The 57,671-nt window shown below is 40.8% G+C and carries 44 protein-coding genes and 1 pseudogene (2 of these 45 running past the window's edge); 18 read left to right on the forward strand and 27 right to left on the reverse strand.

Annotated features, from left to right (window positions below; genetic code table 11):
- Together AHMF7605_RS06035 and AHMF7605_RS06040 are read right to left on the reverse strand one after the other, a co-directional pair.
- Positions 1-398: the 5' portion of a thymidylate synthase gene (locus AHMF7605_RS06035; RefSeq protein WP_106927420.1), read on the reverse strand. Its footprint begins 397 nt before the window's first position; 398 of the gene's 795 nt are visible here — the first part of the coding sequence; it begins with the start codon at positions 396-398; its stop codon lies off the left edge, out of view.
- Positions 399-584: 186 nt separating this feature from the next.
- Positions 585-845 carry a hypothetical protein gene (locus tag AHMF7605_RS06040; RefSeq protein ID WP_106927422.1) on the reverse strand — a complete coding sequence of 87 codons (261 nt, stop codon included), beginning with the start codon at positions 843-845 and terminating at the stop codon, positions 585-587.
- A gap of 107 nt (positions 846-952) precedes the next feature.
- Between AHMF7605_RS06040 and AHMF7605_RS06045 the strand changes: the two genes are divergently transcribed.
- The 4 genes from AHMF7605_RS06045 (at position 953) to AHMF7605_RS06060 (ending at position 7,047) form a co-directional block, all read left to right on the forward strand.
- Positions 953-3,247, forward strand: a complete 2,295-nt coding sequence (locus AHMF7605_RS06045; RefSeq protein WP_106927424.1) for an efflux RND transporter permease subunit — start codon at positions 953-955, stop codon at positions 3,245-3,247.
- Positions 3,248-3,765: 518 nt separating this feature from the next.
- Positions 3,766-4,323, forward strand: a complete 558-nt coding sequence (locus AHMF7605_RS06050) for a hypothetical protein (protein WP_106927426.1) — start codon at positions 3,766-3,768, stop codon at positions 4,321-4,323.
- A 177-nt stretch (positions 4,324-4,500) separates the two neighbouring features.
- The gene (locus tag AHMF7605_RS06055; RefSeq protein WP_106927429.1) at positions 4,501-6,462 is read left to right on the forward strand and encodes an AAA domain-containing protein; all 1,962 of its coding nucleotides are present in this window, start codon (positions 4,501-4,503) and stop codon (positions 6,460-6,462) included.
- 72 nt (positions 6,463-6,534) lie between these two features.
- On the forward strand, positions 6,535-7,047 hold the full coding sequence (locus AHMF7605_RS06060) for an FKBP-type peptidyl-prolyl cis-trans isomerase (RefSeq protein ID WP_106927431.1): 513 nt from the start codon (positions 6,535-6,537) through the stop codon (positions 7,045-7,047).
- An 83-nt stretch (positions 7,048-7,130) separates the two neighbouring features.
- On the opposite strand, the gene AHMF7605_RS06065 is transcribed toward AHMF7605_RS06060, so the two are convergent.
- Positions 7,131-7,415 carry a GIY-YIG nuclease family protein gene (locus AHMF7605_RS06065; RefSeq protein WP_106927433.1) on the reverse strand — a complete coding sequence of 95 codons (285 nt, stop codon included), beginning with the start codon at positions 7,413-7,415 and terminating at the stop codon, positions 7,131-7,133.
- A 403-nt stretch (positions 7,416-7,818) separates the two neighbouring features.
- Positions 7,819-8,400 carry an acyl carrier protein phosphodiesterase gene (locus tag AHMF7605_RS06070; protein ID WP_106927436.1) on the reverse strand — a complete coding sequence of 194 codons (582 nt, stop codon included), beginning with the start codon at positions 8,398-8,400 and terminating at the stop codon, positions 7,819-7,821.
- A gap of 173 nt (positions 8,401-8,573) precedes the next feature.
- Here AHMF7605_RS06070 and AHMF7605_RS06075 point away from each other — a divergent pair, with 173 nt between their 5' ends.
- The 3 genes from AHMF7605_RS06075 to AHMF7605_RS06085 all read left to right on the forward strand — a co-directional run bounded on the left by AHMF7605_RS06075 (position 8,574) and on the right by AHMF7605_RS06085 (position 11,054).
- Positions 8,574-9,068, forward strand: coding sequence for a pyridoxamine 5'-phosphate oxidase family protein (locus AHMF7605_RS06075; RefSeq protein WP_106927438.1), 495 nt, complete (start codon positions 8,574-8,576; stop codon positions 9,066-9,068).
- 95 nt (positions 9,069-9,163) lie between these two features.
- Positions 9,164-9,892: a spheroidene monooxygenase gene (locus tag AHMF7605_RS06080; RefSeq protein ID WP_106927440.1), complete on the forward strand. Its 729-nt coding sequence runs from the start codon at positions 9,164-9,166 to the stop codon at positions 9,890-9,892.
- 76 nt (positions 9,893-9,968) lie between these two features.
- Positions 9,969-11,054, forward strand: coding sequence for an alpha/beta hydrolase (locus tag AHMF7605_RS06085; RefSeq protein WP_106927442.1), 1,086 nt, complete (start codon positions 9,969-9,971; stop codon positions 11,052-11,054).
- Positions 11,055-11,370: 316 nt separating this feature from the next.
- On the opposite strand, the gene AHMF7605_RS06090 is transcribed toward AHMF7605_RS06085, so the two are convergent.
- The 8 genes from AHMF7605_RS06090 to AHMF7605_RS06125 all read right to left on the reverse strand — a co-directional run bounded on the left by AHMF7605_RS06090 (position 11,371) and on the right by AHMF7605_RS06125 (position 24,372).
- The gene (locus tag AHMF7605_RS06090) at positions 11,371-12,087 is read right to left on the reverse strand and encodes an SCO family protein (protein WP_106927444.1); all 717 of its coding nucleotides are present in this window, start codon (positions 12,085-12,087) and stop codon (positions 11,371-11,373) included.
- A 211-nt stretch (positions 12,088-12,298) separates the two neighbouring features.
- Complete coding sequence (locus tag AHMF7605_RS06095) at positions 12,299-12,541, reverse strand: hypothetical protein (protein ID WP_106927446.1); 243 nt, start codon at positions 12,539-12,541, stop codon at positions 12,299-12,301.
- A gap of 86 nt (positions 12,542-12,627) precedes the next feature.
- Entirely contained in the window at positions 12,628-14,733 is a 2,106-nt protein-coding gene (locus tag AHMF7605_RS06100; protein ID WP_106927448.1) for a copper amine oxidase, read from the reverse strand.
- Between the two features lie 209 nt (positions 14,734-14,942).
- Positions 14,943-16,403: a SusD/RagB family nutrient-binding outer membrane lipoprotein gene (locus AHMF7605_RS06105; RefSeq protein ID WP_106927450.1), complete on the reverse strand. Its 1,461-nt coding sequence runs from the start codon at positions 16,401-16,403 to the stop codon at positions 14,943-14,945.
- 33 nt (positions 16,404-16,436) lie between these two features.
- Positions 16,437-19,967, reverse strand: coding sequence for a SusC/RagA family TonB-linked outer membrane protein (locus AHMF7605_RS06110; RefSeq protein WP_106927452.1), 3,531 nt, complete (start codon positions 19,965-19,967; stop codon positions 16,437-16,439).
- 422 nt (positions 19,968-20,389) lie between these two features.
- The gene (locus AHMF7605_RS06115; protein WP_106927454.1) at positions 20,390-21,421 is read right to left on the reverse strand and encodes a FecR family protein; all 1,032 of its coding nucleotides are present in this window, start codon (positions 21,419-21,421) and stop codon (positions 20,390-20,392) included.
- 116 nt (positions 21,422-21,537) lie between these two features.
- Positions 21,538-22,095 carry an RNA polymerase sigma factor gene (locus AHMF7605_RS06120; RefSeq protein ID WP_106927456.1) on the reverse strand — a complete coding sequence of 186 codons (558 nt, stop codon included), beginning with the start codon at positions 22,093-22,095 and terminating at the stop codon, positions 21,538-21,540.
- A 615-nt stretch (positions 22,096-22,710) separates the two neighbouring features.
- A complete protein-coding gene (locus AHMF7605_RS06125) occupies positions 22,711-24,372 on the reverse strand; it encodes an alginate lyase family protein (RefSeq protein ID WP_106927458.1) in 1,662 nt (553 codons plus the stop codon).
- 403 nt (positions 24,373-24,775) lie between these two features.
- On the opposite strand from AHMF7605_RS06125, the gene leuS reads away from it, so the two are divergent.
- Complete coding sequence (leuS, locus tag AHMF7605_RS06130; RefSeq protein ID WP_106927460.1) at positions 24,776-27,544, forward strand: leucine--tRNA ligase; 2,769 nt, start codon at positions 24,776-24,778, stop codon at positions 27,542-27,544.
- A 61-nt stretch (positions 27,545-27,605) separates the two neighbouring features.
- On the opposite strand, the gene AHMF7605_RS06135 is transcribed toward leuS, so the two are convergent.
- Positions 27,606-29,339, reverse strand: a complete 1,734-nt coding sequence (locus tag AHMF7605_RS06135) for a PAS domain-containing hybrid sensor histidine kinase/response regulator (protein ID WP_106927462.1) — start codon at positions 29,337-29,339, stop codon at positions 27,606-27,608.
- Positions 29,326-31,770, reverse strand: a complete 2,445-nt coding sequence (locus AHMF7605_RS06140; RefSeq protein ID WP_106927464.1) for a GNAT family N-acetyltransferase — start codon at positions 31,768-31,770, stop codon at positions 29,326-29,328. Before AHMF7605_RS06140 ends, AHMF7605_RS06135 begins: the two co-directional genes overlap by 14 nt.
- Before the next feature lie 88 nt (positions 31,771-31,858).
- On the opposite strand from AHMF7605_RS06140, the gene AHMF7605_RS06145 reads away from it, so the two are divergent.
- Positions 31,859-32,260, forward strand: coding sequence for a DUF7793 family protein (locus AHMF7605_RS06145; protein ID WP_106927466.1), 402 nt, complete (start codon positions 31,859-31,861; stop codon positions 32,258-32,260).
- Between the two features lie 256 nt (positions 32,261-32,516).
- Here the strand turns inward: AHMF7605_RS06145 and AHMF7605_RS06150 are convergent, their stop codons facing one another.
- The 5 genes and pseudogenes from AHMF7605_RS06150 to ispG form a co-directional block, all read right to left on the reverse strand.
- On the reverse strand, positions 32,517-32,897 hold the full coding sequence (locus AHMF7605_RS06150; RefSeq protein ID WP_106927468.1) for an MmcQ/YjbR family DNA-binding protein: 381 nt from the start codon (positions 32,895-32,897) through the stop codon (positions 32,517-32,519).
- Positions 32,897-33,061 (reverse strand): DUF6728 family protein, encoded by a 165-nt coding sequence (locus AHMF7605_RS30110; protein ID WP_199200201.1) that lies wholly within the window; start codon positions 33,059-33,061, stop codon positions 32,897-32,899. The genes AHMF7605_RS06150 and AHMF7605_RS30110 overlap by 1 nt, the downstream gene beginning before the upstream one ends.
- Before the next feature lie 90 nt (positions 33,062-33,151).
- Entirely contained in the window at positions 33,152-33,457 is a 306-nt protein-coding gene (locus AHMF7605_RS06155) for a nucleotidyltransferase domain-containing protein (protein WP_106927470.1), read from the reverse strand.
- Positions 33,458-33,498: 41 nt separating this feature from the next.
- Positions 33,499-33,812, reverse strand: a pseudogene (locus AHMF7605_RS30120) (HI0074 family nucleotidyltransferase substrate-binding subunit).
- Between the two features lie 108 nt (positions 33,813-33,920).
- Positions 33,921-35,900 (reverse strand): (E)-4-hydroxy-3-methylbut-2-enyl-diphosphate synthase, encoded by a 1,980-nt coding sequence (gene ispG, locus AHMF7605_RS06170; RefSeq protein ID WP_106927476.1) that lies wholly within the window; start codon positions 35,898-35,900, stop codon positions 33,921-33,923.
- 219 nt (positions 35,901-36,119) lie between these two features.
- Between ispG and AHMF7605_RS06175 the strand changes: the two genes are divergently transcribed.
- Complete coding sequence (locus AHMF7605_RS06175; RefSeq protein ID WP_106927478.1) at positions 36,120-36,578, forward strand: hypothetical protein; 459 nt, start codon at positions 36,120-36,122, stop codon at positions 36,576-36,578.
- Positions 36,579-36,660: 82 nt separating this feature from the next.
- Here AHMF7605_RS06175 and AHMF7605_RS06180 read toward each other — a convergent pair whose 3' ends face one another.
- Positions 36,661-38,853 carry a glutamine synthetase III family protein gene (locus AHMF7605_RS06180; RefSeq protein ID WP_106927480.1) on the reverse strand — a complete coding sequence of 731 codons (2,193 nt, stop codon included), beginning with the start codon at positions 38,851-38,853 and terminating at the stop codon, positions 36,661-36,663.
- Positions 38,854-39,185: 332 nt separating this feature from the next.
- Between AHMF7605_RS06180 and AHMF7605_RS06185 the strand changes: the two genes are divergently transcribed.
- On the forward strand, positions 39,186-40,961 hold the full coding sequence (locus AHMF7605_RS06185) for an LTA synthase family protein (RefSeq protein WP_146153524.1): 1,776 nt from the start codon (positions 39,186-39,188) through the stop codon (positions 40,959-40,961).
- Between the two features lie 258 nt (positions 40,962-41,219).
- Complete coding sequence (gene mtaB / locus AHMF7605_RS06190) at positions 41,220-42,545, forward strand: tRNA (N(6)-L-threonylcarbamoyladenosine(37)-C(2))-methylthiotransferase MtaB (protein WP_106927484.1); 1,326 nt, start codon at positions 41,220-41,222, stop codon at positions 42,543-42,545.
- Between the two features lie 9 nt (positions 42,546-42,554).
- Here mtaB and AHMF7605_RS06195 read toward each other — a convergent pair whose 3' ends face one another.
- Positions 42,555-43,208, reverse strand: a complete 654-nt coding sequence (locus tag AHMF7605_RS06195; RefSeq protein ID WP_106927486.1) for a hypothetical protein — start codon at positions 43,206-43,208, stop codon at positions 42,555-42,557.
- Between the two features lie 443 nt (positions 43,209-43,651).
- Between AHMF7605_RS06195 and AHMF7605_RS29630 the strand changes: the two genes are divergently transcribed.
- The gene (locus AHMF7605_RS29630; protein WP_158267457.1) at positions 43,652-43,804 is read left to right on the forward strand and encodes a hypothetical protein; all 153 of its coding nucleotides are present in this window, start codon (positions 43,652-43,654) and stop codon (positions 43,802-43,804) included.
- A gap of 44 nt (positions 43,805-43,848) precedes the next feature.
- Positions 43,849-44,157 (forward strand): hypothetical protein, encoded by a 309-nt coding sequence (locus AHMF7605_RS06200; RefSeq protein WP_146153525.1) that lies wholly within the window; start codon positions 43,849-43,851, stop codon positions 44,155-44,157.
- On the opposite strand, the gene AHMF7605_RS06205 is transcribed toward AHMF7605_RS06200, so the two are convergent.
- From AHMF7605_RS06205 to AHMF7605_RS06215, 3 genes are all read right to left on the reverse strand, one after another.
- Complete coding sequence (locus AHMF7605_RS06205) at positions 44,154-45,686, reverse strand: ATP-binding cassette domain-containing protein (RefSeq protein ID WP_106927490.1); 1,533 nt, start codon at positions 45,684-45,686, stop codon at positions 44,154-44,156. The two genes, AHMF7605_RS06200 and AHMF7605_RS06205, sit on opposite strands and share 4 nt — an antisense overlap.
- 95 nt (positions 45,687-45,781) lie before the next feature.
- A complete protein-coding gene (locus AHMF7605_RS06210) occupies positions 45,782-46,645 on the reverse strand; it encodes a hypothetical protein (RefSeq protein ID WP_106927492.1) in 864 nt (287 codons plus the stop codon).
- Positions 46,646-46,757: 112 nt separating this feature from the next.
- The gene (locus tag AHMF7605_RS06215; protein WP_106927494.1) at positions 46,758-48,329 is read right to left on the reverse strand and encodes a hypothetical protein; all 1,572 of its coding nucleotides are present in this window, start codon (positions 48,327-48,329) and stop codon (positions 46,758-46,760) included.
- Between the two features lie 596 nt (positions 48,330-48,925).
- Here AHMF7605_RS06215 and glgP point away from each other — a divergent pair.
- A complete protein-coding gene (glgP, locus tag AHMF7605_RS06220) occupies positions 48,926-50,578 on the forward strand; it encodes an alpha-glucan family phosphorylase (RefSeq protein ID WP_106927496.1) in 1,653 nt (550 codons plus the stop codon).
- 394 nt (positions 50,579-50,972) lie between these two features.
- Complete coding sequence (locus AHMF7605_RS06225; RefSeq protein WP_106927498.1) at positions 50,973-51,518, forward strand: DUF1003 domain-containing protein; 546 nt, start codon at positions 50,973-50,975, stop codon at positions 51,516-51,518.
- A 6-nt stretch (positions 51,519-51,524) separates the two neighbouring features.
- On the opposite strand, the gene AHMF7605_RS06230 is transcribed toward AHMF7605_RS06225, so the two are convergent.
- A complete protein-coding gene (locus AHMF7605_RS06230) occupies positions 51,525-52,763 on the reverse strand; it encodes an ABC transporter permease (protein WP_106927500.1) in 1,239 nt (412 codons plus the stop codon).
- A 152-nt stretch (positions 52,764-52,915) separates the two neighbouring features.
- Between AHMF7605_RS06230 and AHMF7605_RS06235 the strand changes: the two genes are divergently transcribed.
- Together AHMF7605_RS06235 and AHMF7605_RS06240 are read left to right on the forward strand one after the other, a co-directional pair.
- Complete coding sequence (locus AHMF7605_RS06235; protein WP_106927502.1) at positions 52,916-54,181, forward strand: asparagine synthetase B; 1,266 nt, start codon at positions 52,916-52,918, stop codon at positions 54,179-54,181.
- A gap of 269 nt (positions 54,182-54,450) precedes the next feature.
- Complete coding sequence (locus AHMF7605_RS06240) at positions 54,451-55,215, forward strand: hypothetical protein (protein WP_158267458.1); 765 nt, start codon at positions 54,451-54,453, stop codon at positions 55,213-55,215.
- A gap of 117 nt (positions 55,216-55,332) precedes the next feature.
- On the opposite strand, the gene miaE is transcribed toward AHMF7605_RS06240, so the two are convergent.
- On the reverse strand, positions 55,333-55,944 hold the full coding sequence (miaE, locus tag AHMF7605_RS06245) for a tRNA-(ms[2]io[6]A)-hydroxylase (RefSeq protein WP_199200203.1): 612 nt from the start codon (positions 55,942-55,944) through the stop codon (positions 55,333-55,335).
- Positions 55,945-56,181: 237 nt separating this feature from the next.
- A protein-coding gene (locus tag AHMF7605_RS06250; RefSeq protein ID WP_158267459.1) for a putative porin crosses the window boundary here: on the reverse strand, positions 56,182-57,671 show its 3' portion. Its footprint extends 430 nt past the window's final position; only the last 1,490 of its 1,920 coding nucleotides appear in the window; its start codon lies off the right edge, out of view; it ends in the stop codon at positions 56,182-56,184.

A 57,671-nucleotide genomic window follows, 5' to 3' on the forward strand; every position in this document is an offset into this window, starting at 1 on the left:
CAGGCGCTCACTATCAACCGGCGCGAATCCGGGTTAACTTTAATCTGGTTAATTACTTGCGTAATTTGGTCGATGTGGCCGCCGTCGGGCGTAGGCCAGCACCGCCACTGCGAACCGTACACCGGACCTAAATTACCGTTTTCATCGGCCCATTCATCCCAAATGGATACGCCATTATCTTTTAAGTATTTTATATTAGTCTCCCCTTTTAAAAACCACAACAGCTCGTGAATAATCGATTTTAAATGCACTTTTTTGGTAGTTACCAACGGAAAGCCTTCCGCCAGATCAAAGCGCATCTGATAACCAAAAACGCTAAGAGTACCCGTGCCGGTCCGGTCGTCTTTCCGGGTTCCTTTTTGTATTATATGATCAATCAGGTCAAGATATTGCCGCATAGTTTTCTTTCTGGTAATTAAAATTTGGAATTAATTAAAAAATAAATAATCTCTTCGCCTCTCCATAACCCGGTTTCTCTTTTATTGTTTACCGACTAATTAATAGAAAACGATGACTGCTTAAAGCCAAAAATAAAAAAGTCTGCCGATAGTAGCAGACTTTTACCAAGCATATATTTTTAAATCTTAATTCAGCAGCGACACCTTAGGACAGGTCATGGTTTTGGCTACCATTACCCGGGCATTGACACCCGGACAAGCTTTTACTCTAACCGTACAAGTAGCCGCCGGAGTAACTTTAGTTAATTTTTTAGCGGTAATAATTTTAGTGGTTTTAACCTTAGCCGGTAAATCGGCAAACGAGATGGTATTTACCAGGATAGTGCCTTCTGAGGCAACATTGCCCGCATAAGCCAGAAAAGAAAGCAACAGGGCAAATTTTTTCATGATAAAAACCGTTTATAGTCAAACAATGAGGGTTATAATCGGGTTAATTACCTTAAATAAGGTTACTTATCTTTTTTGAAACGCCGCGTAGCGCGTAATATTTTAAAATGTTCTATAAAAAACTTAGTTATTGCGTACTCCTCTTTATATTTCTATTTACCTGCCTCAGTTTATTTTCTATTTCCCGGCTTCGGTTTGATTACAACTTCGATCATTTCTTCCCGAAACACGATCCGGAGCTGAGTTTTTACTTGAAGTACCGCGAAAAATTTGGCAACGACAACGATTACCTGTTACTGGCTTTATCGCACCCCAAGAGCATATTCGACCCGGTTTTCTTAAAAAAAGTAGATTCGGTAACGCAAATAATTTCCCGGCTTCGCCACGTAGAACGGGTGCAGTCCCCTACTACCCTCAGCAGCCCGATAATTGAAGCCTTTGGGGTGTTTGAAGTACCGTATCTGCACGTAAACGAGCCGGAGCGTTACCAACAGGATAGCTCTACTATTTACCAATCACCCGGCCTGGTGGGCACCTTTTTTTCGGCGGATGCCCGTTCTGTAGCCCTCGTTATTCAGACTTCGCCGAACCTAACCAAATTACCCAGCGATACGCTGCTTATCAACCTAAAAGGAAAGCTGCACCTAGTAGGTTTGAACGATTATCATATTGCCGGCAAAGCCGTGGCCCAGTCTATTTTTGTGGACCGCATGCAATACGAACTGGCTTTATTTATGTCCATTTCCATCGTGATGGTTATTATTTTCCTTTACTTTACCTTCCGGACCTGGTGGGGCGTGGTAATGCCTTTAATGGTAGTATTAATTTCTATTTGCTGGTCGATGGGTTTAATGGGGCTTACCGGAACCAACATCGATGTTATGACCATGCTTTTACCCACCATTATGTTTGTGGTCGGCATGTCGGATTCGGTGCATATTTTAACCCAGTACGTTACCGAAGTGGCCGAAGGCAAACCTAAAACCCAGGCTATTATTACTACCCTTAAAGACGTAGGCTTAGCTACTTTTATTACCGCCATTACCACCGCCATTGGTTTTTTAACTTTATTAACCGCCGATATCGGACCCATCCGCAACTTTGGGGTGTACACGGGTATTGCCGTAGTAGTAGCCTACCTTTTATCCATGACCATGCTGCCGGCCATGATGCTGCTGATGCCTTTGCCCCCGCGCACCGCCCCTAAGAAAGAAGCTTTTACCTGGCCCATGCTGCTGCGCCGCCTGCTTTTATTTGTATTTAAATACCGCACCCGCATTCTGGTAGCTACTACGGGTATTATTCTGGCTTCTATTTATTGCATTAGTCTTATCCGGATGGATACCACTTTACTGGATGATTTATCGGACAACGATCCCGTGAAGCTGGATTTTAAATATTTCGAGCAAAATTTTGCGGGAGTTCGCCCCTTTGAATTGTATTTAAAAGCCGCTCCCGGTCACACGCTCTACGATTTGCCGGTACTGCGCGAAGTAGAAGAAATAGAACATTACCTGACTACCCAATACGGATTAAAATTTATTATCTCCCCGCTAACTGTCGTTAAAACCTTAAACCGGGCCATTAATGGTGGTTCCGCAGAAAGTTTCCAGCTTCCCCAAACCGAGGCGCAATGGCGAAAAGTACAAGCAAAATTAAAATTATTCCGGAAGCGACCCGAACTAAACTCCTTGGTAAGCGCTAACCAAACCGAGGGACGATTAAGTGGTAAAATGGGCGATATTGGCAGCGCCCGGGCTACCCAACTAACTGATCAATTCCGGGAATTTATGCGAAAGCAAACAAATTCTACCTTGTTACTAACTCACGTAACCGGCAGTTCCTTGCTCTTAGATAAAAACAACGACACTCTCACCCGCGATTTAATGGAAGGTTTGCTGCTGGATATTCTATTTATTGGGGCAATTGTGGGATTAATGTTCCGGTCTTTTAAAATGATTGTGATTACCCTATTGCCGAACATTCTCCCGATAGTTCTTATCGGGGCATTTATGGGAATAACAGCTATTAACCTCAAAGTATCTACCTCCATCATTTTTACCATTGCCCTGGGAATTGCCATCGACGATACCATCCATTTTATCAGTAAATTAAAATTAGAACTAATGAGTGGCAAACCCTTGTATTACGCCGTTAAACGCACTTATTTAACCACCGGTAAAGCCGTAATTATTACCAGTTGTATTTTAATGGCCGGATTCTGCACGCTCATATTTTCTACTTTCGAAGGTACTTTTTACGTTGGCCTGCTCATTAGCTTAACCTTACTGTTTGCCGTTTTATCCGACTTATTGCTGCTACCCATTTTAGTCGTCTACTTTTTCCGACCAAAAAATAAGGTTCCCAGCAAACAACCGCAAAAGCAAATTCAGGTTCAGTAAATAGATAAATATCCAGAAGTGGTATTTGCAATTTTTACTACCTCCGAAATTGTAGACCCAAGCAGCAAAGAATAAACGACACCCGTTTGGCTGTGGAGGGCCTTTTAGCGTTCCGGTGCTGCGCGGCAGCAGGGCGCAACACAGTGAGCCAAGGTTCGCTAAACCGCCCGAGAGCGCCAAACGAGGCCCGCCGGCCCCGAGTCAAACAAGGATCGTTGAAGCCCGTCAGTACCGTAATATGGAGACTGGTACAGTCTCAACGGAATAATTTAATAACCTTCACCTACGCTTTCGTTTTATAAATAAGTATAAATTTTAGCCTATTCTTCGATCAGAATTATCATAAAGAAAAGAATTTATAGATAAGTGAAGAAGGTTACGCTTAAAAGCCACAGTCAATTTCTAAAGTTAACTTGCTTTCATAATTATTTTTATAGTGAGAGTATTCAAATGCAGGACTTGAAAAATCCCTATCTTTCCAATCTTAAATATTGGTTTAATTTATTGTTACAATACCCATGAAAATTTTAGTTTTTGTGTTATTATTCACTATACTCTCTTACCATTCTTTCGCTGCCGTACAAGACGATAGTTTACGCCTATTGTTAACGCAACGCGAGCAATTAGTAAAAGATTACCAGTATTTTAACGCCCAAAATAGCAATTTCTGGGGCAAGAAATCGAAGAAAGATTTACTGAAGATTATCGACACGCTAAAAGGTATCATCCGGAAAGACAGTGAAATTATCAACACCATAAAAACCAGTACCCTCCGGAAAGCCGTAACTTTAACCGTCGAGCAAAACAAAATTGCCGAACAGGTAAAAGACGACCGGGTAGCCGTAACAAATACCATTTACGCCTTAAAAACCCAGGTGGCAAACCTGGATAACTTACAAAAATCGCGGCAGCGGAAAATCAACGAACTTACCGAAGAAGCAAATCAGGAACGGGCCAAACGCAGCGACCGCGATAAAATTATTGCTGTAGCCGCTATGTTCATCATTGGATTAATATTGTACATTTTCAATTTGCGCCGGAAATTAAGTCTGTCCGCCGGAAAAATCCGTAAGTAATATCCTATTTTTTCTACGGATTAACCCCGGCATTTCATTGGTTTAGATAGCACAAATCCAGGAATTTCGAAACCTTTTCGGTTTAAATAGGATTATATACTATTGCATAAAAACGCTAAATTTAAAAATTATAAGCTGCTGATTTCTAAAAAGTAAAAGCAGTTATTTACTACCTAAATGATAGATATCACCGAAGAATTAAGGCGTACCCAAGCCTTACTTAAATTAGAACAAGAAGAAGACTTAAACCAGTATAAGTTAAAAAGTACCCGCAGCCCCATTACCGAAAGAAAAGAAAACGGTTTGTGTTGGTACCCCATTGTTATTACGAAAACCGAAATCGGGTTTGGCAGCAAAGTAGTGGTGGAACTGGAGCGTACCCAGGGAAAAGACCAATTGCATTTATTTCAAACGGGTAAAGCCGCCCAGATTTTTTCCAATGCCTCGGGTAGCCAAGGCCACGATGGCCAGGTTTTAACCGGCGTTATTACCAGTTTAAAACGCAACAAATTGACGCTGGCCACCACCAAAGAAGACTTGCCCGACTGGATTGAAGACGGTAAACTGGGCATTGACCTGACCTTCGACGAGATGAGTTACCGGGAAATGGAAATTGCTCTGCGTAAGGTAATCGAAGCCGAAAAAAGTCGTTTGGCCCAATTACGCGATGTTTTATTAGGTATAGAACCTGCCCGGTTTAAAGAAAAGGTACTGTATAATCCTATTCCGGAATTAAACAATTCGCAGAACGATGCGGTACAAAATATTCAGCAGGCGCAGGATGTAGCCATTATCCACGGTCCGCCGGGTACAGGTAAAACTACTACCCTGGTGCAGGCCATTCTGCGCACCTTAGAAAACGAGCGCCGTTTGTTGGTTTGCGCTCCCAGTAATACCGCGGTGGATTTGCTCACCGAAAAATTAGCGGCCCAAGGCATTAACGTTATCCGGATTGGGAATCCTTCGCGCGTATCGGATTTGCTGTTGGAACACACTTTAGACGCCCAGATTATGGCGCACCGCGATTACAAAGACATTAAACTGTTGCGCAAGAATGCGGAGGAGTACAAGGCTATGGCCTTCCAGTTTAAACGCAAATTTGGCTGGGAAGAGCGCGAACAGCGCCGTTTAATGAAAGAAGAAAGCCGCCGCCTGCTCGCCGAAGCCGAAAACCTGGAACGGTATATTATTGACGACTTACTCGACCGGGTGCAGGTAATTACGTGTACTTTGGTGGGCTCGGCCAACCGGGTAATCCGGCATTTAACTTACGATACAGTTTTTATTGACGAAGCGGCGCAAGCTCTGGAACCCGCCTGTTGGATTCCGATTACGCGGGCCAACCGGGTGATTTTAGCCGGCGACCATTGCCAGTTGCCACCCACGATTAAATCCATTGATGCGGAAAAGAAAGGATTGAGTACTACTTTGTTCGAGAAATGTATGGAACGTCAGTCGCGGGTTGCCGTAATGCTGAAAACCCAATACCGGATGCACGAACACATCATGAACTTCTCGAACCACCAATTTTACGGCGGCGAATTAGAGGCGCACGATAGCGTAGCAGCCGCGGATTTAGAAGCTTTTCACGAGATTTTTGCCGGCAATTTGGCGTTAGAATTTATAGATACGGCGGGCTGCGGTTACAACGAAAGAGCCTTTTCCGAAAGCTCCAGTGTGGCGAATCCCGAAGAAGCAGATTTAGTGTTGCAGCACCTTCAAAACTTGCTAAAAGATTACGATGCCGGCCAAATAGAGGAAAACCCTTTAAAAATTGGCATTATTTCGCCGTACCGGGCGCAAATTAATTATTTAAAAGACGAACTAGAACACAACGTTCAGCTAACTGATTTGCAGAACCGTCGCTTATTAAGCGTCGGAACCGTTGATTCTTTTCAGGGCCAGGAGCGCGATATTATTTATATCAGCCTGGTGCGCAGCAACAGTGCCGGAGAAATTGGCTTTTTATCGGATATTCGCCGGATGAACGTAGCCATGACCCGGGCCCGTAAAAAGTTGGTGATTATTGGCGACAGTGCTACCCTCACCCGGCATCCGTTTTACACCGAATTTTTAACTTACACCGAAAGTATCGGGGCATATAAAAGTGCCTGGGAGTTGACCAATATCTTAGAATAGCCGTATACCGAAAATAAATTACGGGAACGTAGATATATCCTTAACTTTGCCAAATAAAAATTAAAAGTCTTTATGAAAATTAGCAATAATTCCGTGGTGTCGCTGACGTATGATCTAAGCGTATTAGATGAAAACGGGGAAAAAAGCCACGTAGAAACCGCTGGTTCCGATAATCCAATGGTTTTTCTGTACGGGGCAAGTGGTTTACCAGACAAATTTGAGGAACACTTAAACGGATTGGAAGAAGGCGCTACTTTTTCGTTCTCTTTAGAATCGGAAGAAGGTTACGGCGATTACGACGAAAATGCGTTGGTTAGTATTCCGAAGAATGTTTTTGAAGTAGATGGGGCTATTCCGGATGGCATGCTGGAACCCGGCAACTTTATACCCATGGCCGACAGCGAAGGCAACCAAATGCAAGGCCAGGTGGTTGACGTAAACGACCAGGAAGTACAGATGGATTTTAATCATCCTTTAGCCGGCCGAACCATGCACTTCGACGGGAAAGTAGTGAGCGTACGCGAAGCTACCAAAGAAGAATTAGCCCACGGCCACGTTCACGGCGAGCACGGGCATCATCATTAATTTTGTTCTATTTAAAATTGAAAAGCGGGAAATATTTCCCGCTTTTTTTATGATTTATTTATCTTAAGGAAAATTAATTTTATTTATAATAATTTAAATTTTGGCCATTGGTTATAGCCAATATTTGGATGGTTAGATTGATAAAATTTTATAAACTTAACTTCTGCTTGATTAACCTCTTTAATTGAAGCAGTTTCAGACTCCCATAATATTTCTTTTTTGATAATAAAATTTTGTCTTTGCTCTCTGGTAAAATCTTTTTCAATTAATTTACTATTTGCACTTCCAAAATAGTTTAAAGTATCTGTCACATCCTTTCCGATGTATATTTTACCATTTGGATATGTGATTTTGTATATTACTTTCATCTGGTAATTAAGTGTAAAATATTTTCTTTTGTAATTAAGGATAATATCTATGAATGATATCTTTTAATCTCAATAAATCTTAAAACGATATCCATATTATATGCTGGTACTTGTAAATTCACCGGAGAACTGGTAGCTTTTATCATTTCGCTTTTTACTCTAACCATCTGGTAGGCCTCTGGCCGGGCGAATCGATGAACTTGGATGTAAAGTAAATACGCTTGCATACCACCGGCTAGAGGCCGAACGATACTTCTCACGAGCGAGGACGCTCGCGATAGTTCCGGAGTATTAGAGTATTAAAGCCCTCCCTTTGAGAAGAAGTTTCGGAATATGAGTAAGTTTATTTTCTTGGAGGCTCAGTTAAGTTAAAAAGTATGGTTTTTATAAAAACTAGAAATAATTAACCGATTAAAACCTGTTTAACATAATTCTGCAACTCAGGAAAAAATTGCTGGAAATCTTGTTGATAAATGAAATAATTTTCTTCTAGGGCCTGGGTGGCGGTACTCATATTGGAACGGAAGGAACTACGGCGGCTCATGCCGTTTAGAGAGGCCTGAATACCCGCGACTTGAGCATACCGGTAAAGCCAATTTTGTTTAATCATGTAAGGCAAAAAATAATGAACCCGTTCGGGTAATAAGTAAGAGTAATTTTGCACGGTTTGGTACACGTACAAGGAGTAATCAAGCAAAGTCATTGAGGCATACTGTTCAAAATTCGCCGCTAGAAAATGGTCGTAAAACATATCCGTGACCACGCCGGCAAATTTGCCCTGTTCGGGCCGGAGCCGCTCTTTGCTTTGGTGTACCATGGGGTGGGCATCGGTGAAGGTATCAATAAGCCGGTGTAATTCTATGCCCCGCCGAACTCCATCGGGATATATCTCTTTTTGTCGGCCTTTTACAGAATCCGCGATAAAATTACCCACCAGCAACTCTTCGTCGGAGCCGGATAAAAAAGTATGCGCTAAAAAATTCAAAATGCTTTTATTTATTCCTACAAGCTAAAACCAAATACCGGCTTTTTGGTTAAATCTACAGAAATTATATTATCCCGTATAAACAATTAGTCCGGCTATGACTGATTCGGCGAAAAGAACTTTTCAATTACGCATTCGTACTGGAATTAACGAAAAATTAAACGATTAAAACTATGGAAAATACCCCTAACCAGGATCTGGAGAAACTGATAGATTTAGTAAAAGATATTAAAACGGCCATGTTTACCACCGCCGAAGTGGATGGTACTTTACGCAGCCGGCCCATGCGGACCCAACAAATAAAGCCCGATGGCATTCTCTGGTTTTTCACCGGTCAGGATTCTGCCAAAACCTACGAAATAAAGCAAGACTCCCGGGTAAACGTAAGTTTTATGGATGATGCCAAGAATACTTACGTGTCGATATCGGGCAAGGCGCGGACCATCCGCAATAAGGAAAAAATAGACGAATTATGGCAAGAACCTTTGAAAGCTTGGTTTCCGGAAGGTAAAGATGATCCGAATATTGGGTTAATCCGGGTAACCATTGACCAGGCGGAGTACTGGGATGCTCCTTCCAGCACTTTAGTCCATTTATATGGCATGGCGAAAGCAGCTATTACCGGCGAACCGGCGAACCCTGGCGAAAACAAAAAAATCAATTTATAATCTTTTATCCGAATGGTACAAAAAGGAGCTGGACGGCTCCTTTTTGCTTTTGCTCTGGTAAATTTATTACTCAATCAATAATTTTTATTTAACTCTTGCTTTCACCTGGCATTGCCCCCACCTTTACTACGCTTACTTTATTTGGCTTAAAACCGAACCGCATCCGGTGGGGATTAGCCCAGATGGGAACCTCTCCTCCCCTGTTGCAAAAGGTAGTTGGTTTACAATTTTTTAAATTACTGGGCAGCGGCAAAGGCCGGGTATTTTCTTTAAAGCCCGATTTTAACCGGTACGGTTTGTTTGCCACCTGGCAAACAGAAGCCGACGCAAATGCTTTTTTTTCGCATTCAGGGGTAATGAAGATGTATTATGAAAACTGCCAGGAGGTGTGGACCATTAAACTTTTACCTTATAAAGCGCATGGTCTTTGGGATGGTCAGAATCCTTTGCCGGGTTTAACTACTGAACCTTCTTCGGAACAGCCCATTGCCGTTTTAACTCGGGCCGCCATTAATTGGCGGTCTTTACCTGCTTTCTGGAAAAATGGAACGCTTACCAGTCAGGCTTTGGAAAGCGCCCCGGGCGTACTTGCCTCCATTGGCTTAGGTGAATTGCCCTTTGTTCGGCAGGCCACTTTTAGTATCTGGAGCAGCCAGGAACAAATGCGAAATTACGCGTATCAGAACCAGGCGCACCGAGCCGTGGTGCAACGCACCCGCGCCGAAAAATGGTACAAGGAAGAATTATTTGCTCGTTTCCAAGTCTTATCCACCCAAGGTACCTGGCAGGGCAAAAACCCGGTACCTTTTGTAAAAACAGTTTAGTGGTTGGGGACTATTGTTTCTCGTCTACCAATTAATTTTATTTAAAAAACTTTTCCTCAACTCGTCTTCCAAAAACATGAGAAAATTAAAAAGTACCCGTAGCTTAGTTTTAGGCTCTTTAATTTGTTGTTGCTTTTTTCTCTTTCAGCCGGTTTTGGGACAGAATACGCCAATGAAACAAGGCACCGTCGAACGCATTAAAGTACACGGGAAAGGTTTAGAAGGTAATTTATCCGGCGACTCTCCCGACCGTGAAGTTTCCATTTATTTGCCGCCTAGTTATAAAACCAACCCGAAGCGCCGGTACCCAGTGGTGTATTTACTGCATGGTTTTACCGACAACGATGCCCAATGGTACGGTTTTCAAACGCATTGGATTAACCTGCCGAACGTTGTAAATAAAGCTTTAGCCAGTGGCCAGTTGCACGAAATGATTTTGGTTACGCCTAACGCGTACACCCGTTTTCAGGGCAGTTTTTATTCAAATTCAGTTACTACCGGCAATTGGGAAGATTATGTTGCCAAAGAACTGGTGGCGAATATCGATAAAAATTACCGGACCATTCCGCAGGCATCCAGCCGGGGAATAGCGGGTCACTCAATGGGTGGTTACGGCGCATTCCGGATTGGGCAGAAGTACCCGGAAATTTTTTCGAGCGTGTATTTATTAAGTCCTTGTTGCCTCAGTCCTTCGGAGAATGAACTGCAAAACCTAAATAACTTATCGCGGCTGGAAAATATTCATACTCCGGAAGAAGTGAATAAAGCTGATTTTCTAACCCGAGCCGCTTTTGCTACCGGCGCCGCCTGGGCTCCCAACCCTAAAAAGCCGCCATTTTATTTGGATTTACCTACCGATAAAGGGCAAGTACAACCTTTAATAGTGGCCAAAAGAATGGCTAATATGCCTATTGCTACTCTCGACCAGAATATTACTAATGTTAAAAAACTTACCGCTATCGGCTTTGATGCCGGCACCCAAGATACGAACATAGCGGCTAGCATTCAGGTTTTAGATCAGCAATTAAATAAGTACGGCATTAAACATTCTTTTGAAATTTACGAAGGCGACCATGTAAACCGGGTGGCTGAAAGGATTGAAACCAAAATGCTGGGTTTCTTTTCTGACAATTTGTCTTTTGAAGCGAAAAAGGTTAAATAATAATTAACGGATTTATAATTTATAAGTATTCTTATTGACGAGTCTATCCGCTGAGCCTTTTCAAGGCTCAGTATAACAGTGCGGATGCGGTTCAACGGTTCGTGTTTAGCCTCGGGGCCGGCGGGCCTCGTTTGGCTTTTCCGGGCGGTTTAGCGAACCTTGGCTCACTGCGTTGCGCCCTGCTGCTTCGCAGCACCGGAACGCTAAAAGGCCCTCCACAGCCAAACGGGTGTCGTTTATTCTTAGCTACGTGGTTCTGCTATTTAGCGGTAATAGAAATAGTAAAAACGATTTTCTTATATTAAGTTAATATCAATTAGACTTTGGGTTGTGGCAGCAGATTTAAAGTACTGTGTTCTTCTTTTAACAAAATCGGGATGTCCTGCAGTAGTTTATTCACCTGGGTTTCGTCGGTGCCGTCGTAAATACCGCGAACGTGGCGATTTTTATCTACTAGTACAAAAGCTCCGCTATGGATTACATTCACGCTCTCATTAACTTTTACTTCTTTAATGGGGGCTACCAAGTATTTTTGGGCTACGGCGTAAATACTGTCTTTCTCGCCGGTTACAAAATGCCATTTAGCCGTATTCACGCCTAAAAGTTGCGCGTATTCATTTAATACTCTTATGGAATCATGTTTGGGATCAATGGTGTGCGATAAAATCAGCACCTGGGTACTATCTTTAAACCTCTCGTAAACCCGCAGCATTTGGGTCCGCATTTTTGGGCAAATGGTGGGGCAGGTGGTAAAGAAAAAATCGGAAATGTATATTTTACCGGCAAAAGTCTGATTGGTAACTTGTTGGCTATCCTGGTCCACAAATTTAAAATCCGGAATTCGGGCATAGATGGTATCGTTTATCTTTTGCCCATTTACCTCTCGCTGAACTATTTGATCAATACCTAATTTTGGCAATTTTGGCTGTTTTACCTGGGGAGCGCTTTCACAACTGCTCAGCAAAATTCCCCCCCACCAAGCAGCGCAAACATTTACAACTACCAGAAATTTAAATTTTTTATTTATTCTCATATGGCTGATAAGTTTTTGGGGTTGTTTCCAACGCCAAGTTCATTTAGTTTTTTACCCGGTTAATTTGGATGAGCTGGTTTTGCAGATAAATAATGGCTTGCTGCGGCGTTAAGGTTTCGGGTAATTTAACTGGATGCATTCGTCCATCATGGATTCTTCGGCCTGGTTTAACAAATTAGATTGGTTACTTACCAAGAGGATTACCAATGAATTAATAGATTTTTGAGTTAATTTTTGATTTAGCTTTTTGCAGATTCATTCGTAATTGATAAGCCGCGTCCATTTTGCTCCTGGTTTCGTCGTGAATTTTTAAGACCTTTTCCTCTAAAACTTGCTTGCGTTCCATATCCGATAGGCCATTGCAGCTGCCCAGAAATAAATAAAATAAAAAAATTACCGAATAGCTTTCATCCTGTAAAACGGAAAGAGTAATATTTTCTTCACCTTCTACCATCTCTAATATTTTATAATAACTCCGGCTACCTGTTCATTAGGCAGCCGGAGAGGTTTAAGAGAGAAGGACTAATTGTTCAACTTAAATTAATTTATTCCTTTAACGGGAGTGGCACATTGTACCGATTTGTCGTAGGCTATACCCCCAGCTAAATTTTTACCTGCCGCACTGGCAATTGGCTTAGGTGCAGTCTTTAGTTTAGGCATGCGTACTACCGGGTTTTGCGAGAAGAAACCATTGGGCATTAAGGTAAATTTCACTACGTGCGGCGTCATAATTGGCCATTCTTCGGGGCGAACAATGTGGGTTACTCCGGCTACGTACCACATAACCAAGTCCTTATTTTCGATATTACGGTTGGCAGCGGTCCAGGTAGGTAAACCGGCATTCTTTAACTTAGATTCGGGATATTCGCCGGCCGGGTATATTTCTTTTTCATGTAAAGGCGTTATCCATAAATGATTTTTTAAGAAGCCGGCCCGGTTCATGAGTGAGGAACCTTCCATGGCAAATGGCTTCACGCCGGGGCTTGGCATCAGCATGTAAGACGAATGGTGCCCCCATTTATCCTGTACCTGTTCGTTCATTATTTTCCAATGGCGGGCACTAGCAATATTATTAGAACGTTGGGCCTCTTTCTCATTTTTAAGGTGCGTCATTTGAGCAACCATGGTACTTTTTAAGGGATTCAGCTCTTTTTCAAGAACAGAAACGGTATTCATTTCAGCTACGGAATTAATCGGGCCATCCACATCCATATCCATGCGGTACACAAAGAAATGCTGGTGGTTTACCGCTTCTACGTGCTCGCTTACCAGGGTACCGTAATAATTACCTTTGTAGGTATCGTCCGGCGCTCCCGGTAAATCATTCACCCGTTGTACACCCCGAATATGCACAATACCGTTTAATTCCGTAACAACATCAATATTGCCGTCTTGCTTAAATACCCATTTAAAACCATAATCATAATTCCCAATAGTAGTAAAATACTTAAGGGCCAAATTGGTAGATTTACGACCTTTTTCATTGTGGCGCCAAAGTGGTCCATCAAATTCTTCGTAAACCGCAATAGCTCTTTCAAAGGGTTTAATCTTTCCTTGTTCGTCGTGCAGGGTGGTGGTTAAGTAAACGGCATTTTCCGGGGCATCTACGCCGGGCGTCATGGGCCGGGCTTTATCTTGGGCTAAGCGGTAGGTACCTACGTCAAAATAATTATTGGAAGCATTTAAAATATCCGGAGAACCATAATTTACCACCATTTCGGGCATTGAACCGCGGTACATAACGGACCGCCATTTGCCGTTATCTTTATAAGAAGCTTGGTAAATAATCAATCCTTCGCGGTTACTGATGCCATACCGGAATTTCCAGTTATTCCAGGTTATTTCGTGGCCTTTAATAGTAAAAGTAGCGCCATCGGGTTGCGTAATTTTCAAAGGTTTAGTATCCGGAATAGTAGCAATCGCCGAATCTTCCTTGAAGTAATTCACATCTATTGGTTCAGAAAAACCCTGACCCTGGTCCACAATTTTTAAAACTTTATGATCCGTTAAATCCACAAAGGCATACAAGCCCATAATAGGCAAGCGGCCGTGTTTTTTGTTTTTGTAATGCGCCGCAATAATTTTCTCTCGGTGACCAATGGGTCCCATACTTAAATCGGAAGCATCGTTGCCGTGGTGGATAACCGAATCAATGGAAATACCCCGTTTTTTCAGAGCAGAAACCCACTCGGCATTTTTAATCATGGTAGAATTTAAAGCTACGGAGTCGGCTTTAAATTGTCCTACGGGCTGCATTTTATCCAGTGTATCAATCCCTAATACCTTCCGGTTTTTTAAATCGAGGGTTACTTCGGAGAGAATATTTTTTTTATAATGATAAATACTGGCAATGGCTTCGCGCCGGAAGGGTTGACCGGGCTTAAAGGAAAGCACTTCGGCTTTGGAAGGTTCGTTTAATTTAATAAAGGAAAAGAAATGCTCTTTATCAAAGATTTTATTTTTAATTAATATTTCCTTAACCAGCTTAATTTCTGTAGAATCCAGCGGATCAAGCGGGTGAGCCAACATAACATTATTGGCCTGACTGGCATTGGTTTCAGCTTTACCCGACTGGGAGCACCGGCTAAAAGCCACCGTTATGAACGAAGCACTGCAGGCAATAGCTAGTAAACGTAAGTTTTTCATCTGTTTTTGGGATTTAGTGGTATAAGAGATATTCTTAAAAAATGGTGGGTATACAGAACTATTAAGGAGAGTTTTTTTCGTTTTTATAAATGGAAATTTAAATAATCGGATGTCTGGGAGAATTCTTTCCCTGCCCCTCCGAAGGGTACCTTGTAACTTAAAGAAAAAGCTTTATGGTAATGAAGTTTTAATTTGTCAGGTAGTTATGTTTATTTATCCCACCAAACCCGGGTATCCATAACATCGGGTCCCTGACGGGCTACGGCCGCTTCGTAGCTGGCTTTGTTCAAACTAATTTCCTGCAAGGGATAACCCCGCCGCCGGGGAATTTCTCTGCCCTGAGCGGCATCCGGAGCCGGCAGTAAAGCAGGATAATCTAACCGGCGCCACTCCGACCACGCTTCTATGCCTTGCAAGTACAACGCGAGCCATTTTTGTTCGCCGATGGATTTGCGGTAATTAGCCAAATCGAAAGCAATACTGGGTTGCGCCAGGTACGTATCTATTTGCGCCTGGGGCACGTCCCAGTATTGCATGGAAGCCGTAATAGCCGCCTTATACAACTCATCCGGATTCCCGTTGGCCCAGCCGCGAGCAGCCGCTTCGGCTTGCAGGAATAGAATTTCGGCGTAAGATTGTAAGACCAGTTTTACATCGGCAGCTAAAACCCGCGAACTTTGAAAAGAAACGTTTTTATTGTTGACGCTACCAGCAATGGCGGCGCTAACGCCATAAGGCATCCCCACAAATCCGCCCCCGTTTTCTTTTTCCTGGGCATACGCCGAAATCCGGGGATCTTGTAATGCCAGCATTTTATTAATTAAAGTATTGGCAACCGCAATGGTAGGCGTACCGATGTAATAAGCATTGTATAACGGACTATAATAAGGAGCCGCTGCCATGTACTGAAACGTAGCCATTTGATCGTTGCTCGCGAAAACACCGGCACTTAATGCTTCCTGCACCGTTTTAGCCGCTTTATCCGGATCTACTTCGGACAGCCGCATGCCCATCCGCAGTTTTAAAGATTGGGCGAATAGCTTCCATTTGGTCATGTTGCCGTTGTAAAATAAATCGCCCTGAATATCACCGGCAGTTACATCTATTTGGGCGGTGGCTTCGTCGAGTTCTTTAATTAAATCGGTGTAAATAGCGGATTGCGGATCGTAGGCCGGAGTAGTATTAGCTAATCCCCGCAAGGCTTCGCTGTAAGGAATATCGCCCCAGATATCGGTAATAATCTGAAAAGTCCAGGCTTTCAGAATGCGAGCGACGGCCACCTGGTTTTGATTTGGGCCGGAGGCAACCACGATTGCTTTGGTTTTTTCATCGGTATTCAACCGGATAATTTCCGTTAAATCCGTCAGACCGCCTTTGTAGAATTCGGTAAAATCAGCTTCCCGGATGGCATACCGGTCGTCGTCGGTGTACAAGGTGGAAGTCCACATTTGCATGTAGCGCATCCCAATGGCATCCCAATTGGTGGTGCGGTTCATGCCAAAAGCTTCCTGAATAATGCTTCGTTGCGCACTGCTCAGTAAAAATGCGGTAGGTACGGTGGTAGGATTGTTCGGGTCGGTGTTAATTTCCTCGAAATCAGATTCACAAGCCCCAACGCTGAACAGCAGTACAATTAGTAAAACCAGTTTCGTTATATAGTTCGTTTTCATGCGGATATACTTAAGGGAGATTTAGAAATAGAATTAGAAGGAAGCATTCAGGTTAAAGCCGAAGGAGCGAACACTGGGTAATTGCGCTGATTCGATACCCTGCACGTTACCGGAACCAAGCGTAGTTTCCGGATCAAAATGAGGGGTTTTACGCAACAAAACCGCTAAGTTCCGGCCAACCAGGGAGAACGAAAGATTTTGCAGCGGCAGTTTGGCGTAAAACTTTTTCGGGAAAGTGTAGCCGAAACGAATTTCTCTTAGCTTGATAAAGGAAGCATCAAAAATGTGCATTTCATCGATGTTCGAGTCTTTCCAATACGAAGCCGCGTTAATGTAAATGTTATTTTGTTCGCCACTTTCATTTACTCCTTCCAGTCGAATACCGCCCCCATCGGCCACGGCATCTCTTACCGGATTTCCTTTATCGTTCAAGCCCGTAGTTTCTTGTAATAAGCCAGCGTAGGTTCCGGTTTCGCTGGTAATAGAGTACACTTTACCACCTTTCCGGAAATCAAATAAGGTACTTAAACTTAAATTTTTATAGGTAAAAGTGTTGTTCCAGCCACCGGTATAATCGGGCAAGGTGCTGCCCAAAACTTTGCCGGGTTCCGGAATGTAAAATCCTTTGCTGTCAATTAAGCGTTGGCCTTGGGCGTTCACCGCAAAACCGGTTCCTACCAAAGTACCGTAAGGCTGGCCCACCCGGGCATTTACACTCACGTCCGAGGTATTGGTGATACCTAACTGGTAATTTTCCTGGCCTTCGGCTAAAGCAACGACCAAACTCTTATTCCGAGCCCAGTTAAAAGTTACATCCCAGTTAAAGCCGTTTTCAGATGTGATTGGGGTTCCGGTTAACACTAACTCTAATCCTTTATTCGTGATTTTACCGGCATTTACAATGGCAAAACCGTAACCGGTAGTTCCGGAGATAGGCAAGTCTAAAATTTGATCCGTAGTAGCTTTGTAATAATAAGTTGCATCTATTCCTACCCGGCCGGTTAAAAACCGCAAGTCGCCGCCAAATTCATAAGAAGCCGTTCTTTCGGGTTTTAAAACGGGGTTATTCCGGATATCGGGTACATTGTATATCTGATAAGTACCAAATGGGTTATTTGGCGAATAAGTTATTCCCAAACGATACGGATCGGTATCATTCCCTACCCGCGCCCAACCGGCTCGTACCTTACCAAAAGAAAGGAAATGGCGGGAAGGAAGCAGTTCGGTAAAAACTAAACTGGCCGAAGCCGCCGGATACAAGTAAGAATTATTATCAATGGGCAGCGTAGACGACCAATCGTTGCGTAAGGAGCCATCCAGGTAAAAAATATCTTTAAAGCCCAAAGTAGCACTACCGTACACGCTGTTTACCGAACGTTCCCGCGAATAATCTATTATATCCGGCCGGTCCACGGATGCTTGCAGACTGTAGAAATTCGGGACACTTAATCCACCGTTGGTGCGGCCATAATTCTGGGTGTAATTTTCCCGGCGGGCATTGGCTCCCAGGTTAACGGCCACCGAAAAATCGGTCCCTAAATCGCGGTTATACTGCGCTAAGAACTCGTAGTTATTTTCTTTTACGTGCCGAATGTCCTTTAAAAACATACTGCCGTTTACATGGTCCGTCGGCGCCCGGTCGGTAATCCGGAAATCGTAAAAATCGGTGCGGGCAAAGCCAGTTACAGTTAGGTGGGGGTTGATGGCGTAAGAAAGCGATACATTACCGAATACTCTCTCCCGCTGGTCGTCGCTGTAAGCTTCGTATAATTCAAAGTAAGGATTATCCCAGTAAAAAGGCTTTAAATCTTCCGGCCCGGAAAGGTTCCAGACTCTTTGGGTACCATCCGGATTCCGGTAATTTTTCAAAGCTTTTAAATCCAGTTGTCTTTCAAACCAAGTATTAAAAGACGATACGACACTCATGGGTCCGTTACCCACGTAATCGCCGGTTACGGGCCGGCCATGTACTTTGGTATTAACATAATTAACTTTGGCCGAAGCGGTTAACTTATCGGTTAACTTTCCGGAAATGTTCATGCTTAAGGTGTTCCGGTCCATCTTACTGTTAGGCATGGTGCCCTGCTGGTTCAGATTGGTGTAGGATAACCGAATATTGGTCTTATCGTTCCCGGCGGAAAAAGCAATATTATTGGTGAAGGTTTTACCGGTTTCATAAAAATCTTTTACGTTATCGGGGTGGGCTACCCAGGGAGTAAGTTTGCCAAAATTCTCGCCGGGCACAAAGCTATCCCACTGCCGGACCAGGCGGCCGTCTAACTTAGGCCCCCAACTTTCATCGGCCGAAAAGTTAACGATGGGTTCGCCCTGGTATAAATCAAAAGTTTGTTTAAACCCGCCGCCGTACTCATTCTGGTATTTGGGCAGCATGTACACCTGGTCGAAGGTAGCGCTGGAGTTAAAAGAAATGCCAATACCTTCGGTGTTTTTACCGCTTTTGGTTGTTACCAGCACTACCCCGTTAGCCGCCCGGGAGCCATAGAGCGCGGCCGCGCTGGGCCCTTTTAAAACCGAAATAGATTCAATGTCATCCGGGTTTATATCCTGCCCCGCATTTCCGTAATCGCGACCGCCGTTGCCGGTTTGGGTATCTTGGGAGTTAAAGCTGGAATTATCAATTGGGGTGCCGTCAACAATAAACAGTGGTTGATTATTACCCGATACCGAGCCTGATCCCCGGATAACAATGCGCGAAGAGCCACCGATATTCCCCCCCGCACCCGTAATTTGAACCCCGGATAGTTTGCCTTGCAAGGCATTTACAAAGTTAGTTTCCCGGGCCTGGGTCATGCTGCGGGAATCGATTTTTTGCACTGAATAGCCCAATGATTTCTCTTGGCGGGCAATTCCTAAAGCCGTTACTACTACTTCCGAAAGTGCTTGTACATCCGGAGCTAAGGCTATGTCATACACATTGGTTGTACCAAGAGGCATTTCCTGGCTAACGTAACCAATAAAAGAAAATACTAAGAATCCGCTGCTTACGTTCGAGGCAACTTCTAATTGGTAGGTACCATCCACGTTGGTAATAGTACCCGTAGAAGTACCTTTTAGCAAGATATTAACTCCCGGTATGCCCTCCCCGCTGTCTTTATCCGTTACTTTGCCCGTTAATTTTAGTACCGCTTTTCCTGGTTCTTTAGAAGCGCGACTTTCTACTTTGTGGAATTCCGTTTTCTGCGCTTCTTCTTTAAACAATAGATAAAAACCTTTCCGCGGTTTGTGGTACTTAATTTTTAAATCTTTTAATACTTTGTTTAAACTCGATTCCAGGGCATTTTCTTCCTGCGAAGCAGCGGCCACTTTTGAATCAATTTCCACTTTTTCAATTAAGCTGGTTTGATAAGCAATAGAGACCTTGTATTTCTTTTCAAGCTCTTTTAATACTTCTTTCAGGAGAATTTTCTCCTGGTTATTATCCGCCGGCAAAACCCGCGCGGAAGAATGATACGCTACTGTAGCTACCGTTTGCGATAAGGTGGGCAGTTGCATTCCTGCGGTAGCTAACATAATACCTAATATAGTTTGAGTAGATTTATTCATATGGCCGGAAAAATTTAAATTTTAGTGGAATAATTTAAATGAGACAAAGAGATTCCCAGTTTAAGCAGGTTGTAACCCGTTAAATTTTTAGCGTTTTGGCAATAAAGTTCTATTTAGCTATCCCTGCAAGAAATAACAAATATTAATATTGTTCTATTTTTAATTTACTTCCGGAAAGAAAACCCGAGAATGAAAAAAGTTTAAAGGTTATTTACTTAGTTGGTATTTCTTTAAATTTAAAACTGTAAAAGGCGTAAATATTCAGGCATACTTTTTCCTTACGTCCGTAATCAGGTATCCGGCTCGTGTGGTAGAATCTGGATTTATTTATACTTATGAAATAGATTTATAGAAATTGAGTGGATTTAAAGTTGCTTTCACTCACTGCTGCAGCCGAGTTTTATTGTATTCTAATTTACAATTCACCGAATATCCTCCAGGTAAATAATATTATTTACTTTATTAACTTTGAGTTGAAACAAAGCAGTAATATCGCTTAACAATAAGTTGGCATCTCCTTTAGGCAAAGGGATAGAACCCGATGCCCGACGATTAAGTAAATTTTTATTTTTAACTTTTGTGTTCACTCCGTAAGTATCGTGCAATTTCTGCAACATTTCTCGCAACGAAGTGCCTTCGAGTAACCATTTATCATACGTCCAGGAATAATACTGTTCGGGGCTTACCCTAACCTGGCGAATAATAGCTGAGGCATGATTTTGCTTTCTAACTTCTATCAAATCGCCCGGACGCAGATAAATACTTTTCTTATTGACGTTATTATTTAAATTCAGCTTTATTTTTCCTGTTTTTAATACAATATCACTAATAGTATTCCTATCGGAAATATTAAATTCGGTACCTAAAACTTCTACCTCTACTTGGTTGGAGAGATGAACTAAAAATTTCTTATTGTTTTTTAGGTGGGTTACTTTAAAAAAAGCTTCTCCATTTAGCCAAACTTCCCGCTCCCGGTTCCACCAATTACGGTTATAAGTGAAAGAGCTGTTACCATTTAAATACACCACTGAATTATCAGGTAAGGTTAACTGCTTCGTTTGGCCAAATGCTACTTTAACATTTATTTTCTGATTTTGCCAGGTCAACCATCCTCCGAGAGCAATTACCATTATCCCGCTAATGGCTGCTGCAACTTTTAAAATTTGGTAAGTCTCTTTTTTAGAACTTTCCCGCAAAAAGATTTGCTTGCTCTTATTACTAAAATCTTTATTCGGTAATTCCAGAACTGTTTTTCTCCAAACTTCTTTTTCTGCTTTTAAAACCTGGGCAAGCACTTGGTCATTCTCAAAGGTAAATTCTTCCTGCCATTGCAGCGCTTGATCTACATGAGCCGGGTTTTCGTTTAACCAATTTTCTACCCGAGCTTCTTCTTCCTTGGAGCAATCACCCGAATAATATCGTCTGATTAAATCAGGAGTTACTCTATCTTTCATTTGGTGAGTTGCTTGATCCGCTTTTTACGTTTTTGCCCTTCTATTTATACCGATTCACTTTTTATCGATCTACCCTTACTGTAAAATTAAATTATTTTAAAATAAGTATAATTTTATCAAAAAAAGCTGATTAACTGGCGTCTTAGGCTGGAAATAGCACTGGAAATTTGCGCTTCTACCGTTTTTACGGAAGTACCCATTTTTTCGGCTACTTTGCTATAGGTCATACCGTGTTCCCGGTTCAGATAAAAAGCATCCCGGGTGCGGGGAGGTAAATTAGCCAAAGCCGCGGCGTAGCCTTTTATTAATTCCAGATGGGCAAATTTTTCTTCTAATTGGTTATCGGCGATATCTGCTTCGTTTAACTCATCGCGGGAAATAAATTTAATCTGCTTCTTTTTACTCGTTTCCCGCAACACAAAATTACGAGCGACGATAATAATATAGGCCTTTACGTTTTTAATACCGGCTAAGTGCAAGGTTGCTCTTTGATCCCACAATTTAAGAGAGATCTCCTGAATCCAATCTTTGATTTGCTCCGGATCGCGCGAGTAGCGTAACAGAGATCGCGCTAAAGATTCGTAGTAAAGATGAAACAACTCTTGGAAAGCATCTTTATTATCCTGAGCAATTAATTCTAACAATTCTTTATCCGTGTAAATTGGCTTCTTCATACTATCTGGTAAATAAAATGGAACAATGCAGTATAGCCGGTCAAAAAAGAATCAATCGCCTGCCTCGCGTTACTAAGACTTTTTAACTTAGGTTTTAATTTTTTCTTAATAACAAAAGCTTGTTTTTGTAAATTATTCAAGGGTATACTGCATAGTTACAAATATTTACTTTAAAGGCCAATACTCGTTAAAAAAATCGAAATCGTGTAAAAGCACCTTTGTTTTAAATCAGTTTTTATTAAAAATTATAATTAATTAAGCAACCTACCTATAATTTATAACCGTTTAAACGAAAATTTAAATTTGTAATCCTGTTGAATCAAGGTTGATAAGCAAGCCTTTATAGAAAATAATCAAGCTTTAATTCCTCTAATTCCTTCTTTCCAGATGAACTTTATTTGGCAACTATAATTTTGAATTATTGAATAAGTGCGTAAAATAGTGATCGTTTTTCCAGACTATTGCTGAAAAGGTAAGCTTATAAATGACTCTATTAAAAGCTTAGAAAGATTAATTGGATGTTTTTTTTTACTATGAAAGCAATACTTAACAAAAAGAAACCCACTTCATTTAAAAAAAACAAAGTGGGTAAGATAAGCTTGTAAATAAACCTGATTAGAAAGTGTAGCCTAACTTGTGTACCAATATTTGCCAGTCTAAACCTTGCCGGTAAGAGGCCTCGGAGTAACCAGAACCTGCTCCTAAAAGGGTGTCTAGCTGGGTTAAATATCCTTGAATACTTTTTTGCAATTTCTCGTCTTTAGGCCAGGCTCCACTTGCCCGACGCATCGACTGCCGGAAAATACGGTAGACGGCTGGATTACTAATATCTTCGTGTTCAGTGCATGGCCATTCTTTGGGGTTAGCCGCCAAGTACAAAATGGCTTCTATGGCCTTTTTAATCGAAACTCCTTCCAGAGTAACGTAATTCCACAGATCTACTCCGGCATTTTCAGCCAGGCTACCTAAACGCAATAAAAAATCCAGGTTTTTTTGGCAATAAGTGGCGGGTTTGGTTCGCCTCAACTCTTCGGGCATCGCGCCTGCTGGTACCGGAATTTCTTTACTAGCTCCTGTTTGGTCTTTTACCTCTATCTTGCCTGCTTGGGGTAAAATTTGGTTAGATAGTAAACCTTTAGAAGTTTCAGTATCTTTGATTACAGTATTAATTTCATTCACCACCCAGGCATCTTCGCCGATAAATTGAGCATAGGTTAATACTTGTAGTTCGTAAGCACTCCGGATATTATTCTGCGCATTTTTAATCCCGAGCATCATTTCGTAATGATAATAATCCTCAGTACCTTCCTTAGGAACCTCTTTATAAGTCGTCGTCATCCACTCCCATAAACTCCGGAACCAATCTTTTAACCCTGAATCTACGTCAGAAGCCGCTTCAAATGCCTTTGATTCTCCCAACAACTGGTAGCCATCTAATAATATCGTTAATACTTCCGCATCTACAAACCCGGTAGCCCGGCCAAATCCGTTGTTCATGCCCTGAATAATTTGCGCGTATTTAAAATGAGGATTCATCCGGGTGGTTTTGTCCAGAAAAAAAGCCTGCAATAATTTCAAAGCTTGTTCGGCGTACGCTTCCTTCCTGGTAAAAAAATAACCTAAACCTAAAAACTGAATATCTTCACAAATATTCCGTAATAAGGTTTGGTCCGGAATGGCATTGGATTCGGGATTAGTTTTTCCGTCACTAGCCAGGTAGGGTAATCCGTTTTCCGTGGTTGGATCCGGCCACCAATAAGTAGCTAAACTTACGTAATCGTTGGGCGATCCGGTAGCTACCATAGGTTTGGTAATAGTGGCACCACTTTCATCCTGAAAACGATAAGTATCCGGTTTGGGAGCAATGCCGTAAGGAGTTTTAGCCAAGATGGTCCGGCTCTTAATGTAGCTTTTAAGCTTATTAACTGCAGTTTTTAAAACAATCCGGTCAGAGGCTCCGGCCAATACTGCCTTATACGTCTCGACATTCGTTTGCAACGCGGTAAATGACCAAGTAAATGTTCCTCTTATGGGATTAGCTCCTAAATTAAAATCAGGTAGATGGAAGTCATCATCTTGGTCACTAGTACTATTTTCCCCCGGCTCAAGTTCCCCATAGTCAAAGTTGAGGTATTCGTCCTCCGATAAGGGTTGTGTAGTAACAGATTCAGGTTCATCTAATGTAATTGTTGGTACTCCATCCGTCAGAATGGATGCCTTTAGCGGCGCGTGCTCACTAATTTGCTTATTTAAATTGTCGATAGTATTGGTTTCCATTTTTACCGCGTAAAAAATTACTTCATACTCTGTTCTAATTAAAAAGGGTGGCTGTAGGAAAGGCTTAGATTAGGAAGTTTTTGAATACGCTAATGGTAAAAAATAACTCTAGTGTGCCTAATAATCAAAATTATCAGGCTTAAGGGAGCCTTTTTCTAAGTAAATTTTTATTAAATATAAGTTTATTTTTAAATGATACCAGTAAGAGCCCGTTTAAAATTAGGAAATCTCCCGTTTAGTAGGTGCTGATTTTATAAACTCGCAATTAAATCAAGTTCTTTTTATAATAACTGCAAGGTTTTTAGCTAAATAATGACATAGTTAGTAAAAAAAAGTATTTTTGTTTTTATCTCGTTTTTAGAGCGGATAAAAATTGGCGAATTTATAGAAAGAAAGCACCGAAATGTCAGACTACAACTTTAACCAGATTGAGAAAAAGTGGCAACTATATTGGAATCAAAAACAAACTTTTAGCGTAAGTATTGACCCTAACCGTCCCAAATACTACGTACTCGATATGTTTCCGTATCCGTCCGGAGCCGGATTACACGTAGGTCACCCGTTGGGTTATATTGCTTCTGATATTGTGGCGCGTTATAAGCGCATTAAAGGATTTAATGTTTTGCATCCCATGGGCTTCGATGCCTTTGGCTTACCCGCCGAACAGTATGCTATCCAAACGGGTCAGCACCCGGCCGAAACTACCGAACAAAATATTGCCCGCTATAAAGAGCAATTAGCTAATATGGGGTTTTCTTTTGACTGGAACCGGGAAGTTCGCACCTCTGACCCTGATTATTACAAATGGACCCAATGGATTTTCCTGAAATTGTTCGAATCTTGGTATAACCAGGAAACGAATAAAGCCGAACCCATTGCCACTCTCGTGCAAAAATTTAAAACTTCGGGTAATACCCAGGTGAAAGCTGCCTGTAACGAAGAAGCCATTCCGGATTTCACGGCGGAACAATGGCAGCATTACAAGGAAAAACAGCAGCAAGAAATATTATTAAGCTATCGTTTGGCTTTTTTGTCGGATGCTACCGTTAACTGGTGCCCGGCTTTAGGTACCGTTTTAGCCAACGACGAAGTTAAAGACGGCGTATCGGAACGGGGTGGTTATCCGGTAATTCGCCAAAAAATGAAGCAGTGGAGTTTGCGCATTTCGGCCTATGCCGAGCGGTTACTGAATGACCTTGACCACGTTGACTGGACCGACCCCATTAAAGAAATGCAGCGCAACTGGATTGGCAAATCTATTGGCGCGGAACTTAATTTTAAAATTAAAAATTCAGAACATCAGCTGAAAGTATTTACTACCCGGGCGGATACCATTTATGGCGTTTCTTTCCTGGTTATCGCGCCGGAGCACGAATGGGTACCCGAATTAACTTCTCCCGAACAGAAAAAAGCCGTAGAAGAATACGTAAATACGGCCAAAAACCGTTCCGAACGCGACCGCATGAGCGATGTGAAACACATAAGTGGTGTGTTTACCGGTTCTTATGTGATTAATCCTATCAACGGCGTGGAGATTCCCTTATGGATTGCCGATTACGTATTAGCCGGTTACGGCACGGGGGTGGTTATGGCGGTACCTGCCAGCGACAGTCGCGATTTTAACTTTGCGAAGCACTTTAACTTGCCTATTATTCCGGTAATTGAAGGCTCTACCCCCGATGAAGTTTACGAAGCAAAAGAAGGCATCATGATGAATTCGGGTTTTCTGAATGGTTTAACGGTAAAAGAAGCCATGAAAGCCGCAGTAGCCAAATTTGAAGAAATGGGTGTTGGTAAAGGTAAGGTACAATATCGGATTCACGATGCGGTGTTTGGCCGGCAACGTTACTGGGGGGAACCTATTCCTATTTATTATAAAAATGATATTCCCTACCCTTTACCGGAAAGCGAACTGCCGTTGATCTTACCGGAAATTGATGCTTTTTTACCCACCGAAACCGGCGAACCACCCTTAGGCAGGGCCAAAGATTGGAAATATAAAGGTCAATATCATTATGAGTTAACAACTATGCCCGGTTGGGCAGGTTCAAGTTGGTATTATTTGCGGTACATGTCCCCGGAAAATAACGAGCAGTTTGTTAGCCCAGAAGCCGAAAAATATTGGGGCAACGTCGATTTGTACATTGGCGGCTCCGAACATGCGACCGGTCACCTGTTATACGCCCGGTTTTGGTATAAATTTTTAAATGACTTAGGATTTGTTTCGCAGGTAGAGCCGTTTAAGAAACTCATTAATCAAGGCATGATTCAGGGTCGTTCTAATTTTATATATCGGGTAAATGGCACCAATAAATTTGTTTCCCATAATTTACGCCATCAATACGATTTTACCCCATTGCACGTGGATGTAAATATTGTTGAGAATGATATTTTAAATATTGAAGCCTTTAAGTTATGGCGCACAGACTTAGCTGACGCAGAGTTTATTCTGGAAGACGGAAAATACATTTGCGGCTGGGAAATTGAAAAAATGTCGAAGTCGAAGTACAACGTGGTAAATCCGGATGACTTGGTGCATAAAGTTGGGGCCGATACGTTACGAATGTACGAGATGTTCTTGGGTCCCTTAGAACAGTTTAAACCCTGGAATACCAACGGCATCGACGGCGTGCATAAATTTTTAAAGCGTTACTGGAAGTTGTTTTTTGCTCCGAGCGGTAATTTTTACGTATCCGACGAAGACCCGACTTCAGCCGAACTTAAAACCCTACATAAAACCATAAAAAAGGTAGAAGAAGATATTGAGCGGTTTTCGTTTAATACTTCGGTAAGTACGTTTATGATATGCGTGAACGAATTGACAACTCTTAAATGTAATAAACGGGCTATATTAGAACCTCTTACTATTATTTTATCGCCGTACGCGCCGCACCTAGCCGAAGAAATATGGCAAATGTTGGGTCACGTGGATAGTATTTCATATGCCCGGTTCCCGCAATGGGAAGAAAAGTTCTTAACGGAAAATTCGTTTGAATACCCAATATCCGTTAACGGCAAAATGCGCGGTAAGCTTACCTTCCCGACGACTATGCCAAAAGAACTTATTGAAAAAGAAGTGGTAAGTTCGGGTTTAATTGATAAATACCTGGAAGGTAAAACTCCAAAAAAAGTGATTGTAGTACCGAATAAAATTGTAAACGTAGTGGTGTAAAAATTAAAAGGCCGGTAAGTTATAGTTACTTACCGGCCTCTTTTAAGGTGTTTAATTTTAATTATACCGGAAAACTATATTTAACAATACGTTTGTATAACTCATCCGGGTTAAAAGGCTTACTTAAATAATCATTCATGCCCACTTGGAAAGCTCTGTCCTGGATATCTAACATAGCCGAAGCGGTTAAAGCAATAATTGGCAATTTTTGGTACTTCTCCCCTTCTAACCGCCGTATCGCTAAAGTTGTATCGTAACCATCTTGTTCCGGCATTTGCAAGTCCATCAAAACTAGGTTATAATCTTTGCTCTTTACAAGATCCAATGCAATTAACCCGTTTTCCGCAATATCAAACTCAATTTCCCATTGGTTTAAAAATTGTTTTACCAGAAAAATATTAATCTGATTATCTTCCGCAATTAAGAGCCGGATTCCTTTTAAACTTTTTGGAGCAGAAACTAGGAGTTCCTTAGAGTCCGGAGAAAGTTGTTGGTTACTGTTTTCGAAGGTTAAGCTAAAGTAAAAAGTAGATCCTTTGCCTACCTGACTTTCTACAAAAATTTCGCTGCCTTGTAATTTAAGCAAGTGCTTGATAATCGTAAGCCCTAAACCAGAGCCACCAAATTCACGGGTGGTATCGGATTTAGCTTGCGTAAAACTTTCAAAAATAAGATCCAGTTTATCCGCTGGAATACCGATCCCCGTATCGTTAACCCGAAAATCAATGGTAGTATGCGTTTCATTTTGGTCCTTAACCGCCGCCGAAATAGTAACACGACCTGTTTTTGTAAACTTTACCGCATTGCTGATGAGGTTGGTTAAAATCTGGCTCAACCGGACCGGGTCTCCCACTAAGGAAGAAGGTAAGTCCTGATCTAACAATAACTTTAGTTGTAAACCTTTTTCAATGGCTATTTGCTGAAGTGGACCGCTAATCTTGGTAATAAGTTTTTTTAGGTCAAAGTCAATTTTCTCAAATTCGATTTTTCCGGCTTCTATTTTACTAAAGTCTAAAATATCATTTATTAACGTTAGTAAGTTATCCGCCGAAAACTTGAGTACTTTTAAATATTCCTGCTGATCTGGCCGGGGATCGTTGTTGAGCAATAAACTGGTAAAACCAATAACAGCATTCATAGGCGTCCGAATTTCGTGACTCATGGTCGACAAGAAATTGCTTTTAGCCTCGTTCGCTGCTTCCGCTTTATTTTTTGCTTCGATTAACTCTTTTTCGGTTTGCTTAAGCTTGGAGATATCTTTGGCAATAATTAAAATACCTTCTACTTCTTTAGCATTATTCTTTAAAAAGGAGAAAGAACAGGAAGCAGGAATCTTAATATCCTGCTTCGTGGTAAACATTAATTCCTCATTTAAAACCTTACCCTGATGTTTAAACTTTTCCATTAAAACGGGCAAAGAGGAATTATCGCTGTGCTGAACAAATGAAGAAAAAGGAATTCCTGTTAATTCTGCTTCGCTATAACCAAGTAATTCCTCTACCGCTTCGTTTACATTCCGAATGGTGAAATCCGTGTTCAGAATCAGGAGCATATCTACTACTCCCTGATAAATGCTCTGCATAAAATCTCGGGAAACAGTAGAGTTTTTAAGCTCCTGTCCTAGCATACTTACCCCAGCAATAACAGCATCTAATTCATCGCCGGTTTCGGAAGCATCCATTTTGTAATCAAAATTTCCGTTTGCTACTTCCGCAATCAGGGTAGTTATTTCCTCAATTCTATCGTTCAGAACTTTCACGTAATTGATTTTAAACTGTAATTCAATCTTTTTCAACAGCAATGGTAGCTTCTATTAACTCCATTGCATAGTTGTCTTTGGCCTGGTAATAACCTACTTTAGGGTATAAAGTAGCTCCTACTCTTTTCTTTTCGATAGTGGCTGATATGCCAAAATTTATTTTTTGGCAACCTAGAGCATTGGCTCTTTTAATTACCTGATAAAGAGTTTGGCGGTAAATGCCGTACTCTATTAAATAATCATAATCCATACCAATTAACATAGGACTGTAGATTTCCGCGTTGTTTTTATGGCAAAAGCACACAGAAACCGGTTTTTTGTTATGCGAGTGTTCTTCTTTCAGGTATAATACCACAAATTCCCATGCCGGATCAGCGTTCATCTCGTAAAAAAGTTTATCCGGAAAAAGAAAGTTATTTATGGCAACATTATTATCTTTTACGTTTTTAAACAAGGTTATCGCATATTCTAGTTCCTCAACTGGCAACTGGTTTTTAACTTTAACCTCAAAGAAATGCTCATTTCTTTTAATTTTTTGGGCAAAATGCCTTCTACTTTTCCGAGAAATGCTTTCTAAGTAACCTTCTTCAGAGGCCCAGTTTAAATTCTCCAGCACACACGATTCCGGCATATCTACTTTCACGAAGCCTTGACCAACCATAAATTCGTCCATTTCGGTGTCATTGGCAGCAAAATCCCGTAAGATTATATTACTCGCATTAACATTTTCTTGCTCCTTAAAGAGTTCATCCATTACGGCTTTGAACGCTTTTTTCCAATAAGGACTTTCTCTATCCAGGTAAATATGTTCGCCTTCTGTGAACAAGCTACCCATAATAATACCCGTTGAGGTTAGATAATAAGGATTGAGTTCTCTTTCTTTCTCTATTACCTTAGATACGGAACTTTGAGAGAACATATCTTCTTTGTGCAGACCCACCACTAAAAATGTAATTAAAACAATTTTACCTTGGTTGTCTTCTACTACATAATATTTAAAATCCCAATTGTTTTCTGGTTCTTCGTTGTTGCGGAAAGTGGTTTCTAAAAATTTCAACCCATTCCAATCAATCATGCCGGTATTTCCTAAGTATTTATTCCAAATAGCAGGATCAATTTTTTCGATGGAGGAATAGCGCTTAATGTTAAGCTGATTTTCAATAACCAGCTTAAGAGTAGTAGAAGTTGAAACGTGCGTTGAAGGAGCCATTTTAAAAGCTTTCCGGATTTTCTCATCGGTCTGGTTGGTTTCCTTTAAGGCTCTAGTGAAATGATGTTTCAGTTTATCTACCAATATCTCAATATGCTCCAGTGAATTGTTGAGGGAAATGGTAATCCGGATACCAATATTCTTTGCCGGAACAGCCGGGAAGGTGGCCAGATTAACGTAAATACCATCGTTTAACAATTCATGAACCAGGTAATTACCCATTTCCATGGTTCCCGTGCCAATAAAGAATATCGGACTATTGTTCTCGTGAACTAAAGGCAGGTTTGTTTGTTTCAGTAAGGTATTAAAATAAGTTATTTTTTGCTGTAATTCTTCTTGGTATTCATAAATCTCATTACTTAAATGGATGCGGGCAGAGGCAATAGCAGCACCCAAAGTAGCCGGTTCTATTTGCACGGAAAAAGTAAGTGGCCCCCCAAAGTTATTCACTTTATTGTACCATTCTTCGTTCGGGAAAAGCGATAAACCACCACAGGCTCCAAATCCTTTACCAAGATTAGCGGTAAGAATCATTTTACGGTACAATCCTTCGGGCATTTGGCTCATAACATAACCGGTACCGTGTTTGCCGGCCCAGCTCATACCATGCGCATCATCTACGTATAAATATAGTGGTTCGTACTTCTCGGCTAAAGCAATCAGCTCTTTCACAGGAGCGTAGTCTCCGTACATGGAGTAAACCCCATCGGCCATGTACCAGATTTTATCATATTTATTTCGTTGCTTTTTAATCCGGTCTTCGAGCATTTCCAGATTATTATGCCGGATCATTTCTACGGCTACTCCTTGGCTTAATAATTTTTTTACCGCTTCCTGCACACTAGCGTGTACCTGGTGATCCAGAATTACTAAATCATTGGAACGTATAATGCTAGGGATAGTAGTTAAATGCGAAAGGGTACAATTTTTAGAAATAACAACCGGAGCATTGTACATTTTTTGAATCATACTTTCCAGTTCGCTGTATAAAGGATTGGAAATATACGTGCGCGACATGGGAAACTGAGTTCCGAAACGCTGAATGGCATCAATGGCACTTGCTTTAATTTCAGGATGATGTTCTAATCCCAGATAGCCGCACGTACCAAAATGAAGAACTTGATGACCATTTAAGGTTAGAGACTGTCCGTTTAAAGAATGATCTTGCGCGTGCAGGTGAATAATTCCTTTCTTTTTGGACACTGACAAAACAGAATCTACAGTATCTAAAATATTATTGTGTCTAATCTTTGCCATTTAATCTTTAATTTTGTAGAGTTGATTTTCCTAATTTTTGTATCATAAAATTGGACAACACTAATATTGCACTTTATATTCAATTTAAATGGCACAATTCCAAGAAGGTAGTAGAACCAAGAAGCAAGAAACCAAATATGTTAATATGTATATTCAAGAAGGCATCTTTCAATGCTATTTTAAAGCGATGGATATTATGGATATAAATGTGGCGGAAGCGACTGTGCGAGACCGCTTGCAATTTTTTGAGAATACCGCTTACCCTTGCTTGTTTGATATAACGCAAGTAAAAGAAACTACTAAAGATGCCCGCGATTTTATGGCGAATGAGGGTAATAATTTAGTTTTAGCCAGTGCCATGGTGGTAAACTCTCCCATGCTTAAAATGATGGCCAACTTTTATATAATGGTTAACAAGCCGAAAAATCCTACTCGTTTATTTACAGATCGCGAAAGTGCCTTAGAGTGGTTAGAGCAATTTAAAAGTTAGTACGAAGAAAACAATTGTACTTATATTGTATTGCTTCTCCTTATTACCTTTAAATTTAAACATTTGACTTTTATGATTTTCTAAGAAATAGATTTTTAGAATTTTAAATTTTTATATAAACCATTTTAGAAGCATCCTCTAAGGAAGCACGTTAAATCTCACAAAATTTATAGCTTTTACGCTATTTTATTAAATGAGTGAAATTAAAAAAAAAGCAAAGTAGTAATAAAGAATTACCCTATTTATGCTCTTTAATTTAGGAAAGAAAGCCAATTGGCGGCTCATCTTGAATATTGATATTTAATTTTAGGGCCCGGGTAAGTTTCGCGTAAACAAGCAGGTAAGATTGGTCGATCCATTCTTTTAATACTAAATCGGGCAAGCTGCCCTTAGTACTAATAGTGTTCCAATGCTTTTTATCCATGTGGTAACCGGGCTTTACCTCATCAAATTGTTCCCGAAGTTCAACTGCTTTTAAAGGATCACACTTCAGGTTAATGCTGGCAAACTCATTAATATCGGTAAGAGCAAAAATTTTACCCCCTACTTTAAATACCAACGTATTGTCTCCAAATGGAAGCTCTTCAGTAACACCAGCTTTGGAAAGGCAATATTCCCGAAAATCTTCGATGTTCATTAAAACAAATATTTGAATGCCATGTAAATTAAACCAGCCAGAAACATGCTCATAGATAATTTATTAATGAAATGCATGGTCCGCAGGTTGAAATTAGATTTACGATTCGGATCTTTTTTGCGAAAAAAATAAGTAGCTACTTCCGAAAAATCAAATAATCCCATTGTATAAAAATTTTAAAGGTACAGGTAAATACTCTACTTATAAACAAATTATAGGCAAAAAGAATTTAGTATAAAGTACTTTTTGCCTTATTATTTTCGGGAAAAAATTGGTACTCCTACTCGGTTGATGTGATTAACTAATTCAGGCTCTTTAATCTTATCGTAAATAACTAAATCGAAGGTATTAGGCAAATTTAAATCTTCTAATTGATGGAATAGCATTAATAAATAATCAAAGTTTAAATCTTTGCCCATTAAGGCAATGTCAATATCGGAACCAGGCTTATAATTTCCTTTCGCTCGCGAGCCAAATAGTATAGCTTGATTCACGGCAGAAGCAGCAGCAAATATACCCTGAATGGAGCTAATTTGATTTGGTTTCAATCCGTAAGTCATAGTCATCAGAATAAGGGAGATTGTTTTCCGTTGCTTTCTTCTTACAGTTTAATTAAAAGCTCTTGAAAAACTTCAAAGTATCTACTTGTAATTGCTTCTGCAATCTCTTCTGCTATATCCTTATCATAGGTATGTGAAGTTGCTTCCCGGCTTTTTTTATCGCTATCCAAGTTACACCATCTGTAATATATCCATCTTTAAAAACTTGTTCAATTACCGGACGTAGCCCTTTTACATCAGAGTAACCTTTATATTCGAGTAAATCCTGCAGCGTTTTCCAACTTAATTCATAAGTATACTCAATGCGCTGAATAAGTCCTTCGCGTTCTAAATCAGAATAGCTTTTTAGCGCCACTGCTTTTTGCAATTACTCAAAAGCCTTTTGTAAACTAGAACGGCGTTGTTGCTACCGAATAGCTGGTTGCATAGATTAAAGTTTCAGATGAAATAAAACTTTACAAATTTAAACGTGACTAAGCTCGGGTACAACTGGTTCTACCCAACGATTATCTTCTTTTATTAAATTAATTAATTCCTCTACGGCCGCTTCTTCCGGTACCGATTTTTTAATTACACTTTGCCCGCGGTATAAAGCAATTTTCCCTTTTCCTACTCCCACATAACCATAATCCGCATCCGCCATTTCGCCGGGACCATTTACAATACAACCCATTATACCAATTTTTACTCCTTTTAAATGATCGGTCCGCTTCCGAATCATAGCGGTAGTTTCCTGAAGATCAAATAAGGTACGGCCACAACTCGGACACGAAATATATTCTGTCTTACTCATGCGGGTACGAGCAGCTTGCAAAATACCGAAAGATAAACGGTTTAACTGATCAATTTGCTCCAGCCAAGCTAATTTTGCTCTATTCGCTAAATCTTGAGTGCTTAAATAAACACCATCTCCTAAACCATCTATCAGCAGCCCCCCAATATCCGTGGAAGCATATAGCTGGGTTTGTTCTGCCGATATATCCGGGTAACTTCTTTTAATAATTACCGGGTTCTTTACTCCCTTATTCATTAACCGGAAAAAACATTTACGTAATTCGGCCATGGCATGCTCGTTAGCCGTTTGCGCGATTAATACCACCGAGTAATCCGTCTTTAAACTTTGAATAATAGTATCACTTAAATCCTCAATAGTTATACTGAGAAAGTTTACTTCGGCATGTTTCTCCGCAGAGCTTAAATATTCTTCGGGAGTAAGCAGCGGATATCGTTCCGTGCGGTTTTCGGAATTTAACCAAGCCGGATAATCTACTATCTCTTTTAAACCGTTAGGCAACATAAACGAAATAGGCTGCGAGCCGGTGTAAATATAATCCGCCCCTAAGTCGTTCATATTAAATTTATCCAGTAGCATGGAGTATAAATGCCCCACACATTTTAAATCCGCATACTGTATTTGGCTTAACCGACTTAAATCGGCAATTACGCGCGGTACATTTTGAGCTCCTATATTACTTACTTCCTGGGTTTCCCGCCGGAAATATTGAAAAGGGTTGATAGGTACATTACAAATTGGTTTTATAGATTTGTGCCCAGCCCGGTGCGTATAACGATCAATAAGCATAAGAGCAACGGGTGCTTCATATTCCGGCGCCTCGGTTAAAGAAACGCGTACCGTATCGCCAATACCATCTTCCAGTAAAGTACCTATACCTACCGCAGATTTAATTCTTCCGTCTTCGCCCTCGCCGGCTTCGGTTACGCCTAAATGAAAAGGGTAAGGTTGTAATCCTTCTTCTTCTAATTTTTGCGCCAATAACCGGTAGGCCTGCACCATTACCTGCGTGTTACTAGCCTTCATGGAAAGAACAATATCGTAATAGTTCAGGTCTTCGCAGATGCGCAAAAATTCTAATGCGCTTTCTACCATTCCTAGCGGCGTATCTCCGTAACGACTCAGAATACGGTCGGACAGTGAACCGTGATTAGTTCCGATGCGCATTGCCGTGCCGTATTCTTTACATATTTTAACTAAAGGAATAAAACGCTCCCGGATACGGTCCAGTTCTGCCTGGTAGGTGCTGTCCGTATAATCAATTACTTCAAATTTCTTTTTGTCGGCGTAATTACCTGGGTTAATACGAACTTTTTCTACAATCCGGGCCGCCAATTCGGCAGCATTAGGGGTAAAATGAATGTCGGCGATTAAGGGAACCTGATAACCCCGACGGCGAAGTTCCGCTTTTATATTTCTTAGATTTTCGGCTTCTTTTACGCTGGGAGCAGTAATACGCACGTATTCGCAGCCCGCATCTACCATCCGAATGGTTTGTTCCACTGAACCAAGAGTATCCATGGTATCCACGGTGGTCATGGATTGCACCCGAATGGGATTATTTCCTCCTAGTGGTAAATCACCAATATACACTTCGCGCGTTTGGCGGCGCAGGTATTCAGTCAGGCTACGGCAATACATTACATTCATACTAAACAGTTGTTGTTACTTTCTACAACAAACAAGTCGGGGGGTTAGTGTCCGGCCCGGTAAAATTACTAGGTTATAATGAAAACACCATTATCCAAAGATTGTTTTGCTTTAAAAGGAATACCGAATAGCCATAATTTCCGTTATATATAGGGTATAATAAAAATAGTACTCAGCTCTATATAATATTAGTATAGACAAACAATTAACATAGATAGTATGTCACCATTAAATATACACAGCGATTGGCGAGGGAAAGTATTCCGGCAGGCTGCCGCCTTTGGCATTAAAGGACAGCAAATTTTGGATGTAATATCATTAACCAGAAATGTAATTAAAGAAGAATTACACACCGAAGTAAAAAAGGGTCAGAACAAACCGGTTTTGCAGTTTCTCCTTAATCAATCCATTCAACACGGTAAAAATATTTTGTTTGATAAAATCATCCAGAGAGTAGCCGGGCGGTTAATTCTTCGATTAGGTATACCGGGTGGGTTAGCCGTGAGTATTGCCACTTTAATAGTACCAATTTTACTCAAAGGATTAACAAAGAAGGCAATGAAGAATGTCAATGTGCAGAATTTAATTGCTCGGCTGGATGCCCGGGACCAGCTACCAGACTTATCGGCACTAAAAACTATGTTTCGCCGGCAAGATCCAGATTCGGCTGCCGCATAATTTAAATTTTTTAACCATTCCCTCAACAATAAAAAAGGCACTCTAAATAGAGCGCCTTTTTTATTAATAACAATTTATAATATTAGTGTCTAAATAACATTTCGCGGTATTTAACTAAAGGCCAATCTTCGTCATCTACCATTAATTCTAATTTATCTACGCTATAACGAATAACATCGAAGTACGGACGAACTACATCGCAGTAATTGATGGCGCGTTCCCGGGCATCTTCAATCTTATTAGCTACTTTACGGGCTTCAATCATTTCTTCCACGTTGCGCTTAATAATGTTTACGTGTTTAGAAATAAACTTGATCGACTCAATAGTTTCTTCGGTGTATTCACCTTGATCCAGACCTAACTCGCGCAAACCTTTAATGTTATGAATTAATTTATTCTGGTAGGCTATGGCCGTAGGAATAACGTGATTATTGGCTAAATCACCTAAAACGCGGGATTCAATTTGAATTTTCTTCGTGTATTCTTCGAGTAGAATTTCGTGCCGGGCATGTAATTCTACTTTCGAGAAAATACTATTACGAATGAATAAGTCTTCTGAGGTGGAGCTTACTAAGAAATCTAAGGCTTGCGGAGTAGTACGTACGTTAGACAAACCCCGGCTAGCTGCTTCGTCTTCCCATTCTTGGGAGTAACCATTGCCTTCGAAACGGATCGCCTTGGAAGCTTTAATGTATTCGCGGATAATTTCTACAATCGCTACTTCTTTCTTCTTGCCTTTATCAATTAAAACGTCCACTTTTTGCTTAAAGTCGATTAACTGATCGGCCACAATGGCGTTGAGGATGGTCATGGCCGAAGAACTGTTGGCGGAAGAACCTACTGCCCGGAATTCAAATTTATTACCGGTAAAGGCAAACGGAGAAGTACGGTTACGGTCAGTGTTATCCAATAAAATTTCCGGAATTTTATCGATACCTAATTTTAAATACAGATTATCTCCTTTATCAATCGCAATCTGAGAATTGTTTTCCAATTCGTTTAGAACGGCATCGAGCTGCGAACCTATAAATACCGACATAATAGCGGGCGGGGCTTCGTTAGCTCCTAAACGGTGATCGTTATTAGCCGACGCAATAGAGGCCCGCAACAAATCGGCGTGCTTATAAACGGCCATAATGGTAGAAGCAAAGAACGCCAAAAATTGAAGGTTTTCCTTTGGTCGTTTGCCCGGGCTTAGTAAATTAACCCCGGTATCGGTAGAGATGGCCCAGTTGTTATGCTTACCGCTGCCATTTACTCCTTTAAATGGTTTTTCGTGTAATAAAGCTTTAAAATTATGACGTTCCGCTACTTTATTCATTAAATCCATCAACAACTGGTTGTGGTCAACGGCTAAGTTTGCATCTTCGAAAGTTGGCGCACATTCAAATTGATTAGGCGCCACTTCGTTGTGGCGGGTACGCAACGGAATACCTAATTTTAAAGCTTCTTGCTCAAAATCCAGCATAAAAGCGTGTACCCGCGGCGGAATAGAGCCAAAATAATGATCTTCTAATTGCTGCCCTTTCGCCGGAGCATGCCCAAATAAAGTACGACCCGTCATTATTAAATCCGGGCGAGCATCGAAAAGGGCTTTATCCACCAAAAAGTATTCTTGCTCAATACCTAAAGTAGCGGTTACTCGGGTTACATCTTTATCAAAATATTGGCACACCTCTACCGCAGCGCGGTCCAGGAAAGATAAAGTTTTAAGCAAAGGAGTTTTATAATCTAGCGCTTCACCCGTATAAGCTACAAAAACAGTAGGAATACACAAGGTTTTAGCACCGTAAGAATCCATGATAAAAGCCGGAGAAGTAGGATCCCAGGCGGTGTAACCCCGGGCTTCAAAAGTATTGCGGATACCGCCGTTCGGGAAAGAAGAAGCATCCGGTTCTTGCTGCACCAGGGCCGAACCTTTAAAATTTTCGATGGCTTGACCATCAGCGTTCAAATCAAAGAACGAATCGTGTTTTTCGGCGGTAGCTCCGGTTAGAGGTTGAAACCAGTGGGTATAATGCGTAGCACCTTTCGATAGAGCCCAGGTTTTCATTGCAGCAGCCACTGCATCGGCCACAGCCCGGTCTACTTTAGTACCATGTTTAATAGAAGTAACTAACTTTTTGAAATACTCCCCCGACATGGTGGTACGCATAGCCTCTAAGCCAAATACGTTTTTTCCGTAGTATTCAGATATTTTTTGGGAGGTTTGAGGTACATCAACTGGTTTACGGTGGTCTACCAGCTCAAGCGCTTTAAAACGAAGTACGGCCATAGTGTGATTAAGTGTTTATTTAATAAGATAGCCAAAGGTAATCATTAATCTTTTTCATCAAAATGCTAAGATTAAAATTTTAAACATTTTTTTAAAATTTATAAAAATATCCTAACATCTACCTTTCAATCCGGACTGTTTTTTTCAAAAAAGCATCTTTTTAGAGTAAAATGATTAATTTTTATTGGCCAAATTTTAAAACCTGTTTTAATGCCCTTTAAGTTGCAAATTTAAAATAAAATTATATTTGCCGGGTGAAACCAGCTTATCTCCGACCTCTCGTTTACTTTCTTTTTTGGCTTCTGGTAGGAGTCCTTATTAAGGCCCTTTTTTTGGGGTACCATTATTCTAAAACCGACGGGCTTACCTATATCGAAATTGTTAAGGTATTTCTTTATGGGTTGCGGATGGATGCCTCTTTTGCGGCTTACTTGTGTGCGTTTCCTTTTATTTGCTTTCTGCTAGAAGGGTTGTTAAAGAATTTACGATTATCCAGCCTGGTAAATGGCTACACTTTCCTGTTAATTCCGGTGGTTGCCGCACTAGTTACCGCTGATTTGGAAATGTATAATGCCTGGGGCTACCGGCTCGATGCAACCCCGCTGCAATATTTAAATACTCCTCGAGAAATGGTAGCCTCTGTTTCGGCCGCTCCTGTTTTTTTGTTAACCTTAGTATTTTTATTCCTGATTCTTTTTTTAGGATTTGTTTACCAAAGAATTTTTAGACCCGTTCTGGAAAAAAAAGTAAATACTACCTTCACTATGGGGGGCAAAATTGTGGCTTTTTGCTTTTTGGTAATTCTTATTATTCCCATGCGCGGCGGGCTCCAGCATATTCCTATTAACCAAAGCGACGTTTATTTTTCGAATAAACTATATGCGAATCACGCTGCTGTTAATTTACCCTGGAATGTATTGTACTCTTTAAACCGAAGAAATTATGCCCCCAAAAATCCGTATAAATATATGGCAATGGCACAGGCGCAAAAATACGTGGACTCGCTGTATACTTCGCCTGAATTACCGGCTAACGGCAGTAATTCTATTTTAAAATCTACCCGCCCTAATATTTTATTTATTATTCTGGAAAGCAATACCGCCAAATTGGTGGGCTGTTTAGGAGGAGAACCCGGGGTTACACCGCACCTGGACCAACTGGCCCGCGATGGAATAATTTTTACTAATATTTATGCCGGTGGCGACCGTAGCGAAAAAGGCTTAGTGGCTTTGCTAAGCGGCTATCCGGTACAAACTACCACTTCCATCATAAAACTACCTCGAAAAACGGAGCATCTTCCGCACCTAAATCAAATATTAAAATCGCAAGGTTACCAAACCAGCTATTATTACGGAGGCGAATTAGCCTTTGCCAACATAAAATCGTACTTACTTAATGCCGGCTATGATCGGCTAATAAGTAAATTCGATTTTCCGGCGAATACTTATAATTCCAAATGGGGTGTGCACGATCATGTTTTATTAAACCGCTGGTTAGCCGACCTAAAAACGGAAAAGCAACCTTTTTTTTCAACTCTGTTTACTCTTAGTAGCCACGAGCCCTACGATGTGCCTATTCCAGCAAAATTTGCCGGTACCGACGAAGCCACCAAGTTTAAGAATTCCATGTATTATACCGATCAGTCAATCGGTAATTTTATCCTGGCAGCTAAGAAACAAGCTTGGTGGAAGAATACTTTAATTATTATGGCCGCCGATCACGGGCACCGGTTCCCCGGCGATGACCCTAATTTTAAACCCAGTAAATTCCGGATACCGTTTTTGCTTACAGGTGGGGCATTAAAGCAAGCGTACCCACCCGTAAATACAATTGGTTCCCAAACGGATATTGTACCAACTGTGCTCCACCAATTACATTTACCCACCGAACCATTTAAATGGGGAAAAGACCTCTTAAACCCGGCGGTGAAGCCTTTCGCTTTTTATGTGTTTAACGATGGCTTTGGTTTTGTAACTCCTTCCGGTACCATTACTTTCGATAATATTTCGAAACAAGTAATTTCCAGCGACCCTGCCGTTCCGAAACAACAATTAAATTACGGAAAAGCCTATATGGAGCTTTCGTTTGAAGATTATCTGAATAAATAGTTGTTAGTTGTTGATTGTTGGTTGATAGTTCACAGACCACAGTTGGTTTATTAGATTATAAATTATTATTCCATTCAATTCTGAAACGGTAAATCTTTCAACTTTCATAAGAACAAAGGAGCACTTATTTATAAAGCAACAAAACAGTAAATCTATAAACTGTTATATAATTAAAACCTATGGTCTGTGGACCATGGATTGTGGACTATCAACTAACAACCAACAACTTTCAACTATTTTTACTATTTTTGCGGCGCAATGAAAAAGGTGGCTTTTTATACGTTGGGTTGTAAACTGAATTTTTCGGAAACTTCTTCTATTTCCCGGATTTTTCAGGAACGGGGTTTTGAAAAAGTAAATTTTGAAGAACAGGCAGATATTTACGTAATTAATACGTGCTCGGTAACCGATAACGCCGATAAAAAATGCCGGAAAGTGGTAAAAGAAGCTCTGAAACATTCGCCGAATGCCTTTATCACCATAGTGGGCTGTTACGCCCAATTAAAACCACAGGAAATTGCAACTATTCCGGGGGTAGATGCCGTACTGGGCGCCGCCGAAAAATTCAGGTTAGTAGATATTCTGGAGGATTTTGTAAAGAAAGAAAAAACTCAGATACACGCCAGCGCTATTTCGGAAGTTAATACTTTTCATAATGCCTATTCGTTTGGCGACCGGACACGTACTTTCTTAAAAGTGCAGGATGGTTGTGATTATTCTTGCACTTTTTGTACGATACCACTGGCGCGAGGCAAAAGCCGCAGCCATACTGTAGCCTCGGTAGTAGCTTCGGCCAACGAAATTGCCCAAAGTGGGGTGAAAGAAATTGTGCTTACCGGCGTAAACCTGGGCGATTTTGGTATTGTTCCGGGAGTAGGCCGTCAGGAAACTTTTTTTGATTTAATTAAACAACTCGACCAGGAAGTAAGCAACATTGATCGGTTTCGAATTTCTTCGATTGAACCGAACTTGTTAACGAACGAAATAATCCGGTTTGTAGCAAGTTCCCAGAAGTTTGTCCCGCATTTCCATATTCCGCTGCAATCCGGCTCCGATAAAATTTTAAAATTAATGCGTCGGCGCTATTTGCGCGAGTTATACGCTGAGCGGGTAACGGCCATTAAAGCCTTAATGCCGCATTGCTGCATTGGCGTAGATGTAATTGTTGGTTTTCCCGGCGAAACCGAAGCAGATTTTCTACAAACGTATACTTTCCTGAACGAATTAGATATTAGCTATCTGCACGTTTTCCCGTATTCAGAACGCCAAAATACCAAAGCTATTGAAATGCCGGGCAGCGTACCCCTTGCCGAAAGAAATCGTCGGGCCAATATGCTTCGCATTTTATCGGAGAAGAAAAAACGTAACTTCTACGAGCAACACGTTGGTTATGAAACTACCGTGCTTTTTGAAGCCGATATCACCAATGGATTGATGGAAGGATTTACGGATAATTACATCCGGGTACAAGCGAAATACGATCCTATTTTAGTAAACGAACTTAAGAAAGTACGCTTAACGAAAGTAAATGCAGTAGGCTTAATGGAAGCCGAAGAAGTATTTGCCGAAGTTTTCCAGCACTAAACATTTTCTTTAATAAGGTATTTTCGAAATAGGAGTTTCTGGCTCTATCACTCTTTTGTTAAAACCCTTATCTAACCGGAACCGCAAACCAAAAGATAAACTTATCAGGCTCGGGTATCCGGGCACAAAGGTGGTAGAGAAATCTATGGTATCGGTTAATTGGTAATTATACTCTAACTCGCCGGCGTACGGAATAAATTTATATTGCCAAAAAGATTGGGTAGTGCCATTAAAAAAACCGGAATCCTGATAATCAGGTAATCGGTACCAGTTACGCCGGTAGATGAAGGTTGGTCCAAGTCCGCCGTTAAGTGAATGCCGTCTATTTTGGAAAATAATGGCTCTAAGTCCGATGTGCGTAAAACCACCTAACTGCGCGGCACAATCGGTGTAAATTGCCTGTATCCCTTTAACCGAAAATTTTTGCGGTTTCCAAAATTGCTCATAAGAAACCATGCCCCCCAAATTAAAAACCAAATACCCTTTTTTATCCGGATTAAGCGGCATAAGCGGAGCATTAGGATCTCCTTTCGGATGTAGACTAAGCCCAAAATATTTGATACCCCAGTATTGTTGTGCCCAGGTGTTTTTATATATTCCTAAGCATAAAATCACCAGCGTATAACAAAACTGCTTTTTGAAATTTTTTAGAAATTTTTCCATCAAACAAATAAGCTTTGAGGCTTTTGATGCCAGGCTTTGATCTCTCTAAAAGGCTCCATTATTTTCTAAATTTCTCTACTAAGATTAAAAAGAGCAACCATATACTAAAGGCTGTTCAACTTTTAAGAACAAAATAAAGCTATACTTAACTGCTTTCTTTTTTTGCTTAAGTATAACCGCCATTTAACGCAAAAGTTCTGTTTAGTGATTTTTAAACAACAAAAAAAACGAAAGGTAATTTATTTGCCTACGCGATGGTGTTAGTTTTTTAAGTTAAATAGAAGACTGGACAATGGCATTTCTCGTCAAAGATTTAGGTTTAATACTTTCTCTAATATGTTAGGTATTAACCAAGGTACTATTTTCTTTCGCCAATCATTCAAAAATCATTTTACTTCCAGGAGCAGTATAACTTGGGTAAACTAAAGTATGAGGTTGGAAAAATGGCGAGGTCGGGAGATTATAATTTAGAATTATGGACTATTATTCCGGAAGGTGTAGATAAAGGTGCGGAGGCTTTGCGCATTCAGAGAAACCGTGGGGAAATTATAGCGCGGCTGCATGTAGCAGTTTCTGAAAAAGCGGTTTGGTCGTAATTAGCGCCGGCACCTTTAGCAGCCAAACATACCATACTAATTTGGTGAGCGCACTACGCCCTTTTCTGCTCTTGCACGGCTCCGCGGATGAAATTCTGCCGAATACTTGCTTCCGGGATATTTACGCGTGGGCCAAGGATTCTAAAGAAATAAAATTATACCTAATAGTATGGATTACCTTCCATAAGGTTGATTTAAAAAATTGCGCAAACCCGGTGGGTTTTATTTTATTCGGTAGGGCAGTTACTGACAGCGATTTAGTATTATACCCTGGCTGCCGGCGTGGTTTAGACGACTGCCAGGCAGAGGTAGATCAAGATTTATTAGTTTGGCTGCGGAAGACCCTAGGTTAATTGGTAATTCTGCTTTTTACCCGCCCCTGTTCCAGATACAGGTAATTGGGCACAAAATCAGGGATTTCGTGGGCGTAATGCGAAACCAGAATCAAAGTTGTAGCATTGGCGCAGTACATACGCAATAAATCAGTTATCTGAGCTATATATTCTGGGCTCAAACCTTGAAAAGGTTCGTCCCAGATAATTAATTCCGGATTTTTAACCAGTGACCGTAGCAACAAAACCAAGCGTTGTTCACCCGCCGAAAGTTGCAGAAAAGGTTTAGGTAATAAATCTGTGCGGTCGAAGAACGAAAAATGTTCCTGAATCAGGTGGGATTGTTCGTCGGTTATTGGCCTTGTCCGAACAAGCGTATCGGTAAAACCGGTGGCGACTACTTCCCGGCTGGTTAATGGTTGCCGGAAATATAAATGCAATTCCGGTGATACAAATCCAATCTTTTTTTTGATATCCCAGATGCTCTCGCCGGAACCTTTACGTCGGTCGAACAAAATAATTTTATTCGCAAATGCTTGGGGGTTATCGGCGTAGATTAAAGATAGCAGCGTGGTTTTACCCGAACCATTTGGCCCTACCAACGCCCATTTTTCACCCTTTTTTACCGTCCAGGAAATATCATCCAGAATTACTTTCTGCTGGTATTGTACCCGTACGTTGTCCATTTGAACGGCCACCTGGTAATCTTTCCCGGATTTTGGAAATTTACTGAAGTTAAGAGATGCTAAATTGTTTTCGGTTACATTATTAGCGGATACATTCTCCTGTAAGACTTCGTAAAATTCAGTTCGGGAAAAAAAACCTTTTATTTTAAAATCTTCCAGCCACAAAACATGCGTTATTTCTGCGGGCAAATCCGGTTGATTGGTAGCCAATAAAATCTGCGTACCTTTTTGGATTAACTCATCGATAATTTCTTTTAAATGTTGGCGCGACTCGGCGTCCAAGCCGGAAAAAGGATTATCTAGAATCAGTAATTTAGGTTTCTGCAGTAAAGCGCGGGCTATTTGTAATTTACGGGTTTGCCCGTTAGATAATTTAATAAGTTCAACCGGCAATAGCTCCTTTAGCTGCAACAAATTCGCCATTTGTTCTATTTCGGCCGGCGAACTATCGGTAGCCGCCGAGGTTAATAGCTCTTGAACAGTAGGGATAGCTATTTCGTTTTCCAGACTTTGGTAGCGTTGCTGGTAAAAAGACCGGCCATAATTAAAAAAGGAATGCTGTTGCTGAAAAGTAACTAAAGCGGTTTGGCTGCGGTAAGCAGACCGGTCTATCACCTGAAAAGGAGCCTCTGCTGTTGGCCGGATTAGTAACTCAAATTTTCCGGAACGTAAAGGCAATTGCCCCGCTAAAGCCGCCAGAAAAGTAGTTTTTCCGGAACCTACCGGTCCGTAAATAGCCCATTGTTCATCGGGTTGCAAGTGCCAGGATATACCGGAAAAAACAATTTGGTTTTGCCTATTAAAAGTGGCCTGTTCTAAATGTAACTGCAGCGACCCGGTTGAGGTCTTATTTAATGAATCCATTTAGTAATAAAAAATTGCGGAATTAAGGGCTAAAACAGTAAAACCGCAATTTAAAAAGTTTACGGATAACTCAGCAGAGCACTTTAAAATTGGATTTACTTGCGCCGGTAAAAATTTAAGTTTACTGATTGCGTAAATCCTTTCTCGCTCAAAGTAAAAAAACCAGAATTATCGGCAGCAAAAGTTACTGCTTCGCCCTGTGGCTCTAATTGGTATGGTATATTGATGAAATCTTTTAGCAGTGCATCTAACAAGGATTCACTGCCCTCCCGGCTAGTATAATACATGCTGGTATAAGTTTTTAATAACACTTCCTTTCCATCCGCGGAAGTAGCCGCGCTCACAATACCCGTATACTTGGTGGAGCCTTCCAAGGAAACGGCATTTATTCCGTTGTAATTATAAGGAAAAGCCAGTTTGTAAATGCGGGAAGGATTATCTTGTTTGGTTATTATATAAATGTCTTTGGTTTCCGGATCAACCACAAAAGCTTCCGCATCGTGGGAACCATCCGGGTACTTAAACCGGATGGTTTTTATATTTCGAATAGTATCTTCCGTAAGAGTTGGTTCGGTAAAGTGGTAAAAAGCATATTCCGGGTACACCTTGTTATTATCGCCGATATCGCCCATGTACAATTCATTGCCCAACCGGGCCATATCTTCCCAGTCGCGGTTTACCACTCCTTTTAGGTAAATTTGCCTAGCTACAATTCCATTGTGGTTTAATAAAAATAATTGCGTCGGCCGGCCGCTGTCTTCGTGGACCCACAGGTATCCGGGATTAACTTTACTATCGGCAATCCCCGAAGTTTCTTCTATCAAAGGCTTTACGGCGTGTGATTCCGGAGATTGTTCAAATTCAGCTGTTTTAGTAATGGGTGACTCGGGCAAATTATCGCAGGCAGAAAGAACACCCGTAAAAAGGAAAGAAACAGAATAAAAAAAGTACTTTATCATTTTCCGGTAATTAAAACAACCAAATGGATTCGCGGCTTTTACCTATTATATCAGCATCTGTAATAAAATTAATAGAATACATTTTTACATAGCTGAGTAATCTGCCTACATACTATTCCGGGTTAAAATCTTTGAAGGTTTTAGCAATATTTTCGTTGGTAGCCTTGTTTTTATTTTGCCAGCTGGAATCCAGTTCTAAGGCCACCAAGCCTCGCAAGCTCAGTAAGGCTACCAATTCATCCCGATCGTTAATAAACTCTGGCCGTCTTCGCGAAGATTTAAGGCCGTATTTTCGGGCAAAAATATCTCCTTTGGTTTGCAGCTCATTACGCTTCTCCATTATATAATTTAGGCGTTCTACCAGGTCTTTGGTCGAGCGGCCAATTACTTCGGTGGCTTCCAGAGTGCCAATGGTCATGACCAGGGTACCGCCAATAGTAGTAATTTTTTCGGTAGTATTTGGTACTTCTATTACTAAAGGCGAAATACCGGTGCCCGCTCCCAAAGTAGCACTGGTAAGCGAACGGGCTTTCTTGCCTTTCCGGGCTTTGTTGTATTTACGTTTTAAATCGTTTTCGGCCACCTTCAACTGCTCTATTAAATCCCAGGTTCTTACCAACGAGGAGCGGTATTCCTGATAGAGTTTCCGGTCACTTTCTGCTTCGTTTACCGCGTTTAAAATAGAAAAAGTTACGGTGCGTTCCTGCTGTTTATTGGCTTTATCAATGGCAAAAAAAGTAAGGTTAAAAGAAATAGAATCCAGCGGATCTTTCACAAAATCGTAACCGGGCCGCCAGATAAATTCATATTGCGAAGGAGAGTTTTTCACCAAGGCACTATTAGGTACCAGGGAGCTCTCGGAACGGAAACTAAAGGTAGTAATATCGCCTTCGCCGTTCGGGTCATTTAATTGCAGTTTTAGGTTAAGGGTGGCATCTTCTTTAAACCGAAATCTTTTTTCCGATGGAATTACCAGAATACTGGGCGGTAAATCTTGTTGGGTCACTTCCATCCGGAACTGACCTTTCGTACGCGCTTTTCCCGGTTGATCTTCTACGTAAAATTCTATAACTAAAGGATTAGAGCGCAATCTGTTAAACTGGTTAGTGGAAGGTTTCCAGGTAAACTCTCCTTGCGCCGATAACTTAGCTCCTTCCGGCATACTACTTTCTATTGGCACAAAAACTACTGGATCATTATCACCGTCCTTAATAGCGGATGATTCGATTGTATACGTGTTGGTAACATCGTATTTCACGTAAAAAGGTTTTAATTCTCCCATACTGGGAGGCTGGTTTACGTGCTCCACTTTTAAATCAATTACTTGCTTTACCCGCTCGTCTTTTTCGTTTCTTGCCTCAAAAAGTAACTGCACCGTGCGGTCCTTGGCCAGGCGATCAACAAAATCAAAGCTTGGAGTCCAGGAAAAATGACCTAGAGTGTCAAAATACATTTCTTCCATCCTACCTGAAGTAAGAGAATAGAGAAAGCGAGTACCGGTGCCGCCAACTGCTTTTACCTCAAATTGTAAACTTTGGCCTTCTTTTACTACATTCCATCCCGGCTGATTTGGAAAAATAAGCTGAAGCGGGCTAAGGCTTGCCGTTTGAGTAGATCCTTGTTGGGCGTATGTATGTGTTAAGAGAAAGAAAACGGTAGAAAAAAGAAGAATACTCTTTTTCATGAAAGGTTAACTGATTTATCGGTTTTAAAGGTAACAAAGACTTTAAAGGTAAAAAAGCAATCGACTGAATATTGCATCTCCGCTCATCATTAATCCATATTTAGTTTAGCAAAATGCAAAAACCTAAACCAGTTTATTATTTGTACAGTAGAAAAGCTTCAAATTATGTTGTCGGGCAAAACGAATTTTTAATAACTGCCAGGCTTACCTTTGAATCACAATCGGGTTTTAGTTTATAATTTACCTAATGTTATGGTTTAGTAAATTTTGTTAGCCAACAACCTGTCAATCATCTATTTTAACTAAACACCTCTAACAAACACTTATTTTTAAGCCACCTTACCGGTTGTAAGTAAAAATCGACGTGTATTCAACGCTTAACATTTAAATGAATAAACGGCATACCCGTTTAAAAATAAACTGGCTACCAGATCCGCGCCCCTGTCCTTACGTTCTAAAAATCAGAAACTTTAGGAATTAATATTTAACTGACTGCGGCGGCAATCAAATTACTTTATCTATATTTATCTTTTCACTAGAATACCTTTTGGTAAAAAAATTGTCCAACTTAATTAGTTATTACTAAATAGAAATTTATGAAATTCTCTGACCTACAGCCATCCCCTACTTACGATAACGCCTATAAAACCCGGGTGGCTTATTTTTCGATGGAGTTCGCTATTCATCAGCCTTTAAAAATATACTCCGGAGGCTTAGGCTTTTTAGCTGGTTCGCACATGCGCAGTGCTTATGAATTAAAACAGAACTTAGTTGGTATTGGCATCTTATGGAAATACGGCTACTACGATCAAATCCGGAAAGACGATCAATCCATGAACGTACTTTTTCAAGAAAAGCTTTACTACTTTGTGAAAGATATTGGCCTGCGGTTTCAAATTGATATAAATAACACACCGGTAACGGTAGCAGCTTATTACTTGGCGCCGGAAGTCTTTGACACGGTTCCCATGTTTTTCTTGTCCACGGACCTACCCGAAAACGATTATCTGGCCCGCACTACCTCGCATCATTTATACAACGCTGATACCGCCGGAAAGGTGGGCGCCAGCATTTTACTGGGCGTAGGTGGGGCTAAACTACTAGACTTACTGGAATATAACGCCGACATATACCACTTTAACGAAGCGCACCCCTTACCGGCCGCCTTTTACCTGTACAATAAATTTAAAAACCTTGCCGAAGTAAAAAAACGAGTAGTATTTACCACGCACACTCCCGAAGAAGCCGGGAACGAAAAAACGGACATTCATTTATTAAACAAAATGAGTTTCTTCTGCAACACCCCGCTCGAAGAAGTGCGCCAAATATCGGGGGAATGGGGTAATATTTTTAATCATACTTTAGTCGCTCTCCGGATGGCGAAAATTGCCAATGGCGTATCTAAAATGCACGGGGAGGTAGCCCGCCAGATGTGGAATTCTTATCCGGATATTTGTCCGATTTTACACGTTACTAATGCTCAAAATTGGTGCTATTGGGCAGACGCCCGCTTATACCAGGCTCTGAAAGTCGGCGATGATGAAGCTTTTCTGAAACGTAAAAAACGCTTAAAAAAACAATTGTTTGAAGAAGTAGCGAACCAGGTAGGCGACATCTACAAAGAAAAAGTTTTAACCATTGTGTGGGCCCGCCGCTTTGCCGGTTACAAACGCGCTGATTTACTCATGCGCGACTTAGCCCGTTTTGAAAGGTTAGTTACCAATGAAAAATATCCGGTACAGATTATCTGGGCGGGTAAACCTTACCCGATGGACTATGGCGCCATTGGTACGTTCGACCGGTTGGTACAGGAATCGAAAAAATTCCCGAATTGTGCGGTAATGGTGGGCCACGAACTTAAATTATCTAAATTATTAAAAGGCGGCGCCGATATATGGTTGAATAACCCTCGCATCCGGAAAGAAGCATCGGGTACCAGCGGCATGACGGCCGCCATGAACGGCGCTTTAAATTTTTCTATTCCGGACGGCTGGATTCCGGAATTTGCTCAACATGAACACAATAGCTTTATTGTGCCCGCCGCGGAACCAGGATTGAGTGAATTTGAAATGGATGAATTTGACCACGGCAACATTATGGATATGCTGGAGAATGTAATTTTACCCATGTACTACGAACAACCCGATAAGTGGCACCAAATGGTAAAAAACAGCATGACCGAAATTATTCCGGCTTTTGAGTCGGGTAGAATGGCTGATGAGTATTACCAAAATATATATAATGCGTAACTAAAATTTTCTTTCTTACTAAAACTTAAAAACCCGGTGATACATCTATATTGCCGGGTTTTTAAGTTTTAGTCACCGAAAGTTTAGGTAAATATTAAATTTAATATTCAGCCTAAATTTTTATTTGGACGAAGTACTTCGATTAAAAATCTAAAATTTACCTTTATTTAAATCCTCCAAGAACGTCTGCCTTTCAAATCTTTTAGTCTTTATTTCTTATCTATCATTTTCAATTTTTGAACGGGACAAAGCACTAATTATTTAAGTAAGAAATAAAACTTCAAGTTTAAACAAGCATTTATAGAAAAAATGAAGAAATCCGTATTTAACCGGGTAAATAACTTTTAAAACTGCCGTAAAAGATTTGGTTAAGAGTTAATGGAAATATCACCTAATGAATTCAGATAAAAATCAACCAGGAATTAAATCCGGCATGGCGCAAATTGTGGAGCGCAATATTAAAGCTTTGCTGGACCGCCGGCAAAAAGATGCGGCTAACAAATCGTGGCAGGACAAAATGGCCGATGCCGTTACCCGCTTTACCGGCAGCATGACCTTTGTTATTATCCACTTACTTTTGTTCGGCACCTGGATTCTCTGGAACGCAAAAATTTTCCCGGTTAAACCTTTTGATCCTTCTTTTGTGGTATTGGCCATGTTTGCCTCGGTAGAGGCTATTTTCTTATCTACGTTTGTGCTGATTAGTCAGAACCGGATGGCGGCTTTAGCGGATAAACGCGCCGATTTAGATTTGCAAGTAAGTTTACTGGCGGAGCATGAAATTACGCGATTGATTACCTTAGTTACCGAAATAGCGCGCAAAATGGATATTGAAGAAGCGCACGATCCGGAAATCACGGAATTAGCCCAGGATGTTCATCCGGAAAAAGTATTGGATACGATGGAGGAGAACGAAGAAAAATATTCAAAGGAAAATTAAACTTGCTTACTCGTAACGCAGCGATTCAATGGGGTCGAGTTTAGAAGCTTTAAATGCAGGATAATAACCCGATAATAAACCTACTACCACGCAAACCAGTAAGCCTACCATCACCCAAAGCCAAGGCACAATAAAAGTACCATTCCCAACTAGTGAGGCCACTCCGTTACCCATTAATACGCCAAATAATACCCCGGCAATGCCACCTAAAAAGCAAATTACAATAGCTTCAATTAAAAATTGTTGCCGTATTTGCTTGGCCGTAGCGCCCAAGGCTTTCCGGACCCCAATTTCGCGGGTGCGTTCCGTTACCGAAACCATCATGATGTTCATCAACCCGATAGAAGCGCCCAGTAAGGTGATAAAGCCCACTAAAAACCCACCAACTTTTAAATAACCAGTAATTTCATTCATGGATTTTAACATGGAATCGCTCCGGTTGATTTCAAAAGAATCTTCCTGCCCTAAAGCATCTTGCCGCACCTTGCGCATAATACCAGTAGCTTCGGACATGGCAAAAAACAAATTTTCCTTTTTTAAAATCGCCGTTTTTATTTCGTAGGTAAGCGCTTTTTGCCGGGGCATTTGATTGCCCGTTACTAAAGGAATAATAATCAGGCGATCGGCTCCGCCCCCACCCATGTTGTTGCCACTTTTTTCCAGTTGACCCACTATTTTAAATCGCCGGCCCAACATGTAAATCGACTTGCTAACGGCACTTTTCCCTTTAAATAATTTTTCGTTGATCTCGTTACCTACAATAGCCACATTGGCCCCGTTTTCCAGTTCACTCGCTGAAAAAGGCCGACCGGTTTGTACGTTATAATTTTCGTTGACCAGATAATTTTCATCGCCGGCCGTAACGTTTATGTTAGGATTCGTTTTAATATTCCCGTTTTTAACAATAGTAGCCCCCGAAATAAAAGCCGCTAAACTTACCCGGGCTTCTTCGCCGGATATTTCTTTGTAGCGACGCGCCTGCAAATACGTGATGGGTGGGTAAATTTTCCCTTGGCGGCCATTTTGCTGGTAACGATTGGTATACCCTTTGGCCACAATATCAAAAGAATTGGCGCCTAACGAAGAAAAAGTTTGGTCAATAGAATATTTAATGGAATCAACGGCCGTTAATATTCCTACCAACGACATAATACCAATGGATACAATAAGAGCCGTTAATACCGTCCGAAGCAGATTGCTTTGAATGGAACGTAAACCTTCTTTAATATTTTCGATAAAATTCATGGTATACCCAGATTTTTGCAACCTGTTTCCGGAGGTTAACCGTTAAAACTACTTCGGGTTAGTTGGGATAAATATAAGCGCAAATTCGAAGAAGTCCTCGTTTATAAAGTTTAATTTGTGTAAGTTACAATAGTTTATCAATTTATAATTAAATGGTACATAAGTTAATAAGCACCTGGGTGCTCCTTATTTTTATTTCGTTTCGCGGGCTGGCTTCGCAGGTGCTTATACCCATGGACGAATCTCAAAAAGATCACTTAAAATCTTACGGACTTGCCTACTGGGTTTTACAACAACAAGTAGAAGTTGACTGGCTTTTGAATTACAAAGGCGGTTCTTTTGCTTTTGCCCATAATCCTAAACTAGAGAACGAAATGGTAGTACGCGGGATTACGTACCAGGTAATTTCCGACGCGCAATACAATCAGGTTTTATCCCAGATTGCTTCTCCGGAATCGAACATGGACGTAATGAAGTTGGAGAAAGTGCCTAAAATTGCGGTGTACTCGCCTAAAACCAAACAACCCTGGGACGATGCCGTTACGCTGGTACTTACTTACGCCGAAATTCCGTACGATGTAATTTACGACGAAGAAGTAATGCAAGGGGTCTTACCTAAATACGATTGGCTGCATTTACACCACGAAGATTTTACGGGTCAGTACGGCAAATTTTACATGTCGTACCGCAATTATCCCTGGTACATTGCGCAGCAACAAGAATCGGAAGCTACGGCTAAAAAGTACGGATTTAATAAAGTAACGCAGTTAAAGCTGGCCGTGGTGAACAAGATAAAAGAATTCTGCGTGGGTGGTGGGTTTATGTTTGCGATGTGTTCCGCTACCGATACGTATGACATTGCCCTGGCAGCAAACGGATTAGACATTGTAGAAGCTATGTTTGATGGAGATGCGGCTGATCCGGGAGCGCAGCAAAAATTAGATTTTACCAAAACCTTTGCTTTTAAAGATTTTACGATTAGCCGCAACCCGTACGATCCGGAATTTTCGAACATTGATAACCAACAACACGAGCGCGGTTTAATGGAAAGCAACGACTTTTTTCAGTTGTTTACCTTCTCCGCCAAATGGGACCCAATTCCTACCATGCTCACCCAGAATCACGAGAAAACCGTTAAAGGATTTATGGGTCAAACTACGGCTTTTAAAAAACAGTTAATTAAGTCGGATGTAATTATAATGGGCGAAACCAAAGCCGCTAACGAAGTTCGCTACATGCATGGTACCTTAGGTAAAGGCACCTGGACTTTTTACGGCGGCCACGACCCGGAAGATTACCAACACCATGTCGGCGAAGAACCCACCGATTTAGCGCTTCATCCAAATTCTGCCGGCTACCGCTTAATTTTAAATAATATCCTTTTTCCGGCTGCCAAGAAGAAAAAGCTTAAAACCTGACTTTAGTTGTTGGTTGTTAGTTATTAGAGTAAATTATTACTTTGAAAACCACCCACTAACAACTGATACTGGATATTTGTTTGTAGAAAAGCCGGTTTATCCGGCTTTTTTGTTGAACTCAAAAGTACTAGTAAACTCATATTACAATTCTGAATACCAATACATTGAAAGTAAAATTACCTTGACACAGACGTCTAAAATTCGGCAATTCTTGTTTGGGTTCTGCGGATGTACAATTATCTTCAGGAATACCTAAAACCACTTTTACCGTGCGCCTGAATAATTTATCTTTCCTTTTACTTTTAATCTTTCTTTGGTTTAATTTTTCCTGTTCAGTTATAAGCCACAATTCTGGTTACGATGCTAACCCGGTATTTACGCCTTTTCACGAGAAAGCTGGCGAAATAAAAGCTAGTGCCGGCTATGGCCGCGTATTAGGTATTCAGGCTAATGCTTCTTATTCGCTGTCTAACCATTTTGCCTTAATGGGAGGTGGCGTTTATAACCATCAGACTATTTCTACGGTCGGCTTTTTTAATCCGGTTTACTTTAAAATGAAAAGTCATTATGCCGAAGGCGCTATAGGTTATTATTTCTCTCTGCCAGGAAAAGTATTTACGCAGGTAGAAATATTTGCCGGTTTAGGAACCGGTGTATTACATAAAAAAACAGATTCTGATCAGGATTTTTCGAGTTACCAGGAATGGAGAAGTAAGTTTAAAAAACCTTTCTTGCAGATTTCAGTCAGGAAATCAGCGGCTGATAATTTAGAAGTAGGTTTCGCTAACCGCTTATCCGTTGTAAGATTCCGTGCATTAAACTATACTGCTTACGCCGATACAGCCAGGTATAGAAAAATAGGTACTCTGATAACAGAACCCGTACTTGTAGTAAGTTACGGAAAACTTTTAAAAGCTACTTCGCAAATGGGAGTAGCTATTCCCCTGACAAAAGCTTTAAAAACTTCTTCCGGCACAAGTTTTTCCAATGCCAGTATACTTTTCCAACTCGGGATAAAGTACACTTTCAGGTAAGTAATCTGATGTGTTATCTTTCTTGGTTTGTTCTTAAAGAGAAAGTTAATTTTTTTAATTAACTGGGGATGTATTTCCAAAAATCTAACAACTAGCACCCAGCAACTAACAACTTAACTAATGCATCCGATCCGGGCGGTGTTCCAGATTTTTGATAATGTCGGCTTCAATTTTAAGCAGTTCTTGCAGACGAGCATCTACTACTTCGGCGGGCATATATTCTTTGGCTAATTTTACAAAACTAACGTAATGTCCGGCTTCGGAAGCCATTAATTCGTAATAAAATTTTTGTAAACCTTCGTCAGGAATATTTTTCCAGAGCAGTTTAAAGCGTTCGCAACTCCTAGCTTCAATCAAGGCATTTACCAACAAATGGTCCATTAATTGGCGTTCGCGCTTATCGCCTTTCCGAATGTGTTTGCTTAATTCGACTACGTACTCATCCGGCCGGTTACGCCCCAATTCATAACCTCGTTTTTTTAACTCGTCCAGCACCCGTTCAAAATGGCCCCATTCTTCGGCTACCAAAGCCGTCATCTCGTCAACTAATTTGCTTTTATCCGGATATTTTACAATTAAGGATATAGCCGAGGTAGCTGCTTTTTGTTCGCAATAAGCATGATCAATTAAAATTTCCCGAATATTTTTCTCGGCTATGTTTACCCAACGCGGATCGGTAGGTAGTTTTAATTTCAGAATAGTTTTACCAGGGTTGGTTGCTTCTTCCATAAGTTGGTTTTAAAGTTGGAAGGTTAGAAAGTTAAAAGGTTATTTTTAGTTGAAAGATTAAAAATTTTCAATTTATTATGATAAATAGGTATGTTCTGCGATTCAGTTAAATACTATTTTCATTAATACCTTATTGTGGGTTCGTAAGAGATTCCTAAATAAATTTCGTTAATACCTGTAAATGGTAACGATTAGTTTAACTTTTCAACTTTGTAACCTTCCAGCTTTACAACTAATCTAATCAAAAAACATCCAGCGGATACCAAAGGTCAAATTCCGGGGCTGACCTAAATAGATGGGAGTAGTAAAATACCCGTCTTGCGGAATACCTTGGTTCACGTGGGCCATTTTCACAAAAATATTAAGGGATTTTATATCTGCCGTTATAAAAGCATCTACTATCGGGTAAGAAGGAATTCTAAAATCATTTTGCAGATAAAACTGCTGGTTAGCCGGCATGTAGGCATCGGCGTAGTACTTATCTTGTAAAAACATTTCAGCGCCTACTTGCCCATAAAGCACTTTCTTAAATAAATGGCCTTCAAAATAAACTTTAGAATTGACCATCCATTTCGGTACCCGAATTATCTCGGCTTTGGAATTATCGGTATAATTAAAAGTATTATCCATATGGAAAATATTTAAGGCCAGATGATGGTGCAAACTTAAGGTATATAGTTGCAACTGCTGACCTGTTTGGGCGGGAAGGGCCTTGGTATCAAAATAAACGTAATTTTGAATGTTGGTGCGGGCAAACTCCAGGTTTAAAGTATTATGAAACAAACTACCTTCCACGCGGACACTAGTCCGATCGGCCACGGTGTTCCGGAAATCATTTTTCCAGTCAAAATGATTCGATAATATCCGTTGTTGCGTGTAAGTCGGTGAATACGACATCCGGGATTGCGCCACCGTTAAGAACTTTAAACGAAGGGCGGCCTCTAGCCGATAATCTTTAAATAATTGGTACTCGCCGGAAGTGGTAATATTAAATATATCCCGGAATTTGAATTCTCCGTGACCGCCTAAAAAGTATTGTTTTAAATCATTTTTGTATTCTTCGTTAACAGAATCATTTGCCCGCAAAGGAAGAAATTGCTCTACGTTCAGTAACGTATTTCTGTAATTTACACTGCGTTGTTTAATGTATCCTTTAAAATAATGCAGTTTACTGTCGCTCATAATTCCGAAAGAATTCTCAAAATAGCGGAAATCTGCCGCGTCGCTGGTTCTTACTGAGTCATAGTATGTATTAGGGTAAAAATAAGTAGCGGCTCTTTTGCCGGTTGTATCATTCAGGTAAGCTAAGGCATTATCTTTAAAACGGTTAAACTGCGAAAAATAATCCAAGGTATGATACACTTTCAGGTGTTCTTTGGCAATGCGGTACACCTGACTCAGATGAACATTTTTGCGGTATTCCCGGTTAGAGGCCGTATTTAAATATACCTGAACATCACTGGTGCTGTACAAACTATCTAGGTTATCGTTATTCTGCGAGCTGCGCCTAATCCCCCCCGATTCTAACATTGCTTGCTCCGTATATCTTACGCTGGCAAATAAATGATACTTGTTTTCTTTGGTTTGCAAGTGCGTAAATAAGGTAATGCCGGTTCTTTCTACCTCCCGCGACCCCCTAATCTGACTGCTACCATAAAATTTTTCGCTCGAAATGCGCTCGTAGGTAAAGCCAACATTGGCGTTCTCGTTGATGTTTCGGCTAAATG

It is taken from the genome of Adhaeribacter arboris (assembly GCF_003023845.1).
GTDB lineage: Bacteria > Bacteroidota > Bacteroidia > Cytophagales > Hymenobacteraceae > Adhaeribacter > Adhaeribacter arboris.

Coding starts and splice junctions, on each gene's coding strand:
- AHMF7605_RS06040 (WP_106927422.1), bottom strand. CDS start 845: ATGAAAAAATTTGCCCTGTTGCTTTCTTTTCTGGCTTATGCGGGCAAT.
- AHMF7605_RS06045 (WP_106927424.1), top strand. CDS start 953: ATGTTCTATAAAAAACTTAGTTATTGCGTACTCCTCTTTATATTTCTA.
- AHMF7605_RS06050 (WP_106927426.1), top strand. CDS start 3,766: ATGAAAATTTTAGTTTTTGTGTTATTATTCACTATACTCTCTTACCAT.
- AHMF7605_RS06055 (WP_106927429.1), top strand. CDS start 4,501: ATGATAGATATCACCGAAGAATTAAGGCGTACCCAAGCCTTACTTAAA.
- AHMF7605_RS06060 (WP_106927431.1), top strand. CDS start 6,535: ATGAAAATTAGCAATAATTCCGTGGTGTCGCTGACGTATGATCTAAGC.
- AHMF7605_RS06065 (WP_106927433.1), bottom strand. CDS start 7,415: ATGAAAGTAATATACAAAATCACATATCCAAATGGTAAAATATACATC.
- AHMF7605_RS06075 (WP_106927438.1), top strand. CDS start 8,574: ATGGAAAATACCCCTAACCAGGATCTGGAGAAACTGATAGATTTAGTA.
- AHMF7605_RS06085 (WP_106927442.1), top strand. CDS start 9,969: ATGAGAAAATTAAAAAGTACCCGTAGCTTAGTTTTAGGCTCTTTAATT.
- AHMF7605_RS06090 (WP_106927444.1), bottom strand. CDS start 12,087: ATGAGAATAAATAAAAAATTTAAATTTCTGGTAGTTGTAAATGTTTGC.
- AHMF7605_RS06095 (WP_106927446.1), bottom strand. CDS start 12,541: ATGGTAGAAGGTGAAGAAAATATTACTCTTTCCGTTTTACAGGATGAA.
- AHMF7605_RS06100 (WP_106927448.1), bottom strand. CDS start 14,733: ATGAAAAACTTACGTTTACTAGCTATTGCCTGCAGTGCTTCGTTCATA.
- AHMF7605_RS06105 (WP_106927450.1), bottom strand. CDS start 16,403: ATGAAAACGAACTATATAACGAAACTGGTTTTACTAATTGTACTGCTG.
- AHMF7605_RS06110 (WP_106927452.1), bottom strand. CDS start 19,967: ATGAATAAATCTACTCAAACTATATTAGGTATTATGTTAGCTACCGCA.
- AHMF7605_RS06115 (WP_106927454.1), bottom strand. CDS start 21,421: ATGAAAGATAGAGTAACTCCTGATTTAATCAGACGATATTATTCGGGT.
- AHMF7605_RS06120 (WP_106927456.1), bottom strand. CDS start 22,095: ATGAAGAAGCCAATTTACACGGATAAAGAATTGTTAGAATTAATTGCT.
- AHMF7605_RS06125 (WP_106927458.1), bottom strand. CDS start 24,372: ATGGAAACCAATACTATCGACAATTTAAATAAGCAAATTAGTGAGCAC.
- leuS (WP_106927460.1), top strand. CDS start 24,776: ATGTCAGACTACAACTTTAACCAGATTGAGAAAAAGTGGCAACTATAT.
- AHMF7605_RS06140 (WP_106927464.1), bottom strand. CDS start 31,770: ATGGCAAAGATTAGACACAATAATATTTTAGATACTGTAGATTCTGTT.
- AHMF7605_RS06145 (WP_106927466.1), top strand. CDS start 31,859: ATGGCACAATTCCAAGAAGGTAGTAGAACCAAGAAGCAAGAAACCAAA.
- AHMF7605_RS06150 (WP_106927468.1), bottom strand. CDS start 32,897: ATGAACATCGAAGATTTTCGGGAATATTGCCTTTCCAAAGCTGGTGTT.
- AHMF7605_RS30110 (WP_199200201.1), bottom strand. CDS start 33,061: ATGGGATTATTTGATTTTTCGGAAGTAGCTACTTATTTTTTTCGCAAA.
- AHMF7605_RS06155 (WP_106927470.1), bottom strand. CDS start 33,457: ATGACTTACGGATTGAAACCAAATCAAATTAGCTCCATTCAGGGTATA.
- ispG (WP_106927476.1), bottom strand. CDS start 35,900: ATGAATGTAATGTATTGCCGTAGCCTGACTGAATACCTGCGCCGCCAA.
- AHMF7605_RS06175 (WP_106927478.1), top strand. CDS start 36,120: ATGTCACCATTAAATATACACAGCGATTGGCGAGGGAAAGTATTCCGG.
- AHMF7605_RS06180 (WP_106927480.1), bottom strand. CDS start 38,853: ATGGCCGTACTTCGTTTTAAAGCGCTTGAGCTGGTAGACCACCGTAAA.
- mtaB (WP_106927484.1), top strand. CDS start 41,220: ATGAAAAAGGTGGCTTTTTATACGTTGGGTTGTAAACTGAATTTTTCG.
- AHMF7605_RS06195 (WP_106927486.1), bottom strand. CDS start 43,208: ATGGAAAAATTTCTAAAAAATTTCAAAAAGCAGTTTTGTTATACGCTG.
- AHMF7605_RS29630 (WP_158267457.1), top strand. CDS start 43,652: ATGGCGAGGTCGGGAGATTATAATTTAGAATTATGGACTATTATTCCG.
- AHMF7605_RS06205 (WP_106927490.1), bottom strand. CDS start 45,686: ATGGATTCATTAAATAAGACCTCAACCGGGTCGCTGCAGTTACATTTA.
- AHMF7605_RS06210 (WP_106927492.1), bottom strand. CDS start 46,645: ATGATAAAGTACTTTTTTTATTCTGTTTCTTTCCTTTTTACGGGTGTT.
- AHMF7605_RS06215 (WP_106927494.1), bottom strand. CDS start 48,329: ATGAAAAAGAGTATTCTTCTTTTTTCTACCGTTTTCTTTCTCTTAACA.
- glgP (WP_106927496.1), top strand. CDS start 48,926: ATGAAATTCTCTGACCTACAGCCATCCCCTACTTACGATAACGCCTAT.
- AHMF7605_RS06225 (WP_106927498.1), top strand. CDS start 50,973: ATGAATTCAGATAAAAATCAACCAGGAATTAAATCCGGCATGGCGCAA.
- AHMF7605_RS06230 (WP_106927500.1), bottom strand. CDS start 52,763: ATGAATTTTATCGAAAATATTAAAGAAGGTTTACGTTCCATTCAAAGC.
- AHMF7605_RS06235 (WP_106927502.1), top strand. CDS start 52,916: ATGGTACATAAGTTAATAAGCACCTGGGTGCTCCTTATTTTTATTTCG.
- miaE (WP_199200203.1), bottom strand. CDS start 55,944: ATGGAAGAAGCAACCAACCCTGGTAAAACTATTCTGAAATTAAAACTA.